Annotated in this window: 41 protein-coding genes and 2 tRNA genes (2 of these 43 running past the window's edge); 22 read left to right on the top strand and 21 right to left on the bottom strand. The window is 66.5% G+C overall.

Annotated elements, in window-relative coordinates; genetic code table 11:
- From ACR9ZH_RS04055 to ACR9ZH_RS04035, 5 genes are all read left to right on the top strand, one after another.
- Positions 1–567: the final stretch of a beta-ketoacyl-ACP synthase gene (locus tag ACR9ZH_RS04055; RefSeq protein WP_481289469.1), read on the top strand. Its footprint begins 612 nt before the window's first position; 567 of the gene's 1,179 nt are visible here — the last part of the coding sequence; its start codon lies off the left edge, out of view; its stop codon occupies positions 565–567.
- Positions 564–1,037 carry a hotdog family protein gene (locus ACR9ZH_RS04050; protein ID WP_481289468.1) on the top strand — a complete coding sequence of 158 codons (474 nt, stop codon included), beginning with the start codon at positions 564–566 and terminating at the stop codon, positions 1,035–1,037. Before ACR9ZH_RS04055 ends, ACR9ZH_RS04050 begins: the two co-directional genes overlap by 4 nt.
- On the top strand, positions 1,034–1,762 hold the full coding sequence (gene fabG, locus ACR9ZH_RS04045; protein ID WP_481289467.1) for a 3-oxoacyl-ACP reductase FabG: 729 nt from the start codon (positions 1,034–1,036) through the stop codon (positions 1,760–1,762). The genes ACR9ZH_RS04050 and fabG overlap by 4 nt, the downstream gene beginning before the upstream one ends.
- Positions 1,763–1,942: 180 nt before the next feature.
- Positions 1,943–4,054, top strand: coding sequence for a YccS family putative transporter (yccS, locus tag ACR9ZH_RS04040; RefSeq protein WP_481289466.1), 2,112 nt, complete (start codon positions 1,943–1,945; stop codon positions 4,052–4,054).
- A gap of 76 nt (positions 4,055–4,130) precedes the next feature.
- Entirely contained in the window at positions 4,131–5,288 is a 1,158-nt protein-coding gene (locus ACR9ZH_RS04035; protein ID WP_481289465.1) for an isovaleryl-CoA dehydrogenase, read from the top strand.
- A gap of 137 nt (positions 5,289–5,425) precedes the next feature.
- Here the strand turns inward: ACR9ZH_RS04035 and ACR9ZH_RS04030 are convergent, their stop codons facing one another.
- Positions 5,426–8,233: a S8 family serine peptidase gene (locus ACR9ZH_RS04030; protein WP_481289464.1), complete on the bottom strand. Its 2,808-nt coding sequence runs from the start codon at positions 8,231–8,233 to the stop codon at positions 5,426–5,428.
- A gap of 211 nt (positions 8,234–8,444) precedes the next feature.
- Between ACR9ZH_RS04030 and ACR9ZH_RS04025 the strand changes: the two genes are divergently transcribed.
- From ACR9ZH_RS04025 to ACR9ZH_RS04005, 5 genes are all read left to right on the top strand, one after another.
- Positions 8,445–9,620 (top strand): thiolase family protein, encoded by a 1,176-nt coding sequence (locus ACR9ZH_RS04025; protein WP_481289463.1) that lies wholly within the window; start codon positions 8,445–8,447, stop codon positions 9,618–9,620.
- Between the two features lie 155 nt (positions 9,621–9,775).
- Complete coding sequence (locus ACR9ZH_RS04020) at positions 9,776–10,159, top strand: hypothetical protein (protein ID WP_481289462.1); 384 nt, start codon at positions 9,776–9,778, stop codon at positions 10,157–10,159.
- Positions 10,160–10,318: 159 nt separating this feature from the next.
- A complete protein-coding gene (locus ACR9ZH_RS04015; RefSeq protein WP_481289461.1) occupies positions 10,319–11,926 on the top strand; it encodes a carboxyl transferase domain-containing protein in 1,608 nt (535 codons plus the stop codon).
- A gap of 143 nt (positions 11,927–12,069) precedes the next feature.
- Positions 12,070–13,413, top strand: coding sequence for an exodeoxyribonuclease VII large subunit (gene xseA, locus ACR9ZH_RS04010; RefSeq protein WP_481289460.1), 1,344 nt, complete (start codon positions 12,070–12,072; stop codon positions 13,411–13,413).
- Between the two features lie 72 nt (positions 13,414–13,485).
- Positions 13,486–14,916: an aldehyde dehydrogenase family protein gene (locus tag ACR9ZH_RS04005; RefSeq protein WP_481289481.1), complete on the top strand. Its 1,431-nt coding sequence runs from the start codon at positions 13,486–13,488 to the stop codon at positions 14,914–14,916.
- Between the two features lie 9 nt (positions 14,917–14,925).
- Here ACR9ZH_RS04005 and ACR9ZH_RS04000 read toward each other — a convergent pair whose 3' ends face one another.
- The 5 genes from ACR9ZH_RS04000 to ACR9ZH_RS03980 form a co-directional block, all read right to left on the bottom strand.
- Positions 14,926–16,314 carry an FAD-containing oxidoreductase gene (locus ACR9ZH_RS04000; RefSeq protein ID WP_481289459.1) on the bottom strand — a complete coding sequence of 463 codons (1,389 nt, stop codon included), beginning with the start codon at positions 16,312–16,314 and terminating at the stop codon, positions 14,926–14,928.
- Between the two features lie 189 nt (positions 16,315–16,503).
- Positions 16,504–16,827, bottom strand: coding sequence for a hypothetical protein (locus ACR9ZH_RS03995; protein ID WP_481289458.1), 324 nt, complete (start codon positions 16,825–16,827; stop codon positions 16,504–16,506).
- Between the two features lie 1,325 nt (positions 16,828–18,152).
- Positions 18,153–18,229: transfer RNA gene (locus ACR9ZH_RS03990), tRNA-Arg, on the bottom strand.
- A gap of 136 nt (positions 18,230–18,365) precedes the next feature.
- Complete coding sequence (locus tag ACR9ZH_RS03985; RefSeq protein WP_481289457.1) at positions 18,366–18,803, bottom strand: GFA family protein; 438 nt, start codon at positions 18,801–18,803, stop codon at positions 18,366–18,368.
- Between the two features lie 56 nt (positions 18,804–18,859).
- The gene (locus ACR9ZH_RS03980) at positions 18,860–19,120 is read right to left on the bottom strand and encodes a hypothetical protein (protein ID WP_481289456.1); all 261 of its coding nucleotides are present in this window, start codon (positions 19,118–19,120) and stop codon (positions 18,860–18,862) included.
- A 181-nt stretch (positions 19,121–19,301) separates the two neighbouring features.
- Between ACR9ZH_RS03980 and amaB the strand changes: the two genes are divergently transcribed.
- From amaB to ACR9ZH_RS03950, 6 genes are all read left to right on the top strand, one after another.
- Positions 19,302–20,837 (top strand): L-piperidine-6-carboxylate dehydrogenase, encoded by a 1,536-nt coding sequence (amaB, locus tag ACR9ZH_RS03975; protein ID WP_481289455.1) that lies wholly within the window; start codon positions 19,302–19,304, stop codon positions 20,835–20,837.
- Positions 20,838–20,853: 16 nt separating this feature from the next.
- A complete protein-coding gene (locus ACR9ZH_RS03970) occupies positions 20,854–21,621 on the top strand; it encodes a class I SAM-dependent methyltransferase (RefSeq protein WP_481289454.1) in 768 nt (255 codons plus the stop codon).
- A complete protein-coding gene (locus ACR9ZH_RS03965) occupies positions 21,621–22,649 on the top strand; it encodes a quinone-dependent dihydroorotate dehydrogenase (protein WP_481289453.1) in 1,029 nt (342 codons plus the stop codon). The genes ACR9ZH_RS03970 and ACR9ZH_RS03965 overlap by 1 nt, the downstream gene beginning before the upstream one ends.
- A gap of 17 nt (positions 22,650–22,666) precedes the next feature.
- Positions 22,667–23,686: a UDP-N-acetylmuramate dehydrogenase gene (gene murB / locus ACR9ZH_RS03960; protein ID WP_481289480.1), complete on the top strand. Its 1,020-nt coding sequence runs from the start codon at positions 22,667–22,669 to the stop codon at positions 23,684–23,686.
- 117 nt (positions 23,687–23,803) lie between these two features.
- Positions 23,804–25,984 carry a polyphosphate kinase 1 gene (gene ppk1 / locus ACR9ZH_RS03955; RefSeq protein WP_481289452.1) on the top strand — a complete coding sequence of 727 codons (2,181 nt, stop codon included), beginning with the start codon at positions 23,804–23,806 and terminating at the stop codon, positions 25,982–25,984.
- A gap of 142 nt (positions 25,985–26,126) precedes the next feature.
- Positions 26,127–27,836, top strand: a complete 1,710-nt coding sequence (locus ACR9ZH_RS03950) for a GGDEF domain-containing protein (RefSeq protein ID WP_481289451.1) — start codon at positions 26,127–26,129, stop codon at positions 27,834–27,836.
- A gap of 91 nt (positions 27,837–27,927) precedes the next feature.
- Here the strand turns inward: ACR9ZH_RS03950 and ACR9ZH_RS03945 are convergent, their stop codons facing one another.
- The 4 genes from ACR9ZH_RS03945 to ACR9ZH_RS03930 are packed head-to-tail and all read right to left on the bottom strand — an operon-like array spanning position 27,928 to position 32,578.
- Positions 27,928–30,189 carry a thiamine pyrophosphate-dependent enzyme gene (locus ACR9ZH_RS03945; protein WP_481289450.1) on the bottom strand — a complete coding sequence of 754 codons (2,262 nt, stop codon included), beginning with the start codon at positions 30,187–30,189 and terminating at the stop codon, positions 27,928–27,930.
- A 25-nt stretch (positions 30,190–30,214) separates the two neighbouring features.
- The gene (locus ACR9ZH_RS03940; RefSeq protein WP_481289449.1) at positions 30,215–30,838 is read right to left on the bottom strand and encodes a glutathione S-transferase family protein; all 624 of its coding nucleotides are present in this window, start codon (positions 30,836–30,838) and stop codon (positions 30,215–30,217) included.
- A 23-nt stretch (positions 30,839–30,861) separates the two neighbouring features.
- Entirely contained in the window at positions 30,862–31,401 is a 540-nt protein-coding gene (locus ACR9ZH_RS03935; RefSeq protein ID WP_481289448.1) for a GNAT family N-acetyltransferase, read from the bottom strand.
- Positions 31,402–31,408: 7 nt separating this feature from the next.
- Positions 31,409–32,578 carry an acyl-CoA dehydrogenase family protein gene (locus ACR9ZH_RS03930; protein ID WP_481289447.1) on the bottom strand — a complete coding sequence of 390 codons (1,170 nt, stop codon included), beginning with the start codon at positions 32,576–32,578 and terminating at the stop codon, positions 31,409–31,411.
- 134 nt (positions 32,579–32,712) lie between these two features.
- Between ACR9ZH_RS03930 and ACR9ZH_RS03925 the strand changes: the two genes are divergently transcribed.
- Positions 32,713–33,588: a DMT family transporter gene (locus ACR9ZH_RS03925; RefSeq protein WP_481289446.1), complete on the top strand. Its 876-nt coding sequence runs from the start codon at positions 32,713–32,715 to the stop codon at positions 33,586–33,588.
- Between the two features lie 175 nt (positions 33,589–33,763).
- Here ACR9ZH_RS03925 and ACR9ZH_RS03920 read toward each other — a convergent pair whose 3' ends face one another.
- The 3 genes from ACR9ZH_RS03920 to ACR9ZH_RS03910 all read right to left on the bottom strand — a co-directional run bounded on the left by ACR9ZH_RS03920 (position 33,764) and on the right by ACR9ZH_RS03910 (position 40,612).
- A complete protein-coding gene (locus tag ACR9ZH_RS03920; protein ID WP_481289445.1) occupies positions 33,764–34,786 on the bottom strand; it encodes a 5'-nucleotidase in 1,023 nt (340 codons plus the stop codon).
- Positions 34,783–35,541 (bottom strand): NAD kinase, encoded by a 759-nt coding sequence (locus ACR9ZH_RS03915; protein WP_481289444.1) that lies wholly within the window; start codon positions 35,539–35,541, stop codon positions 34,783–34,785. The genes ACR9ZH_RS03920 and ACR9ZH_RS03915 overlap by 4 nt, the downstream gene beginning before the upstream one ends.
- Positions 35,542–35,692: 151 nt before the next feature.
- Positions 35,693–40,612: an NAD-glutamate dehydrogenase gene (locus ACR9ZH_RS03910; protein ID WP_481289443.1), complete on the bottom strand. Its 4,920-nt coding sequence runs from the start codon at positions 40,610–40,612 to the stop codon at positions 35,693–35,695.
- Positions 40,613–41,059: 447 nt separating this feature from the next.
- On the opposite strand from ACR9ZH_RS03910, the gene ACR9ZH_RS03905 reads away from it, so the two are divergent.
- Positions 41,060–42,286, top strand: coding sequence for an efflux RND transporter periplasmic adaptor subunit (locus ACR9ZH_RS03905; protein ID WP_481289442.1), 1,227 nt, complete (start codon positions 41,060–41,062; stop codon positions 42,284–42,286).
- Positions 42,287–42,298: 12 nt separating this feature from the next.
- Positions 42,299–45,622 (top strand): multidrug efflux RND transporter permease subunit, encoded by a 3,324-nt coding sequence (locus ACR9ZH_RS03900; protein ID WP_481289441.1) that lies wholly within the window; start codon positions 42,299–42,301, stop codon positions 45,620–45,622.
- Between the two features lie 266 nt (positions 45,623–45,888).
- On the opposite strand, the gene ACR9ZH_RS03895 is transcribed toward ACR9ZH_RS03900, so the two are convergent.
- Together ACR9ZH_RS03895 and ACR9ZH_RS03890 are read right to left on the bottom strand one after the other, a co-directional pair.
- Positions 45,889–46,272, bottom strand: a complete 384-nt coding sequence (locus ACR9ZH_RS03895) for a VOC family protein (protein WP_481289440.1) — start codon at positions 46,270–46,272, stop codon at positions 45,889–45,891.
- Between the two features lie 306 nt (positions 46,273–46,578).
- Complete coding sequence (locus tag ACR9ZH_RS03890) at positions 46,579–47,739, bottom strand: acyl-CoA dehydrogenase family protein (RefSeq protein ID WP_481289439.1); 1,161 nt, start codon at positions 47,737–47,739, stop codon at positions 46,579–46,581.
- Positions 47,740–47,910: 171 nt separating this feature from the next.
- Here ACR9ZH_RS03890 and ACR9ZH_RS03885 point away from each other — a divergent pair, with 171 nt between their 5' ends.
- Genes ACR9ZH_RS03885 through metH form a run of 3 tightly spaced genes read left to right on the top strand, consistent with a single transcriptional unit; the run spans position 47,911 to position 52,630 of the window.
- Positions 47,911–48,855 (top strand): ArsR/SmtB family transcription factor, encoded by a 945-nt coding sequence (locus tag ACR9ZH_RS03885; RefSeq protein ID WP_481289438.1) that lies wholly within the window; start codon positions 47,911–47,913, stop codon positions 48,853–48,855.
- Entirely contained in the window at positions 48,852–49,934 is a 1,083-nt protein-coding gene (locus ACR9ZH_RS03880) for a homocysteine S-methyltransferase family protein (protein WP_481289437.1), read from the top strand. The genes ACR9ZH_RS03885 and ACR9ZH_RS03880 overlap by 4 nt, the downstream gene beginning before the upstream one ends.
- Positions 49,931–52,630 carry a methionine synthase gene (metH, locus tag ACR9ZH_RS03875; protein ID WP_481289436.1) on the top strand — a complete coding sequence of 900 codons (2,700 nt, stop codon included), beginning with the start codon at positions 49,931–49,933 and terminating at the stop codon, positions 52,628–52,630. The genes ACR9ZH_RS03880 and metH overlap by 4 nt, the downstream gene beginning before the upstream one ends.
- 103 nt (positions 52,631–52,733) lie before the next feature.
- On the opposite strand, the gene ACR9ZH_RS03870 is transcribed toward metH, so the two are convergent.
- The 6 genes from ACR9ZH_RS03870 to ACR9ZH_RS03845 form a co-directional block, all read right to left on the bottom strand.
- Positions 52,734–53,063 carry a lipid-A-disaccharide synthase N-terminal domain-containing protein gene (locus ACR9ZH_RS03870; RefSeq protein WP_481289435.1) on the bottom strand — a complete coding sequence of 110 codons (330 nt, stop codon included), beginning with the start codon at positions 53,061–53,063 and terminating at the stop codon, positions 52,734–52,736.
- Positions 53,064–53,260: 197 nt separating this feature from the next.
- Positions 53,261–53,335, bottom strand: a tRNA-Val gene (locus tag ACR9ZH_RS03865).
- 47 nt (positions 53,336–53,382) lie between these two features.
- Complete coding sequence (locus ACR9ZH_RS03860; RefSeq protein WP_481289434.1) at positions 53,383–53,979, bottom strand: GspH/FimT family pseudopilin; 597 nt, start codon at positions 53,977–53,979, stop codon at positions 53,383–53,385.
- Positions 53,979–54,401: a DUF4124 domain-containing protein gene (locus ACR9ZH_RS03855; protein ID WP_481289433.1), complete on the bottom strand. Its 423-nt coding sequence runs from the start codon at positions 54,399–54,401 to the stop codon at positions 53,979–53,981. The genes ACR9ZH_RS03860 and ACR9ZH_RS03855 overlap by 1 nt, the downstream gene beginning before the upstream one ends.
- A complete protein-coding gene (locus ACR9ZH_RS03850) occupies positions 54,401–54,829 on the bottom strand; it encodes a type IV pilin protein (protein ID WP_481289432.1) in 429 nt (142 codons plus the stop codon). The genes ACR9ZH_RS03855 and ACR9ZH_RS03850 overlap by 1 nt, the downstream gene beginning before the upstream one ends.
- Positions 54,829–57,671, bottom strand: the 3' portion of a protein-coding gene (locus tag ACR9ZH_RS03845; protein ID WP_481289431.1) for a pilus assembly protein. Its footprint extends 2,686 nt past the window's final position; the window shows 2,843 of its 5,529 coding nt (coding positions 2,687–5,529); its start codon lies off the right edge, out of view; the stop codon is at positions 54,829–54,831. Before ACR9ZH_RS03845 ends, ACR9ZH_RS03850 begins: the two co-directional genes overlap by 1 nt.

Genomic DNA, 57,671 nt, shown 5'->3' with positions numbered 1-57,671 from the left:
CGCTGCCTGCCGTTCTCGGCCTCGCGGCAGGGCATCAACATCGGCGAATCCGCTGCCCTGTTCCTCATGACCCGCGACGAGGCACCGGTGGCCTTCCTGGGCGGCGGGGCCAGCTCGGACGCTTACCATATGTCGTCGCCCGAACCCGAAGGGCGTGGCGCGGTCGAAGCGATGCGGCTCGCCCTCACCGCGGCGGGCATCGAGGCCGGGACCATCGATTACGTGAACCTGCACGGCACCGCCACCGAACACAACGACGCGATGGAAAGCCGCGCCGTCACCGAGACCTTCGCGCGCGAGGTGCCCTGTTCGTCGACCAAGGCGCTTACCGGTCATACGCTCGGCGCCGCCGGCGCGCTGGAAGCCGCCTTCTGCTGGCTCAGCCTCATGGACCCGCAGCGCCGCCTGCCGCCGCACGCCTGGGACGGCCAGCCCGATCCCGCGCTGCCGCCTCTGGCGTTCACGCAGGTGGGCGACACGCTGCCTGAGGGGCTGCGCCACCTGATGAGCAATTCCTTCGCGTTCGGTGGGAACAATACCTGCCTGATCCTCGCGGGTGGCGCATGACCATCTGGCCCGTCGAAAAGCTCCTGCCGCACAGGGGACGCATGATCCTCCTCGACCGCGTCGTGGCCTGGGAAGCCGAGCGCATCGTCTGCGAGCGCCTCGTGCGCCGTGGCGATGCGTTCGTGGATGCCACGGGCCTGCCGGCCTGGGCCGGCGTGGAACTGATGGCGCAGGCCATCGCCGCGTGGAACGGTTGCCAGGTACTTGCCGCCGGCGGCGAGGTGCGTCCCGGCTTCCTGCTCGGCAGCCGGGCCTACCGTGCCGATGTCGACGCCTTTCCGCTCGGCACGAAGCTGACGATCGAAACGGTGCGCAGCTTCCACGACGAGGACGGCATGGGCGCCTTCGCCTGCCGCATCGATGCGCCGGGAATGCATGCCGAGGCACGCCTCACCGTCTTCAGTCCGCCGGACCCCACCCCGTACCTCGATCCGCGCAACAGCCTCGATTCCAAGGGAACCCCCTCATGACCGACACCGTCCTCGTTACCGGCTCGAGCCGCGGCATCGGCCGCGCCATCGCACTGAACCTCGCCGACGCCGGCTACGACGTCGTGGTCCATTGCCGTTCGCGGCGCGAGGAAGCCGAGGCCGTACAGGCGCAGGTCGCCGCGCGCGGCCGCCATGCGCGCATCCTCCAGTTCGACATCTCCGACCGGGCCGCTTCCGCGGCCGCGCTGGAAGCCGACGTGGCGGCGCACGGTGCCTACTACGGTGTGGTCTGCAATGCGGGCCTCACCCGCGACGGCGCCTTTCCCGGCTTGAGCTCCGACGACTGGGACCAGGTGCTGAGGACCAACCTCGACGGTTTCTACAACGTGCTGCACCCGCTGGTGATGCCGATGATCCGCCGCCGTGCCGCGGGACGCATCGTCTGCATCACCTCGGTGTCCGGCCTGGTCGGCAACCGCGGGCAGGTGAACTACAGCGCGTCCAAGGCCGGCGTCATCGGCGCCGCCAAGGCCCTGGCCGTGGAACTGGCCAAGCGCAAGATCACCGTGAACTGCGTGGCGCCCGGCCTCATCGACACCGACATGCTCGAAGCGGAAGTGCCGATGGAGCAGATCCTGAAGGCGATCCCGATGGAGCGCACCGGCACGCCGGAGGAAGTGGCGGCGGCGGTACGGTTCCTGATGAGCCCGGAAGCCGGCTACATTACGCGGCAAGTTCTCGCCGTCAACGGCGGCCTTTGCTAGGGTAGAAGCACCTGCGCGCGGCAAGAGAAACCGTGTAGGAGAGCGCCTGCGCGCGGCAAGAGAAGCTGTGTAGGAGCGCGCCTGCGCGCGACATCTTTTCGCCACAGTCTTGAAACTCACGCGCCAGCTCCCGGTCACCGCCACAAAACATGTCGCGCGCAGGCGCGCTCCTACACACCTATGCAGTCCCTACGCCAGCTCGCCCAATCCGACCGCTTCGCCGACGTCGTGCGCGTCTTCCTCGCGCTCGCCGGCATCGTTGCCTGGTGCGTTCCGGCCGGGCAGCTCGATGCGGTCGTCCCGGCCTTGCTAGGGGCCATCGCTTGCGCCCTCTCCGAAACCGACGATGCCTGGCGCGGACGCCTGCGCGGTCTCCTCGTCACCCTCGCCTGCTTCGCCGCGGCGGCCGCAGTGGTGAAGGCGACACTAGGCACCCCTCCCTTGTTCGCCGTCGCGCTGCCGGCCGGCACCTTCGTGCTGGTGATGCTCGGTGCCGCCAGCGGACGCTACGCGACCATCGCCACCGGCACGCTGATCCTCTCGGTCTACACGATGCTCGCGTCCGACAGCGGTGCAGCGAAACCCGGCAGCTGGAGCGACATGCTGGCCATCCTGGCCGGGGCCGGATGGTACGGCCTCCTGTCCTTGACCTGGAGCGCGCTGGCTCCCCAGCGCGCGGTACGTCACGCACTGGCCCGTCTGTTCGAATCCCTGGCCGACCTCATGGACGCCAAGGCCGCGCTGTTCGAGCCCGTGCATGGACTCGACCGCGACGCCCTCTCGGTCGAATTCTCGCGGCGTAACCTGCACACCGTGGAGGCGCTGGGTGCCGCGCGTGCCGCGCTGATCGACCGCATCGGTCGCCGGCAGCCGCGTGGCCGCTCCGCTGCGCGGCTGGGCATGTTCTTCATCGCCCAGGACATCCACGAACGGATCAGCTCCTCGCACTATCCCTACGAGGAGATGGCCGAGGCGCTCTACCACAGCGACATCATGTTCCGCTTCGGCCGCCTGCTCCGCCTGCAGGCGCACGCCTGCCGTGAACGAGCCGATGCCGTCCGTCATGGCGGGCCGCCGGGTGCGATCGCCTTGCCGCAGTCCGCGCTAGACGACGTCCGCGACGCGATCGCGCATTACCGCAGTGGCGGGGCCGCCGACCAGGCGCTCGATGACGCGCTTTCCGCTCTCCTCGCCAACATGGAGCGGCTCCAGCATGACATCGGCGACGAGGGACACCTGCGCGACGGCACCGACGTATCGCTGCAGGACAACGAGCCGGAATCGTTGCGCGAAGCGGTGGCACGGATCCGCGTGCGGCTCGATCGCCGCTCCATGCATTTCCGTCACGCGGTCCGTCTCGCGACGGGCATGCTGCTGGGTTACCTGGTCATGCTCGTGCTGCATCCGAGCCATGGCTACTGGATCCTCATGACCACCCTGTTCGTCTGCCAACCGAGCTACGGCGCCACGCGCAGGCGAACGATCCAGCGGATTGCCGGAACCCTCGCCGGCCTCGTCGCCGGGTGGGCGATGCTGCGCCTGCTGCCCGGCAGCGACTGGCGCCTGCCGGTGCTCGTCGCGACCGGCGCAGGCTTCTTCGCCTTCCGCCTGCGCCGTTACGCGCTGGCCACCGCGGTCATCACGCTCTTCGTGCTGCTCTGCTTCGACCTCGTCGGCCATGGCTACGACGCCATCGGGCCGCGCCTGCTGGATACGGTGCTGGGTGCGCTCGTCGCCACCCTCGTGGTGCGCTTCATGCTCCCCGACTGGCGCGTGCGCCGCCTGGAGGACGTCGTTGCCGACGCGGTGCTGGCCTATGCCAGCTACCTGCGTGGCATCGCGGCACAGTACGCCACCGGCAAGGCGGACGACCTGCCGTACCGCATCCTCCGCCGCGACGCGCATGCCGCGCAGGCCGCAGTCGCCGGCAACGTGGCCGAACTGCTCGGCGAGCCGGGCCATTCGCGCGAACGGGGCGAGCGCGCGCTGCGCCTCGTCGCCGCCCTGCAGGCCGGCCTCTCGCATCTCTCCACGCTGGGCGCCCACCGGCGCGCCCTTCCCGCCGGTGAGGCCGCGACGGCCGATACCTTGTGCGGGAACGTTGCCCGTTCGTTCGACGGCCTGGCGGAGCGGGTTCGCGCAGGGGCCCCGCCGGAGCCCGGCGACTCGGGCTCCTTTCCCGGCGCGCCAGCGCTGACCGGCGACACCTCTCCCATCCTGCGCCTGGTGGCCGGCCAGTGCCGGTTGCTGGTCCGCGTCCACGACCGCGTCGCCGCTCTCACGCCCGTCTGATGCTGCGTCGCGCCGTGGCTTGTGCCCGGGTGCGAGCTACGATGGGCAGCTTTCCTTGCATTCCCCCGGAGTAACCATGCGCCCGTTTTCCCTCGGTGAAGACCTCGACCTCCTGCGCGAAAGCGTCCACGCTTTCGCCGAGAAGGAGATCGCGCCGCGCGCCGACCGTATCGATCGCGAGAACGTGTTCCCGGAAGACCTCTGGCGCAAGTTCGGCGACATGGGCCTGCTTGGCGTCACCATTCCGGAAGAGTTCGGCGGTTCCGGCCTGGGCTTCCTCGCGCACATGATCGCGATGGAGGAGATCTCGCGTGCCTCCGCCTCGGTGGGTCTGTCCTATGGCGCGCACTCGAACCTGTGCGTGCAGAACATCTATCACAACGGCAACGACGCGCAACGGCGCAAATACCTGCCAAAGCTCGCCAGCGGCGAATGGGTGGGCGCGCTCGCGATGAGCGAACCCGGCGCGGGCTCCGACGTGGTCGGATCGATGAGCTGCCATGCCGAACTCGTCGGCGATACCTGGGTCGCCAACGGTTCGAAGATGTGGATCACCAACGGCCCCGACGCCGACGTGCTGCTGGTGTACATGCGCACGGCGCCGCGGCCCGCCGGCAGCCGCTGCATGACCGCCTTCATCATCGAGAAGGGCATGAAGGGCTTCTCCACCGCGCAGAAGCTAGACAAGCTCGGCATGCGCGGCTCGAACACCTGCGAGCTGGTATTCGACAATTGCGAGATCCCGGCCGAGAACGTCGTCGGCGAAGTGAACGAAGGCGTGCGCGTACTCATGGGCGGCCTCGACACCGAACGCCTGGTGCTCTCAGGCGGCCCCATCGGCATCATGCAGGCCGCCGTGGACCTCGTGCTGCCCTACGTGCGCGAGCGCAAGCAGTTCAACGCGCCGATCGGCACGTTCGGCATGATGCAGGCGAAGATCGCCGACATGTACACCGCGCTGCAGTCGTCCCGCGGCTTCGCGTACATGGTGGCGCAGCAGTTCGACAATGGAGTGAAGTCGCGCATCGATCCGGCAGCCTGCCTGCTCAATGCATCGACCAATGCGGTGAAGGTGGCGCTGGAAGCGATCCAGGCCCTCGGCGGCAACGGCTACATCAACGAGTTCCCGGCCGGCCGCCTGCTTCGCGACGCCAAGCTCTACGAGATTGGCGCCGGAACGAACGAGATCCGACGCATGCTGATCGGCCGCGAACTGTTCCACGGCAAGTCGTAACGCCACGTCGTTCCTGCGCAGGCAGGAACCCAGCGACTTGAGCTCGGGATCATCCGAGCGTTGAAGTCACTCGGTCCCTGCCTGCGCAGGGACGACGGTGGTTATACCGGAGTTACCAGTTGGCGGTTATCCGGGAGCTACCAGTTCATCCGGAACGATGCCCTCGCCGAGCGCGAGTGATCGCGATCGGCGAAGCGCTGGTCCACGTCGAAGCCCAGCTGCGTGCGTGCGCTCATGTCCAGCGACAGGTTCAGGCCTGCGGTGCCGGCGCGGCGCGACAAGCCGATGCCGTCAACGGGCGCCCACTGGGCGAAGCCGGTGTAGCGCGCGGCGAACACTTCGCCCTTCGTCGCGAACGCGTTCTGCCAACCCAGCTTCGCATTGAGTTGCAGCTTGCCGGCCGAGGTCAGCCACGAGCCGCCCGCACGCAGGCCGAAGCCGGCCTGCCAGCGCGACGTGGTGTGCCCGTCCGCGGCGAGACCGAAACCGTCGCCACCGTTTTCCTGGAAGCCGTCGCGGCGGATGCTCGCGTACTGCACGTTGGCGAACGGCGTGAGGGTGAACGCGCCCGCGTTCGTGCGGAAGCCGACCTCACCATACGCGGCGTTGTAGCTGCCGTTGAGGTCAGCACCGGCAAACGCCGCCTGGTCGCCGAAACGCAGCATGCGCTGCATGGTGCCACGGAAACTGCCGTAGCCGACCTGGCCGACGCCGTACCAGTTCGCACCGCGCGAGCCGGCATAGAACATGCCCTGCGTGGCATGAGTGCGCTGGCGGTCGAAGCTGCCGTCGAGCTGGCCGTTGGTGCTCATCTGTGCCACGGCCACGCCGGCAAAGCCGTTGTTGCCGAAGCGCACATCGTGGCCAACGAGGCCGCCGTCGAGATTGAAGCCGACCTTGCCGAATCCGCCGCGGTTCAACCCGCCCTGGTAGCCGAGCGACTGCGTCCACGAGCCGGTGCCCTGCTGGTCCAGATGGGACATGAGCGCATCGTTGCTCGCATCGATGCCAGCCAGGGTCACCGCCGTGCCGGCCGCGTAAAGCTGCCCCGAAAGGGACTCGAGCGATGCCTGCGCCGTCTGCGTATCACGCGATTGCTGGATGCCGCCCGCGGCGAGCAGCGTGCCCTGCGCAACGGCCGGGGCCGAGACCGGCGACGACAGGACCTGATCCAGTTGCCCGAACGCGCCGTCGAGGCGCGCGGCCGACGACAATGCCGCTGCGGAGGTCGACATGGTCGTCGAAGCCACCTTCACCACGGAGATGTTCGACGTATCCACCCAGACTTCCGTGGGCGCGTACTGCAGCGAGGTGGACAGGAAAACGCTCGGATCGGTCGACAGGCTGGCGAAGGTTCCGGTAACCGTACCGGCGGTGAGCACCGCCTGGTGCGCTGTCTTCACATAGCCGTCGGTCACGCCGGAGACATGGAAATCGCCATCCAGCGTAGCCACCCCGCCGACGGCTACGGGTGCGCCGATCACCACGCGGAGCTGCCCGGTCGGACCCTGGGTGAAGTTGCCGTTGATCCGGGTATCCGCGGCGGTCGACTGGAGCATGCCCTGGTTCGTCACCGAGCCTCCGATGTTGCCGCGTGCGATCAGCATGCCGGTATTGAGGATGGTGGCCGAGCCCGGGAAGAATCCGCTCGAATCGAGCGTGGCGCCGTTACCGATCGTGCTGTTGCCGGTGAAGGTGTTGCCGCTGCTCGACAGCACCAGGGTGCCGGCGCCGTTGACCGCGAATCCGCCGAGGCCGGCGACGGGATTGGAGAACGTGACCACATTCTGGTCGAGGTCGACCGGCAGTTCGCCCCAGTCCACCCGGCCGGGACCGTGGATCGCCTTGCCCACGTCGAGCCTGCCGTAACCGAAGACCGGATCCGGGCCGGTGGCGCCGAGATCGTCGGCGGTGCCGAGGATGATCTGCCGCACCGCGTCCATCGACAGCGTCGGGAACACGCCCTTGACCACGGCCGCCGCGCCGGACACCTGCGGAGCGGCGAACGAGGTACCGCTCCCTTCGACGTAGGTCAGGTTGGTGGCCGTAGCCGTGGGTGCAAGCGCCACCACGCCACCGGGAGCCGCGAGGCAGTAGTCCATCGCGATGCCGCAGTGGTTCGAGTACGAGGCGATGGTGTCGAGGTGGTTGCTGTCCAGCGCGACGACCGCCAGCCAGCCCTTCTCGAGGGCCGGCACGCGGCTCGGCAGCGCGGCAAGCGTGGATGGATCGGCATCGCCGTTGTTGCCGGCGGCGAATACGTAGAGCGTATCGGCGGCGGCGGTGGCGTATGCGTTGGCGAAGCTCGCCGTCGTCGCACTGGCCCCGGCGTCCCAATACAGCCCGCCCCACGAATTGTTGATGATCTGGGCGCCCGCGGCGATGACGTCGGCATTGATCTCGCCGAGCGGATCCGCGGTGGTCACCTTGTTGCCCTGTCCGGAACCGTCGTCGGTGGGCGTCTTGTCCGCGATGACGCGGGCCGACACGAGGTTCGCCGCCGGGGCGATGCCGCCGGCGAAATAACCGGTGGCAACACCCGCCGCGATTTCCGCGACGACGGTGCCGTGTCCCACCACGTCGTCGACGGCCGTGTTGTTTACCGCCGGGTCGACGTAGACGAAGCTCTTCGTCACGCGCCCCTCGAGGGCCGGATTGCTCCTGGTCACCCCCGAATCGACGATGGCGATCGTTACCTTCTCGCCTTTCGCGCCTGCGTCCTGCGCGGCCTTCGCATTGGTTGCGGACAGCTGGACGTCAGCGGGAACGCTGAAGGTCGGTGCTGCCGGAGGCGGTGGCGGGGGTGGCGGCGGAGGCGGCTCGACGATCGCGGGAACGTTGTAATTGTTGCGTGAGCCCCCTCCACCGCCACAGGCGGTCAGGCTCACACCCACGGCGATAGCCAGCGCGATGTCGCGCCGACGCGGCATAGTGATCGTATTCACGTTGTCCCCTGGTCTGACATCAATGTCTGCGCCCTCATCCCTCCCCGGGCGCCCCATGGACGATATTGCCACAATTTTTTAAGGGAAAAACGCAAGCCAGGTTCCCGCCCGGGCCTGCCGCGGCGCACATTGCCCCGCTACTGCCCGCCGGGCGATACTTGCAGGGTTTTCCGCCTCCAAAAGCGGCCATCCGAGTCTCACGGAGTACCCCATGTCCGACATCGTCATCGCGGGTGCCAAGCGCACCGCCATCGGTTCCTTCCTCGGCCAGTTCACCGGCGTCCCCACCCCCAGGCTGGGCTCCATCGCCATCAAGGCCGCCCTCGAGCAGGCCGGCATCGCGCCGGCGGACGTGAGCGAAGTGATCATGGGCTGCGTGCTCCCGGCCAACCTCGGCCAGGCCCCTGCCCGCCAGGCGTCGCTCGAGGCGGGCCTGCCGACCTCCACCGGCTGCACCACGGTCAACAAGGTGTGCGGTTCCGGCATGAAGGCCATGATGCTCGCGCACGACCTGATCAAGGCCGGCTCGGCCAGCATCGTGGTAGCCGGCGGCATGGAATCGATGACCAATGCGCCGCACATGGTCGCCGCCCGTACCGGCATCCGCTACGGCGACGGCCAGCTGGTGGACCACATGGCCTGGGACGGCCTGACCAACCCCTATGACGGGAAGTCGATGGGCGTTTTCGGCGAGCAGTGCGCCGACAAGTACCATTTTTCGCGTGAGGAACAGGACGCTTACGCCATCGCTTCCGTGGAGCGCGCGCAGGCCGCGCAGAAGAATGGCGCGTTCGCCAACGAGATCGTTCCGGTGACGGTCCAGGGGCGCAAGGGTCCGCAGGACTTCGTGGAAGACGAACAGCCCGGCCGCTCGGACGTGGCCAAGATCCCGACCCTGCGCGCGGCCTTCCGCAAGGAAAACGGCACGATCACGGCGGCCAGCTCGTCCAGCATCTCGGACGGAGCCGCGGCGCTGGTCATCCTTTCGGCCGACGACGCCAAGGCGCGCGGCGTGACTCCGCTGGCGCGCATCGTCGCGCACGCCACCCATTCGCAGGAGCCGGAATGGTTCACCACGGCTCCCGTGGGCGCCATTTCCAAGGTGCTGGAAAAGGCCGGCTGGAACGTCGGCGAGGTGGATCTTTTCGAGATCAATGAAGCCTTTGCGGTGGTTCCGATGGCCGTGATGCGCGAACTCGGCGTGCCCCACGACAAGATCAACGTGCATGGCGGCGCCTGCGCCCTTGGCCACCCGATCGGGGCCAGCGGCGCCCGTATCGTGGTGACTCTTCTCAATGCGTTGACGGCACGTGGGGCAAAAAAGGGCGTCGCCGCGCTCTGCATCGGTGGCGGCGAGGCAACGGCGATCGCCATCGAAGTGGTGTGAAGCCGACGTCGAAAGGCGCACGTATCGAAGAATCACGCGATATGGCCAGGTTTTAATGCGCCCTGAAGCGAAATGGCTCCACGTGTAGCTAAGTAACTACAACTGAGCTATTAATACGCCCGCCTAACGGCATTCCACGGCTAAGGAGAAACATAATGAATTTGACGCGTACCCTTCTCGCCTCTGCGCTCGTCGCGCTTCTGGCAGCTTGCAGCAACGGCGCGCAGGATTCCGCGCAAGACGCCCAGAAGTCGGCTGCCGATGCCCAGCAGCAGGCAGACAAGGCCCAGCAGGCCGCCGACCAGTCGCAGAACGCCGCGACCTCCCAGGCCGCCGACCAGGCTCAGCAGTCTGCTGACCAGGCCAAGGACGCCGCTGCGCAGGCCCAGCAGGCCGCTTCGGCCTCGACGGCCGGTGGCGCTTCCGACACCGCGAAGGACGCTGCTTCCAACGCCGCCGATCAGGCCGACAAGTCGGCTGATCAGGCCAAGGATGCCGCCGATAACGCCAAGAGCGCTGCGGACGACAATAAGAAGTAAGCCTTCCCGGTTATTTCTGCTCCGGAAAACGGTCGCCTTCGGGCGGCCGTTTTTTTATTGCCCGTTAGCGCTGCCCCGGCAGCGAGTCCTGCCGCAACGCAGCGTTTTCGTCCACGCCCGCCCCGGTATGATGGCCGTTTCGTCCAAGCACGAACGCATATGCCCATTCTCCATTCGCAGCTCGATACCCGTTCCGCCGAATTCCAGGCCGCCAGCCTGCGCCTGCGCGCACTGACCGAAGATTTGCGTGAGACGCTGCGGCGCACGGCGGAAGGTGGCGGTGCGAAAGCGCGCGAGAAACACGTCGCGCGCGGCAAGCTGCTCCCGCGCGAGCGTATCCGCGCCCTGCTCGATCCGGGCTCGCCCTTCCTCGAAATCGCCCCGCTCGCCGCGCATGGGATGTACGACGACGCGGCACCGGCTGCCGGCGTCATCGCGGGCATCGGCCGGGTGAAGGGACAGGAAGTGGTGGTGTTGGCCAACGACGCCACGGTTAAAGGCGGCACCTACTTCCCGATGACGGTGAAGAAGCACCTGCGTGCGCAGGAAGTGGCGATGGAAAACCGCCTGCCCTGCATTTACCTGGTGGACTCCGGCGGCGCCTTCCTGCCGCTGCAGGATGAGGTCTTTCCAGACCGCGAGCACTTCGGCCGCATCTTCTACAATCAGGCGCGCATGAGCGCGCAGGGCATTCCGCAGATCGCGGTGGTGATGGGCTCGTGCACCGCCGGCGGCGCCTACGTGCCGGCCATGAGCGACGAAACCATCATCGTCCGCGAGCAGGGCACCATCTTCCTCGGCGGCCCGCCGCTGGTGAAGGCGGCCACGGGCGAAGTGGTGGATGCCGAGGCGCTTGGCGGCGCGGACGTGCACACCTCGGTATCCGGCGTCGCCGATCATTTCGCCGAGAACGATGCGCACGCGCTGGCCATCGCGCGCGACATCGTCGGTTCGCTCAACCGGGTGAAGAAGCAGCCGCTGGCGGTACGCACGCCGCTGGAACCGCGCTTTGCCGCCGAGGAACTATACGGCGTGATTCCCGAGGACACGCGCCGTCCGTTCGACATCCGCGAGGTGATCGCCCGGCTCGTCGACGATTCCGAGTTCCACGAGTTCAAGGCGCGCTACGGGAAGACGCTGGTCACCGGCTTTGCGCATATCCATGGCTATCCGGTGGGCATCGTCGCGAACAATGGCATCCTGTTCGGCGAATCGGCGCAGAAGGGCGCGCACTTCATCGAACTGTGCAACCAGCGCAACGTGCCGCTGGTGTTCCTGCAGAACATCACGGGCTTCATGGTCGGCCGCAAGTACGAGAACGGCGGCATCGCGAAGGACGGCGCGAAGATGGTCACGGCCGTGGCCTGTTCGCACGTGCCCAAGTTCACCGTGGTGATAGGCGGCAGCTTTGGCGCGGGTAACTACGCCATGTGCGGCCGTGCCTATGGCGCACGCTTCCTCTGGATGTGGCCGAACGCACGCATCAGCGTCATGGGCGGCGAACAGGCCGCGTCGGTGCTCGCCACGGTGCGCCGCGACGGGATCGAAGCAGGCGGCGGCCAGTGGAGCGCGGAAGACGAGGAAGCCTTCAAGGCGCCCATCCGCGAGCAGTACGAGCGCCAGGGCCACCCTTACTACGCCAGTGCGCGCTTGTGGGACGACGGCATCATCGATCCCGCCGACACACGCCGGGTCCTCGGCCTGGCCATCTCGGCATCGCTCAACGCGCCGATCGAGCAGGGCCGCTTCGGCGTCTTCCGCATGTAACGTCGTAGGAGCGCGCCCAGCGCGCGCTGAGCCTTTCGCCTCGGTTCTGAAGCTTGCGCGCCAGCTCCGGGTCACGGCCTCAAAACATGTCGCGCGCGGGCGCGCTCCTACGGAATGCAGGGCCATGCTAACCTCGGGGGTCCATGTCCGACCACGATCGCGCGCCGCCCGAAATACTGACACCGTCCGGCCTCAACCGGCTGGTGCGTGACCTGCTGGAAGACGCCCTGCCGATGGGCGTGTGGATCGAGGGCGAACTGTCGAACGTGTCCCGGCCTTCGTCCGGCCATGTGTACTTCACCCTGAAGGACGCGCACGCCCAGGTGCGCTGCGCCATGTTCCGCATGGCGGCCTCGCGGCTGCGCTTCCGCCCCGTCGATGGCATGCACGTGCTCATGCGCGCAAAAGTCGGCCTCTACGAGGCACGCGGCGAGTTCCAGCTGGTCGCCGACCACATGGAGCCGGCGGGCGAAGGCGCCTTGCAGCGGGAATTCGAACAGCTCAAGGCACGCCTCGGTGCCGAAGGCCTGTTCGCCCTGGAGCGCAAGCGCGCCCTGCCCGCTTTCCCGCGACGGATCGGCGTCATCACCTCTCCTTCGGGTGCCGCCGTCCGTGACGTGCTAAGCGTGATCGGGCGCCGTTTCGGCCTTGCCGAGGTCGAGGTGCTGCCGGTGCCGGTGCAGGGCCGCGAGGCGCCACCGGCGATCGCTTCGATGCTACGCCGCGCATCGGCCAGCGGGCGCTACGACGTCCTGCTGGTGACCCGCGGCGGCGGTTCGCTCGAAGACCTCTGGGCCTTCAACGACGAGACCGTCGCACGCGCCATCCACGCCAGCGCCGTCCCCGTCGTCTCCGCCGTGGGCCATGAGGTGGATTTCACCATCGCCGACTTCGTGGCCGACCTGCGCGCGGCCACGCCGTCCGCAGCCGCGGAGCTGCTCGTGCCCGATCGTGCGGATCTCGCACGCCGGCTGGAGCGCCTACGCCAGCGCATGGCGACCCTGATGGCACGGCGGCTGCAGGCGCTGGCCCAGCGCAGCGATCACTGGCAGGCCCGGCTCAACGCGCAGCGCCCGCAGGCGCGCCTGGCCCGCGACGCGAACCGGCTCGACTCGCTGCACCGGCGGCTCTTCGTTTCCATCGGCCAGTCCAACCATCTTCGCCGCGCGCGTCTCGATCGCCTGCAGGCGCGGCTCGCCGCGCAACACCCGAAGCTGCGCCTCGTGCCCTCGCGCATCCGCCTTTCCGAGCTGCGCCAGCGCATGGCTGCCAGCATGTCGCGGCGCATCGAGCGCGACCGCCTGCGCCTCGCCCAGCAGGCACGCACGCTGCACGCCGTCAGCCCTCTCGCGACGCTGGAGCGTGGCTATGCCATCGTCTTCGACGAGCGCGACGCCATCGTGCGGCGTGCCGCGGACGTCGCGGTCGGCGAGCGGGTACGCGTGATGCTCGGCGAGGGCGAGCTCAGGCTGTTGCGCGAGGACTAGTCGCAGGTCTCACAGGAACTGAACGCTGCGGATACCATCATGGCGACGTCGCCACCGCAGGGATCCCTCCCCGTGCTCCGGAAGAACTACCCGTACTACCTCGCGAACGCCCCCGTCAAAGGCAAGGCGAAGCTCGATGTCGTCGACAAGTACACGGGCGAAGTCGCCACGCGCGTCGCCCTCCCCGACGCGGCTGCATTGGAGAAGGCCATAGGGGCCGCACACGACGCCCGTGCCGCGATGAAGCGCTTCCGGCCCTACCAGCGCCAGGCCGTCCTGGAACATTGCGTCGAGCGTTTTCGCGAGCGCCGCGACGAACTGGCCTATGCGCTCTGCGTCGAAGCAGGCAAGCCGATCAGGGATTCGGCCGGCGAAGTCACCCGCCTCATCGAGACCTTCAAGATCGCGGCCGAGGAAGCGGTACGCATCAACGGAGAAACGCTCAACCTGGAGATCTCCGAACGCAGTGCCGGCTACCACGGCTACACCCGGCGGGTGCCGCTCGGACCGGTAGCCTTCATCACCCCCTTCAACTTCCCGCTCAACCTCGTCGCGCACAAGGTCGCACCCGCCATCGCCGCCGGGTGTCCGTTCGTGCTCAAGCCCGCCGAGAGGACGCCGCTGGGTGCGCTGATCATCGGCGAGGTACTGGCCGAGACCGACCTGCCCAAGGGCGCCTTTTCTATCCTGCCGATGGAAGGGAAAGACGCGGAAGCGCTGGTCACCGATCCGCGCCTGAAGCTGCTCTCGTTCACCGGCGGCCTCGTCGGCTGGGACCTCAAGGCGAAGGCCGGCCACAAGAAGGTCGTGCTGGAACTCGGCGGCAACGCCGCCTGCATCGTGGACGGCGACCAGGGCCACCGCCTCGACGCCGTGGTGGAGCGCCTGGTCTTCGGCGCCTTCTACCAGTCCGGGCAAAGCTGTATCAGCGTCCAGCGTATCCTCGTGCACGACGACGTTTATGACGCGCTACGCAAGAAGCTGGTCGCGAAGGTTAAAGCCTTGAAGGCAGGCGACCCGAAGAAGAAGTCGACCTTCCTGGGTCCCATGATCGATACTGCCGCGGCGGAACGGCTCGAAGGCTGGATCGCCGAGGCCCGCAAGGCCGGCGCGCGCGTCCTCTGCGGCGGCGGCCGCAAAGGCGCCATGCTCGAGGCAACGCTGCTCGAAAACGTGCCGGGCGACGCGAAGCTGCAGCGGATGGAAGCGTTCGGCCCGGTCGCGCTGCTGCAGCGATTCCTTTCCTTCGACGAGGCGCTCGCCACCGTCAACGACTCCGACTTCGGGTTGCAGGCAGGTGTCTTCACCAACGACCTGCACCATACGATGCAAGCGTGGGACACGCTGGAACAAGGCGGGGTGATCGTCAACGACGTGCCGAGCTTCCGCGTCGACAACATGCCTTATGGTGGGGTGAAGTCGTCGGGGCTTGGGCGCGAGGGGGTGCGCTATGCGATCGATGATATGTCGGAAACGCGGTTGCTGGTGATTCGCGATATTTGAGGTCGTGGGTTAAGCCGGAACTGGCCCAGCCGGCTGCAGGTCGCCGATGAGCGTGGGGATGAGCTCCGACACCGTCGGATGGATCGGTACCGCCCACTGTAGGGTGCCGATGGAGGCGTCGGCGTTCATCATGTCGAGGATGCCGTGGATGGCCTCGTCGCCGCCCGTTCCGAGGATGGCCGCCCCGAGGATCTTCTTCGTCTCCGCGTCCGCCACGACCTTCATGAATCCGCGCGTCTCGCCTTTCTCGACAGCCCGGCCGACCCGCGTCATGGGTCGCGTGGAAACGAGCAGCCGCCTTCCTGTCTCGCGTGCCTGCGCCTCAGTCAGGCCAACGCGGCCCAGCGGGGGATCCACGTATAGGGCGTAGCCCAGGATGCGGTCACTCACCTTGCGCGCATCCCCGTCGAGGAGGTTCGCGGCGACGATTTCGTAATCGTTCCACGCGGTATGGGTGAAGGCGCCCTTGCCGTTGCAGTCGCCCATGGCCCAGACCCCTTCGGCGGTCGTCGCAAGGCCGTCATCGACCCTCACGTAGCCGCGCTCGTCCGTTTCGATGCCAGCCAGTTCAAGTCCCAAGTCGTCCGTATTCGGCCGGCGCCCCACGGCGAGCAGGACATGCGTGCCGATGACCTCCGGCGCACCTTCGGTACAGTCGACGCCGACCGTCACGCCGTCGGGGCGCCTGCCAAGACGTACGCAGCACGCATTCGTGCGCACCTCGATACCCTCCTCCTCGAGGATGGCGCGAATCTCCGCGGACGTGTCCTCGTCCTCGCGCTGGACGAGGCGAGGGCCCTGCTCCACCACGGTGACCTTCGCGCCGAAGCGGCGGTACATCTGCGCGAATTCCAGCCCGATGTAGCTCCCGCCGATGACCACGAGGTGGCCGGGCACGGATTCCAGCGGGATGATCGTGCTGTTCGTGAGGTAATCGACCTCGCTGATACCCGGAAAATCCGGCACGTTCGCCCGTCCACCCACATTGAGAAAGACCTGGGGCGCCTCGATCGTTTCGCCGTTCACTTCGAGCCGCCGCGGGCCGACGAAGCGGGCGTGTCCGCGAATGAGGGTGAGTCCTGGCATGCCGGCCAGCCAATCCTCATTGCTCTTGCGGGAATCGAGGATCACCTTGCGCGCCCGCGCGGCGATGGTTGGCATGTCGATGGTTATCGGGCCCACGCCAACACCGTATTCCGCGCCCCGCTGGGCGAGGCGAGCGGCGTAGGCACTCGCAACGAGTGTTTTCGTCGGTTTGCAACCGGTATTGACGCAGGTGCCGCCGACCAGGTGCCGTTCGACGATGGCGACGGTCTTCCCCGCACCGGTCAGGCGGTTCGCCAGAGCGGGCCCGGCCTGCCCTGCCCCGACAATGATGGCGTCGAACGAACGGAACATGGCGGCTCTCCGGCGTGGGTACCGGCCCATCGTATCGGACGGAGGGCTGGAACTGGTGACCCCGGCCCGATTCGAACGGGCGACCTTCCCCTTAGAAGGGGGCTTACGCGTCGCCCTGGAATGCGGGTTTGGGGCTGATGCGTGCTTGTGATGTGCTCATCGTACCGGATCGAGAGCGCCGGATCGGCCCTATGATCGGTCTTCAAGACCCTTTGGCTTACGAGGCAACGGCAGATTGCTCGCGGCGCGCAGCGCCTTGCGCGCTCGCTCCAGTTCGTCGACGTCAGGCATGCGGGCGCTGAGGTACCGCTCCACGAAATACATCGCCTGGGCTTCGCTGCCGGCGTAGCAGGACAACTCCTTGCCGGCCTTCGAGATGACGACCGATCGCCAGCGGCCATCAGGATACGCGGTACTGCTCACGTAGCCGACGTTCACGCCCTCGATCTGGGCAAACCAAGCCGCTCCCTCGATGGAGGGCTTCTTCCATTCGATGTCGGCGATGCTGTACATGCCGCAGAAGATACCGGCGGCCGGTCTCAGAAACGTGGATGATTCGCCGGAGGCGCGCAGGATTGCGCGGTAACCGTTCGCCAGGGATAGACTTATCCGATGGACCCCCGCGAAGAAATCATCCTCGCTGCGGCAGATATCGCTCGGGACGCCGAGGCAATGAACTGTGCCGCTCTAGATCGCGACTTTGACGAAGCGAGGTTTAGGGCCAGCCTGATTGTGGACAAGGCAGCCTCGGCGGGGTTCGGTCGAGTAGCGGCCGCCGCGGCGCGCGCTCTGGAGAGACTCGGTCCGGCCGGAGGTCCGCCCCATTCGAACTACGGCGAGGCCCTGCTGAGGGTGGCCAGCGCCATGGACGCAATCTGGTTCGATTGGAACTAGACGTCGGCGAGCTCGCCGGGAAGACGTGGCGAAGCCGCCTCCGATCAAGGCCGAAAGTCGGACATCTGTGCGGAATGGGTATAGCGAAATGGAACATTCTGCAGCCTCGCGGCGCTCAGCCGCTGACGAGGCCTTCGCTCGCAAGAACCCGCACTGGTTCTCGTGGAATTGAACACCCTCGACTCTTTCCGAACTCGCGTCGCACATCATCCGCCATCATGCCAACCTTTTTCACGGCCGCGCGGAGTGGTCTTCCGATACCTCCAAAGAGATCGTCCAACAGAGGCTTCATAGTCCTCATTGACGTTGATACGTTTAGCGTCGGTTGGGTCAATATTGTTTTTGTCATCCGCCATGCCAGTCTCCTGTTTGAAACATGGGAGCGTTGCGGGCGCGGCGTCGACGTGTGGTCAATGTCCCATGGGGCTTCGCCGAAGATTCCTAACGCTTCAGGCGAGGCGCGCTAGCACTTGTCGCGCATCAACACGCTCGGACCACGTGACTACGCTTCACGACGCACTGGTTAGGTTTCCATGGTTTCGGCGACCTCGTGCCTCGCTGGCCCGGTCAACCGTACTTCGAGGGTTAAGCTGCGCGCGCTTCCCCGGGACCCATCGCAATGCAGTCGCGGTGACTGTTGCCGTTTGTCTGTCGCGCTCAGCTTCACCTCTCCGACTGGTTCGCGGGGATGCCAAGGCGGCAGGCATCGGCGGCTCGCTACATCGCCTCCGGTACACCTTCTGCGCGCGCCTGGCCATGGCTGGGTGCAGCTCCGGCGCATCCAGATCCTGGCCGGTCACAGCGACTACGAGATCACCGAGAAATATGCACTTGGCGCCCGGCGGCACAATGCGGCCGTGGCGAAGCTCACCTTCTAAGGGTGTCCTCACGGCGGTGATTTATGGCGTGATATTGAATCTGCCGTAGCCCGGAGCGGCTTTAAATGGTGACCCCGGCCCGATTCGAACGGGCGACCTTCCCCTTAGGAGGGGGACGCTCTATCCAGCTGAGCTACGGGGCCTTATCCGACTCAGCATACCGTAACTAGGCCGCGAGGAAAAAGTCTCAACAGAGGACACCAACTATGACGGTGCTTGGCACGATTTCATTATGCGGGCAACGGAAGGCAGCACGGGAATAACGGAGTCGCGACATCCTCATGCAGGGATGAAGCGGAGGAATCCCGCGGTGGCGGCAGCCCCACTCGGATTATCCGCCGGATGATTCACCCCATTGAGCACCGGCACCTCCGCGAAGTCGAACGGACTGATGCCCTGCAGGCAAGCGACGTTCACCCCGTACTGCGCGGTATTCGAACGCCGTTGGTGAAACGTATAGATGCCGCACTTCGAGCAGAAGTAATGCTTCGCCGTGCCGGTATTGAACTGATAGACGCTCAACGCGTCCTCGCCCTGCTCGACGACGATGCCGTGGAGTGGGGCGGACACGGCCACCGCGCCACGCATGCGGCAGTAAGAGCAATTGCAGCGGCGGGCAGTGCGCAAGCCGTCGGTCAGCGTCACCGTGAATTGGACGGCACCGCAATGGCACGAAGCTTTGGATGTGGTGATGTCGGGGAGCGTGGGCGTAGCCATGGCTGGGGAATCTTCCTGTCGGACCGCACTGGCGGCGACGGGAATCTTGCCATGCCTCAGCGAACGACCGAAAACCGCCTCGGCGGCAGCGGCGGCAACTGCGCGGGCCGTTTGGCGTCGCTGCCGAACGGCCTCCAGACGCCGTCGGCGCCCTCGATCCCGATGCTGGCGTCCCCCCCCTCGGCGGAAGCGCGGTTGACCGCGGCTCGCAGGGCGTCGAAGCGGGAGCTGAAACGCCCGATGGGGCGGCCTTCCACGCACACCGTCCAGGTGGCGCCTTCGTCGGGCTGGTAGGGAATCTCGTAGACGCGGGTCATAGAGCGGGCCGCCTGCTGGAGAAGTTCAGGTGCAGCATGGACTTGCGCGCGTCTTTGCGAAGTCGTCGCAGGAACGGGCGATGCAGACGCCATCACGACATCCGTCCTGCGCCGCACAACGGGACGTGAAGGGGCTGTTTGCTAGAATCGCGGTTTTATCCGTGCCGTCATAGGAGCACCCATGTCCGCCAAGATCCTCGCAGCGCTCGGCCTCAACGCCACCGAGTCCGGCACCTACCTGGGCCGCGGCCAATGGGCCGGCACCAGCGACGCCGGCACGCTCAGCCCGGTGAATCCGGCGACCGGCGAGGTCATCGCGACGGTGCAGGCGTCCAGTGCGGCCGATTACGAGACGATCTTGCAGCGTGCGCAGGAAGCGTTCGCCGTGTGGCGCACCGTCCCTGCCCCGCGCCGCGGCGAAGCCGTGCGCCTGTGCGGTGAGGCGCTGCGCAAGCATAAAGATGCGCTGGGTTCGCTGGTCGCGCTCGAGATGGGCAAGATCAAGCCGGAAGGCGACGGCGAAGTGCAGGAGATGATCGACATCGCCGATTTCGCCGTCGGCCAGAGCCGCATGCTCTACGGCAACACCATGCACTCCGAGCGCCCGGGACACCGCATGTACGAGCAGTGGCATCCCATCGGCCTGGTTGGCATCGTGAGCGCGTTCAACTTCCCGGTGGCCGTGTGGGCCTGGAACGCGTTCCTGGCCGCGATCTGCGGCGACATCTGCATCTGGAAGCCGTCGCCGAAGACGCCGCTCTCGGCCATCGCCACGATGAAGATCTGCAACGAGGCGCTCAAGGAAGGCGGCTTCCCGGACATCTTCTTCCTCTTCAACGACGCCGGCAGCGACCTGGCCCAGGCCTTCGTCGACGATAAGCGCATCCCGCTCATCAGCTTCACCGGCTCCACCAAGGTCGGTCGCATGGTCGGCGAGCGCGTGGCGAAACGCATGGGCCGCAGCCTGCTCGAACTGGGCGGCAACAACGCCATCATCCTCGACAAGTCGGCGGATCTGAAGCTGGCCATTCCCGCGATCGTGTTCGGCGCCGTCGGTACCGCCGGTCAGCGCTGCACCACCACGCGCCGCCTGTTCGTGCACGCGTCCATCCACGATGCCGTGGTGGACACGCTGGTGAAGGCCTACGGCCAGGTGGAGCAGAAGATCGGCGACCCGACCCTGTCCACCACGCTCATGGGCCCGCTGAACAGCCCGGAAGCCGTGCAGGCCTTCCTCGGCGCCATTGAGAAGGCCAAGGCCGCCGGCGGCACCGTGCGCACCGGCGGCAAGGCCCTCACCGATCGCAAGGGCAACTTCGTGCTGCCGACGATCATCACCGGCCTCGACAATGCAGATGAGGTGGTGCAGACGGAGACCTTCGCGCCGATCCTCTACGTCATGCCGTTCGACACGCTGGACGAGGCCATCGCACAGCAAAACGCCGTGCCGCAGGGCCTGTCCTCCGCCATCTTCACGCAGGACCTGAAGGCAGCCGAGCAGTATCTCTCCACCGCCGGTTCGGACTGCGGCATCGCCAACGTGAACATCGGCACCTCGGGTGCGGAGATCGGCGGGGCCTTCGGTGGCGAAAAGGAAACCGGCGGCGGCCGCGAGTCGGGCTCGGACGCGTGGAAGGTTTACATGCGCCGCCAGACCAACACCATCAACTACTCCGACGCCTTGCCGCTGGCACAGGGCATCAAGTTCGAGTTCTGAAGCAACGGGTGATGCCATGAACGACCTGCGCTCCACGGAACGCTTCTCCGACCGCGTCGAGGACTATGTCCGCTACCGGCCGGACTACCCGCGGGCGCTGGTCGACTGGCTACGCGGGCTGGGTGTCCATCCCGACTGGAGCGTGGCCGATATCGGCGCGGGCACCGGCATTTCCAGCAAGCTGTTCCTGGATGCCGGCCACCGCGTCACGGCCGTCGAACCGAATGCCGCCATGCGCGCGGCGGCGGAGCGCTGGCTCGGTAGCGAGGGCCGCTTCCACGCCGTGGACGGCAGCGCCGAAGCCACCGGCCTTGCCGGCGGTTCGGTGGACCTGGTCATCGCCGCGCAGGCGTTCCACTGGTTCGACAAGGAGAAGGTACGCCGGGAATTCGCGCGCATCCTCTCGCCCCACGGGCTCGTCGCCGTGTTCTGGAATTCGCGCCGGCTGGTCGGCACGCCGTTCCTGGAAGGCTACGAGCGCCTGCTGCTCGAATATGGCCTCGATTACCTCGGCGTGGCCGAACGCTATACCGACGACGAGTCCATGGCGCGCTGGTTCGGCAAGGGTTACCGCGGCATGGCCAGCGTGCCCCACGGACAGAAGCTGGATTACGACGCCCTGCTCGGGCGCCTCATGTCATCCTCCTACGCGCCCAAGCCGGGCCACCCCAACCACGAGCCGATGCTCCACGCCCTGCGCGCGCTCTTCGACGCGACACAGGACGGCGGCACGGTCGATTTCGATTACGACACCCGCATCTTCGCGGGTCGACCGGATGCCTGATGTACGACCTGATCCGCCCCCTGCTCTTCAAGCTGGATGCCGAGACCGCGCACGGCCTCACCCTGTACGCCTCGGACGTCGCGCAGCGTAGCGGCCTCTCCGGATGGATCGCGACACCCCCGTCCGACCTTCCCGTGCGTTCCTTCGGCATCGATTTTCCGAACCCGGTAGGGCTCGCCGCCGGACTGGACAAGAACGGAGAGCATCTCGACGGCCTTGCCGCGCTCGGCTTCGGCTTCGTGGAAATCGGCACGGTCACGCCGCGTCCGCAAGCTGGCAACGACAAGCCGCGCATGTTCCGCTTGCCCGCGCACGAGGCCGTGATCAACCGGCTCGGCTTCAACAACGGCGGCATCGACACACTGGTACGCAACGTGGAGAAGGCCGCCTTCCGCGGCGTGCTCGGCATCAACATCGGCAAGAACAAGGACACGCCGAACGAGCGTGCCATCGACGATTACCTGCTGTGCCTCGAGCGTGCCTATCCGCTGGCCAGCTACATCACCGTGAACATTTCCTCGCCCAATACCCAGGGCCTGCGCGACCTGCAGGAAGAGGAAACGCTGCGCCGCTTCATCGGCGTGCTGCGCGACGCACAGGAGCGCCTCGCCGCGCAGCACGGCAAGCGCAAGCCCATGCTGCTGAAGATCGCGCCTGATCTTTCCGAAGCCGAACTCGATGCGATCGCCGACGTGCTGCTCGCCTCGGGCATCGACGGCGTCATCTGCACGAATACGACCATCGACCGTGCCGAGGTGGCGGGCGATCCGAATGCCCAGCAGAGCGGCGGCCTCTCCGGCCGGCCGCTCTTCGCGAAATCCACGGCCGTCCTCCGCGGCATGCGCGCGCGGCTGGGCGACAAGCTGCCGATCGTCGGCGTCGGTGGCATCCTCGACGGCGATACGGCGGCCGAAAAAATGGAAGCGGGCGCGGCGCTGGTGCAGGTCTACTCGGGCCTCGTCTATCGCGGGCCGAAGCTGATCGCGGAAGCGGTCGCGGAAATCCGCCGGCGCGGGATCCTGGCATGAACAACGGACCGGTCGACATGGGCGGGTTCACCCTCGCCAGCGACGCGCCGCTCGGTGGCCGCAACACGCTGCGGGTCGATGCGCGCGCAAAACTTCTCGCCGAAGTGCGCGATCCGATGAAGATTCCGGAACTGCTCGCGTACCCCGCCGTGAAGGCCGGCAAGGTCCTCGTGCTGGGCGAAGGCAGCAATCTGCTCATCAAGGGCGATATCGACGGCACGGTACTGGCGATGGCGACCCGCGGCGTGGAAACCTTCCAGCGCGACGACCGCGTGCTTATCCGTGTCGCAGCGGGCGAGCGCTGGGACGATTTCGTCCGCTGGTCACTGGGCCAGGGGTATGCCGGCCTGGAGAACCTCATCCTGATTCCGGGAACGGTCGGAGCGTCGCCCATCCAGAACATCGGCGCATACGGCGTCGAGGTCGCGGAATTCATCGACACCGTGGAAGCCTGGGATACGCACAAGGGCGAGTTCGTCGTGCTGGACAAGGCCGCATGTGCCTTTTCCTATCGCGATTCCACCTTCAAGCAGCAGCCTGGCCGCTGGATCGTGGTGGCGGTCACGTTCGCGCTTCCGCGCGAGCGCCCGCTGTCGCTGGACTATGCCGGCATCCGCGAGGAAGTGGAAAAGCTGGGCGTGGCCCGAGCCACGCCCTACCACGTAGCCGAAGCCGTGGTCCGCCTGCGCTCGCGCAAGCTTCCCGATCCGGCCGTCATCGGTAACGCCGGAAGCTTCTTCAAGAACCCCATCGTGCCCGCCGCGCAGGCGGACGCGCTCGCCCTCGCCCACCCCGGGCTGCCAGTGTGGCCGCATACCGGCGGGACGGCCAAGATCTCCGCGGGCTGGCTCATCGAAGCCGCCGGTTTCAAGGGCGAACGCGACGGCGATGCGGGCATGTCGAACCGCCACGCCCTGGTGCTGGTGAACCATGGCAAGGCCACCGGGCCGCAGCTGTGGGCGTTCGCACAGAAGGTGATCGCCGGTGTGCAGGCGAAATTCGGCGTGGTACTGGAACCCGAACCACTCATTGTTTAGGCCGGTGAAAGTCCGGGAGGACCGTGTCACGGAGCTGTAAGGCTACCGTCATACGCTTCCGCGGGCGGCGTACCATGGGGGCGTCGCGATCCGCGACGAGGACACCGCTTGGACACGATGACGCCACCGAACGAAGCCGCCAGCGCCACCACCGCGAAGGGCGCCGCCCGGCAGGCCACGCCCGTGGACGCGCCGGATATCGATCTCAACGACCCGGCACTGTACGTCCATCGCGAGCTGTCGCAGCTGCAGTTCAACATCCGCGTGCTCGATCAGGCATTGGACGAGTCGAAGCCGTTGATCGAACGGCTCAAGTTCCTGCTGATCTTCTCGTCCAACATGGACGAGTTCTTCGAGATCCGGGTGGCCGGGCTGAAGCAGCAGATCGCCTTCGATCACGAAATGATCGGCGCCGACGGCATTCCGCCGCGCCGTGCGCTCGCCGAAATCTCGGAGGTGGCGCACCGGCAGATCGAGCGTCAGTACGCCATCCTCAACGAGAAGATCCTTCCCGCCCTCGCGGAGGAAGGCATCCGCATCGTCCGGCGCAACCAGTGGACGCACAAGCAGAAGGTCTGGGTGCGCCGCTATTTTCGCAACGAGGTGGCGCCGCTGGTCACGCCGATCGGCCTCGACCCGACGCATCCGTTCCCGCGCCTGGTGAACAAGAGCCTCAACTTCATCGTCCAGCTGGAAGGTGCCGACGCCTTCGGCCGCGATTCCGGCCTGGCCATCGTGCCGGCGCCACGCATCCTGCCGCGCCTCATCCAGCTGCCGGCGGAGGTGTGCGAGGGCGGCGACAACTACGTGCTGCTGTCGTCCATCATCCATGCGCATGCCGACGATCTCTTCCCGGGCATGCGCGTGCTTGGTTCCTACCAGTTCCGCCTCACCCGCAACGCCGATCTCACCATCGATCCGGAAGACGTCGAGGACCTCGCGCGCACGCTGCGCGGCGAACTGTTCTCGCGCCGCTACGGCGACGCCGTGCGCCTCGAGGTGGCCGATAACTGCCCCAAGCCGCTGGTCGATTACCTGCTGAAGCAGTACTCGCTGGAAGCCGATGCGCTGTACGAAGTGAACGGGCCAGTGAACCTCGCCCGCCTGTTCGAGATGACGCTGCAGCCGGCGTATGCGCGCCTGCAGTTTCCTGCCTTCGTGCCGGCGCTGCCCAAGGCACTGGCCGAAGCGGAAGACATGTTCACGGTGATCGGCAAGCAGGACATCCTGCTCTACCACCCGTTCGAATCGTTCTCTCCGGTGGTCGACTTCCTGCGCCAGGCGGCCAAGGACCCGCAGGTGCTCACCATCAAGCAGACGCTGTACCGCAGCGGCGCGAATTCCGAGATCGTGGACGCGCTGGTGGAAGCCGCGCGGGCGGGCAAGGAAGTCACCGCGGTGGTGGAACTGCGCGCGCGCTTCGACGAGGAGTCCAACCTCAGCCTCGCCTCGCGCCTGCAGCAGGCCGGAGCCGTCGTGACCTACGGCGTGGTGGGGGTGAAGACACATGCGAAGCTGATGCTCGTGCAACGGCGCGAAGCCGGCAAGCTGGTGAGCTACGCCCACCTGGGCACGGGCAATTACCACTCCGGCAATGCGCGCCTCTACACCGATTACAGCCTGCTGACTTCGGACGAGGCGCTCTGCGACGACGTGCACCGCCTGTTCCGCCTGCTCACCGGCATGGGCAAGGCCCTGAAGATGAAGCGCATGCTCTATGCGCCGTTCACCCTGAAGAAGGGCCTGCTCGACCTCATCGCCCGCGAGGCGGCCCATGCCGCGGCCGGGAAAAAAGCGGAGATCGTCTGCAAGATCAACGCGATCACCGATCCGAAGGTGATCCGCGCGCTCTACCGCGCCAGCCAGGCGGGGGTGAAGATCGACCTGATCGTGCGTGGCATGTGCTGCCTGCGCCCGGGTATCCCCGGGGTCTCGCAGAACATCCGCGTGCGCTCCGTGGTCGGCCGCTTCCTCGAGCACAGCCGGGTCTACTGGTTCCTCAACGACGGCGAGCCCGACCTCTTCCTGGCCAGCGCCGACCTCATGGAGCGCAACCTGGAGCGGCGCGTGGAAACCTGCTTCCCGGTGGAGGGCAAGAAGCTGCGCCAGCGGATCAGGCGCGAACTGGACCTGTACCTGGCCGATAATCACTCGGCCTGGGTCCAGCAGGCCGACGGGGGGTACACCCTGCTGCAGCCGCAGTCCGGCCAGCCGGTGCGGGATGCGCAGACCCAGCTGCTGGAGCGCTTTGGGGGCATCGCGGCCCCCGGCAGTCCCGACCCCCGGACTTTCACCTAACCCCAACGGCCAAGGCGACATTCTCTCGCGGGCGAGGCACAATGGCCCCGCAGTTCAGGGGGAGACGGGCTTTCTCTGGAAACGCTTCCGGATCCACGCCGCGCACCGGGGAGGTGCGCCTAAGCTTGTCGCGGGTATCGGAATGCGTTTCTGCAACCGGCAGCACGGGTGGATCCTTCGTCTCCTGCAGATGACGCTAGTCTGTGGTCTCTGTTTCGCGGGTGCCGCGGGAGCGACGTCGCTCCTGACCGAGTTCAGGGAGGTCCGCCCCGGCGACCAACCGGCCGAGGTCCTCGCCGAGGCTGCCCAGCGCCCGTTTCCATCCTTCGATCCGGCCCGCCTGCAGATCCTGCCCAATTCGCCGGACGGCACCTGGGTGGTCGTACGCACGCCGCCGCCCTGGTCCAGCGGGGACCGCGTCCTCAGCGTCCGCCATCCGGGCATGGGCGCCGTGTCGCTGTACGACGGCAATACCCTGGTCGCCACCACGTCGCTGGAAGATTTCGGGCCGCCGCTGCACGGCCACGGCCGGCTGATTTTCGACGTGCCGGAGTCCATCCCCGCCTCGCGTCCGCTCCTGCTCAAGTTCCAGGGCGGCGCGGCGCCAGGCGCGGTGACGATCTCGATGGATTCCTGGCCCAACTACCTCACCGACGACGGAAGCTGGATGGTGTTCGCGACCGGCTCGTTTGCCGTGATGATGACGATGGCGCTCATGGCGCTGTGTTTCGCCCTCATCCTGCGCGACATGACCTTCGGCTGGTATGCGGCCTACCTGGTCTGCTATGCGCTGATCCAGGGGCTCCGCTCAGGCTTCGTCTTCCATCCGCTGGAACTGGAGTCGCTCGCCGGGATGGCGGACAACCTGGGCGCGGCCGCCACCGCGCTGTCGGTGTCCTTCGCGGCCCTTTTCATGCTTCGCTTTGCCCGCGTCGACGAGTACGTGCCCCTGCTGCGCACGCCGGTGCTGTCGTTCGCCGTCGTGATGCCCGTCCTGATCGTCCTGCGCGCCACGGGCGTCGGCATCCTGGTCGGCATGGCGCAGCTGCTGCTGCAGCCGCTGGTCCTGCTTGGCGCCCTCCTGCTCCTGGTGGCCGGCGCGCTCGCCGCCGCTCGCGGCTCCCGCCATGCCTGGTTCTTCCTGGTCGGCTGGACGCCCCTGCTCATCCTCACCGCGCTCTGCGGGGCGCAGCAGCAGGGCATGCTGGCGGGTGCGCCCTGGCTGCCCGACGCGGCGATCGGCATGGGCGCCTTCGAGGCCATCGTGCTGTCCATCGGCCTCTCGGACCGCGCCCTCACCATCCGCCACGACCGCGACCGTGCGCGCGAACTGGCCGACAGCGACCCGCTCACCGGCCTGCTCAATCGCCGCGCCTGGACCGAGGCGGCGCTGGAGGTACTCGAGCAAGGCCTTGCACGGCCGGTGGCGGTGCTGTTCTTCGACCTGGACCATTTCAAGGCGCTCAACGACCGGCACGGTCACGCGGCTGGCGACGAGGCCCTCGTGTCAGTGGCCGCCGCGTTGCGCCAGGAGCTGCGCCCCTCCGACCTGGTCGGCCGCTATGGCGGCGAGGAATTCGTCGCGCTGCTCCAGGGCGTGGACAAGGAAAACGCCATGCAGATCGCCACGCGCCTGTGCCGCCGCGTCCATCGGCTCGACGTGCACGTGAGCACGGCGGACATGCTGACGGTATCCATTGGCGTGGCCATGCGCATGCCTGCCGACACCGTGCAGTCGCTGGTGGAACGGGCAGACGCGGCGATGTACCAGGCGAAGCTGGCCGGGCGAAACCGGGCGATATGCGCGGGGCATGTCGGGCCTGTGCTGGTTCGCCGCTCGGAAGTCGGGTAGGAGTGCGTCTTACGCGCGACAGCTTTTCGCGAGAAGCAGCAGGCCCTGTTGCTCGCGGCCCCAAAAGGTGTCGCGCGCGCAGGGCGCGCTCCTACAGTTCGGCTGCGGCGGCCACGATGTCGTCATCGCCGGGCAGGACCAGGAACGCCGCGCCCGCCAGGGGCGTGAACGTGTCTGCACCGACCACGCGCCGAAGCGGAAGGTGGCCCAGGCCGGCTTCGACGATGGCCGTGATCACGCCCTCGCCCACGCCCGCGCTCTTGCGGCCTTCGTCCACTACCAGGATGCGCTTTGCACTGGCGGCCTGCCTCGCGATGAAGGCGTCGTTGAGCGGGACCAGCCAGCGCAGGTCCACCACGCGCACCTTCCAGCCGCGCTCGGTTTCGATGCGCCGGGCGGCACGCAAGCTCATCGGGACGCCGTTGCCGAAGGTGAAGATCACGAGGTCGCCGGCGGCCTCGTCATACACACGGCCTTCCCCGAACGGCATCGCTTCGTCCGGTGCCGGATAGGCAAACTGCCACTGGCCGTCGCCCGCTTCGTACAGGTCCTTGGTCATGTACAGGGCGATCGGCTCCAGGAAGGCGGTGACGCGACCGTCCACCTTGGCCAGGGCGGCCATCGTGCGCAGCATCGTGGCAGCGTCGTCGCCGCGGCTCGGACAGCCGACCACGAGGCCGGGGATGTCGCGTAGTGCGGCGATCGAATTGTCATTGTGGAAATGGCCGCCGAAGCCGCGCTGGTAGCCCAGCGATGCCACGCGCATCAGCATCGGGTTGCGGTATTGCCCGTTCGAGAAGAACTGCAACGAGGCGGCCTCGCCACGGATCTGGTCGCAGGCATTGTGGAAATACGCGAGGTACTGGATCTCGGGCAGAGGCAGCATGCCCATGTTCGCGTAGCCCTGCGCGAGACCCAGGATCATCGTTTCGTCGAGCAGCGTGTTGAACACGCGCGCATTGCGGAAGGCCTTGTGCAGGCCCTTCGTCACCGTATACACGCCGCCCTTCTGGGCCACGTCTTCGCCGAACAGCAGGCTCTCCGGATACTTGGCCATCAGATCGTGCAGCGCCTGGCCGATCTGAATCGCCAGGTGCCGGGGCGGCTGCTTCTCCGGCAGCTTGTCCGTGCCGCCGAACACACGCTCGCGCTCGGCGGCCTCCGCGACACGGGTGGCTTCGCTGCGAACGGCATCCGGCGAATACGGCGCCAGCGGTGCCATCACGTCCTCGAGGCGGGTGAGCCGGGGCCGGCGATCGGCCTCTTCCGCCGCCTCGAAGCAACGCTTGCGCGTGGCCTCGTACAGGTCCAACAGCGCGTCGCGGTCGTAGAGTCCCGAGGCGAGCGCGATGCCGGCACTACGCAGCAGCGGATCGGTGGCTTCCAGCGCCACCAGTTCCTCCACCGAACGCCATTCGATCTCGAAGTCCGTGCCGGCGTGGCCCATGATGCGAGTGGTGCCGAGGTGCAGGAAGGTCGGCCGCCGCGTGCTGCGGCAATGTTCGACCGCACGCTGCACGTCGGCATAGCCGCCGGCGAGGTCCAGGCCATCGGCATAGAAATAATCGAGGCCGGGACGATGGCGGAAGTTGTTAGCCACCCATCCGCTCGGCGTCTTCACCGAAATGCCGATACCGTTGTCCTCGCATACGAAGAGCACGGGTGCCGGCAGCTTCTGGTAAGCCGTCCAGGCGGCCGCGTTGAAGGCCGTCTGTGCCGTCGCGTGGTTGGAGGACGCGTCGCCGAAAGAGCAGATCGCGATGGCGTCGCCGGGTACCGGCAGGGCGTGCCCGATGCGGCCGGCCTGCTCGATCGCGATGGCCGTGCCGAGCGCCTTGGGCAGGTGCGAAGCGATGGTGGAGGTCTGCGGCAGCACCCACAGCGGCTTGCTTCCCCATACCTTGTGCCGGCCACCCGAGGCAGGATCCTCGCTGCTCGCGGCGAACGAAAGCGCGGAATCCATGACCGGATCCATCCCGGGCAGCTTGCGGAAACGTTCCGCCATGAATCCGCCGCTGCGGTAATGCAGGAACGCCGGATCGGTGTGCCGGGTCAGCCGCGCCACCATGGCGTTGCCTTCGTGTCCCGACGAGCCGATGGTGTAGAACACCTTGTTCTGCACGCGCAGCACGCGCGCCATCAGGTCGAGGTGGCGGCTGATCAGCTGCGACTCCAGCAGTTCGCGGAAACCCCGCGCGTCAAGCGCGCTGCCCGGCAGCACGGGTTCGTCGTCGCGCGGCGCGCGCGCGACGTCCCCTTGCCACGACTGCACGAACTCGACGAAGTTCTGGTCGACGATCTCGGCGCGGTTGAAGCCCTTGTGACGGGCGGCGATGGGTTGCGGAACGGACATGGAGAGCTCGGCGGGAAGGAGGGAATCAGGCGACCATCGGGGTGAAACCGGGCTGGGCGCGGACACGCTCCAGCCATGCGCCGACCTGCGGCCAGCGGCCGAGGTCGAAACCAGCCTCGGAAGCGCAATGGGTATACGCGAAGAGCGCGATGTCCGCGACGCCGAAGACGCCGCCGCTGAACCAGGGCTCCTGGGCGAGATGGCGTTCCATCACGTCCAGCGCCGTGGCGCCCCGCTCGCGAAGGCGAGGCAACTCGGCACGGCGCTCATGGTCCTCGGGCAGCCAGCGGCAGACGAAGCGCGCCACCGCGATATAGGGTTCATGGCTGTACTGTTCGAAGAACAGCCATTGCAGCGTGCGCGCCCGCTCCCACGCATCGCGCGGCAGGTAATCCGTGCCTTCCGCGAGGTAGCAGAGGATCGCGTTGGATTCGGCGAGGCGCCGCCCATCCTCCAGCACGAGCAAGGGCACCTTGCCGTTCGGATTCAACGCGAGGAATTCGGGCGTGCGCGTGGCGCCCTCGGTGGTCACCGTGTCGATCCACCGGTACGGGCGGCCGAGCATGTCCAGGAGGAGCTGCAACTTGTAGCAGTTGCCGGAAGGGCGCCAGCCGTAGATGGTGGGCCCGGTGGATACGGTAGCGTTCAAGGCGGTTGCTCGCATGGGAGGAATCAACGGCGACGGCGGGCGAACCATTGCTCGCGCGTCTGCCCCCATAAATCGACCACGTCGTCCTCGAACGGCGCCGGGAGCTTGCCCGGCCCCAACAGGGTCGAGCCGAGCTTCCTGGCGACACCGATGGATGCGTGGTTCTCAGGGCTGATGGAGTGGATGACCTCGGTCCAGCCGAGCGTGTCGAAGGCCCAGTCCATGGAGGCAGCGGCACCCTCGGTGGCATAGCCCTTGCCCCAGGTCTCCCGCAACAGGCCCCAGCCGATCTCGTGCCCCGGCCATCCCTCGGGATGCCAGGGGCCCAGACGGCCCACCCAGCGGCCGCTGGATCGCTCGATCACGGAGAACATCCCGAAGCCCTGGAGGCTCCAGCAGCCCGCCATGGTCATGAAGTTGCGCCAGGCGATCGCTCGGGGCTGCGGCCCGCCGAGGAACCGGTTCACTTCCGGGTCGGCCATGCACTCGGCCCAGGCGTCGAAATCGTCCGCCGCCGTGGGCCGCAGGATCAGCCGGTCCGTCTCGATGCGCAGGCCGTGCATGCGGACCTCAGAATGCGTTGATGCCGGTAAGCTCGCGGCCGACCACCAGCTGGTGGACGGTCTCGGTGCCTTCGTAGGTAATGACCGATTCCAGGTTCAGTGCGTGGCGGATCGCCGAATGCTCCGTGGTGATGCCGGCGCCGCCGAGGACGTCGCGGCACTCGCGCGCGATGTCCAGGGCCATGCGCACGTTGTTCCACTTGGCCAGTGACACCTGGGTCGGCTGCAGCCGGCCGGCATCCTTGAGCCGGCCGAGCTGCAGCGACAGCAGCTGCGCGGTGGTGATGCGACGGGCCATGTCGGCCAGCTTCAGCTGCACCGCCTGGTTGGCCGCGAGGGGGCGGCCGAACAATACGCGCTGCGCGGTGTAGTCGAGCACTTCCCTGAGGCACGCCTGCGCTGCGCCGATGGGGCCCCAGGTGATGCCGTAACGCGCCTGGTTGAGGCAGCCCAGCGGACCCTTCAGGCCCTTCACGTTCGGCAGGCGCGCGCTGTCCGGCACGCGCACGTCGTCGAAGAACAGCGCGGAGGTAACCGAGGCGCGCAGGCTCATCTTCTTGTGCACTTCCTGCGCGGCGAAGCCCTTCGTCGATGTCGGGACGATGAAACCCTGGATGCCGTCATCGGTCTGCGCCCAGACGATGGCGATGTGGGCGAGGTTGCCGTTGGTGATCCACATCTTGGCGCCGTTGATCACCCAGTCGCCGCCGTCCTTGCGCGCGACGGTCTTCATGTTCGCCGGATCGGAGCCGCCGTGCGGCTCGGTGAGGCCGAAACAGCCGATGATCTCGCCCGCGGCCATCTTCGGCAGGTATTCGCGCTTCTGCTGTTCCGAGCCGTAGGCGAAGATCGGATACATGCACAGCGAGCTCTGCACCGAAGCGAAGCTGCGCAGGCCGGAATCGCCACGTTCCAGCTCCTGGCAGATCAGGCCGTAGCTCACGCCATTCATGCCGGCGCAGCCGTATTCCTCGGGCAGCGTGGCGCCGAGCAGGCCGAGCGAGGCGATCTCGGGCACCAGTTCGGAGGGAAAGCGGCCCTGGTCGAAGGCATCGCCGATGATCGGCAGGACCTTTTCGTCGACGAAACGGCCGACGGCGTCCTGCACGGCGCGCTCCTCGTCGGTGAGCAGCGAACGGACGTCGTAGAGATCGAGCGGGTCGAGACGATGGGCCATGCGGGGACTCTTGCTTTGGGCAGCCGGAAACCCCCGATTGTAGCCATGGGTCCGGGCACGGTCATGGCGGGCCGCAACAATCCGCACACCGGGCTGGCCACATAATGGGGTCTCCTGCCCGCCGGATCCTTACCATGTTCAAAGGCGTACTCCTGGGCTTCGCCTGCTACGCGGCCTATGCGTGGAGCGACGCCTTCGTGAAATCGCTCGAAGGCAGCCTGCCGGCCTACGAGGCCGTCTTCTTCGGCGCCATCCTGGCCATGGCCGCCCTGCCCTTCCTCAAGAAACCGGGCGACCGCTGGAGCGAGGTGGTGGTGTCGAAGATGCCGGGGCTCTGGCTACTCCGGGCCACGGCCGGCGCCATCGGCAACGTGACCGCAGTGATGGCCTTCACGGCTCTGCCGATGGCCGAGGCGTTTTCGCTGATCTTCCTCCTGCCCATCTTCGTGACCATCCTCTCGGTGGTCTTCCTGCGCGAGCACGTGGGCTGGCGGCGCTGGTCGGCCGTGATCGTGGGCTTCCTGGGTGTACTGGTCGTGCTGCGGCCGGGCTTCCGTCACCTGGGCACGGGACATGTGGCCGCGATCGTGTGCGGCCTGGCCGGCGCCTTGTCGATCGTGGCGCTGCGCATGGCCGGGGCGACGGAAAAACGCATCACCCTTTACGGCGCCGGTGTCGTGGGGCCGATGGTGGCGGGCTTCATCATGATGCTGCCGCACTTCGCCTGGCCAGACGCGCATCAGTGGTTCCTGCTGCTGGGTTACGGACTGTTCGCCGCGGCCGGCGCCGTGCTGCTGATGCTGGCGACCCAGCATGCGCCCGCCAACCGCGTCGCGCCCACGCAGTACAGCCAGATGCTATGGGCGATCCTGTTCGGCTACCTGCTGTTCCACGACCACCTGGACTGGCCGATGTTCGTGGGCATCGCGATGATCCTCGGCGCGGGACTCTTCACCTTCGTGCGCGAAGAGAAAAAGACCCAATGGTGGCGCTGGACGAATATCGTCTGACGGTGACTACCGTCTGCCCCCACCTTGGGGGCGGCCACATTGGCGTCACTGGCGGTGACTGTGTAGGAGCGCGCCTGCGCGCGACAGATTTTCGCCACGGTCATGAGGTTCATGCGCCAGCTCCGGGGCATGGCCCCAAAACATGTCGCGCGCAGGCGCGCTCCTACAGTCGCTCTTACGAATTCGAGACGCCGTGCGGGACGTGGCCGGTCGCCACGTGCTTGCGTGCCGATTCCACGTTCGCCGGGGAATCGTCGAAGAAGATGTCGGCGCCGAAGGCATCGAGGAACGGGCCCTTGTCGCGGCCGCCGAGGAACAAGGCTTCGTCGATGCGCACGCCCCAGCGGCGCAGCGTGAGGATCACGCGCTTGTGCGCCGGCGCGGAACGCGCCGTGACCAGCGCGGTGCGGATCGGCGAAGTTTCCGCGGGGAACGCGGCCTGCAGGCGGTGCAAGGCGGCGAGGAAACCACGGAAGGGCCCGCCCGACAGGGGCTCCGCCCAACGCTCGCTCTCGTTGCGGTGAAAGGCGTCCAGACCCTGCTCTTTCGAGACCCGTTCGCCCTCGTCGCCGAAGATCACCGCGTCGCCGTCGAAGGCGATGCGCAGCTGTTCGCTCGAACGCTGCGGCGCCGTGGAAGGGAGGATCGTCGCCGCGGCGACGCCCGCGCGCAACGCGCGGCCCACGTCCTCAGCGTTGGCGGAGAGGAACAGGTCCGCGCGGAAAGGCGCGATGTAATCGGAGGTGGGTGCCCCGCTGGTAAACGCGGCGCGCGAAATGCCGAGCTTGTAATGCTGGATCGCATTGAAGATGCGCAGTCCCGTATCGCCCGAGTTGCGGGATAGCAGGATCACTTCCACGGCCGGCACGTCGCCGGACAGCGCGTTCAGACCCAGCAGCTTCTGCACCAGCGGGAACGCCACGCCCGGTTTCAGCAGTTCGTCTTCGTGTTCGATCTGGTAAGCACGATAGGCGTCCAGCCCTTCGCGCTCGAACAACTCGTGGCTGTCGCCCATGTCGAACAGTGCGCGGGAGGAAATCGCCACGACGAGGCGGTTGTCGCTCACCGATGAGGCCGCGTGCGCACTCGGGGCGGGGCGTTCGTGTGCCAGCGCGCTTCCCGCATCGGGGGCGGCAGCGGTGCTGCGGTTCGGGTCGGAACCGCCCGGAACGTGTTGCTTGTCGTCGGGACCGGTCATGGGGCGAACTGCTCATCGAGGATACGTTGCTGCAGGTTGTGCTCGGGATCGAACAGGAGGCGCACGGCGTTCCGGCGCGACTGCCGGATCTCGACCGTGCGCACGTCGCGAACCTCGTGGAAGTCGGCGGTGGCGCTGATCGGCCGCTTGTTCGTGTCCCTCGTGTCGAAACCCACCCGGGTGGCATGCGGAAGGATGGCGCCACGCCAGCGGCGGGGACGGAACGGGCTGATCGGGGTGAGCGCCAGCACGTTGGCGTCCAGGGGCAGGATCGGCCCGTGCGCGGACAGGTTGTAGGCGGTGGAGCCGGCGGGCGTGCAGACGAGGATGCCGTCGCAGACGAGCTCGTCGAGCTTCACCTCGCCGTTGAGGCGAACCTGCAGGTGGGCGGCCTGGTTGCTCTGGCGCAGGAGCGCCACCTCGTTGAAGGCGAGTGCGCGGTGTTCCGAGGCGTCGCAGCAGGTGCAGTGCATTTCCAATGGATGCAGCACGGCCGGGTGCGCCTTCTCGATGCGCTCAGGGAGGTGGGCCAGCTCGTGCTGGTTCATCAGGAAGCCGAGCCGTCCCAGCTTCATGCCGTAGAACGGTACGCCGAGGGTCCGGTGCGCGTGCAGGGTGCGCAGCATGAAGCCGTCGCCACCCAGCGACACGATGATGTCGGCTTCGCCCGGCTCCACGCCGGCGTAGCGCTTGATCAGGGCGGCACGGGCGCGTTGGGCGACTTCGGTTTCGCTGGCGACGAAGGCTAGGCGCATGGGGCTTCGGGCTTCCGGGTCCAACCCCGAGCTTAGTAGGAGCGCGCCCCGCGCGCGACATCTTTTCGCCGCAGTCCCCAGGCTCGCGCGCCAGTTCCGGGACAGGGCCTCAAAAGATGTCGCGCGCAGGCGCGCTCCTACATGTTCGCCGTCACACCGGGATCTGCGCCAGCTGGGCCAGGCGGCGGACGGCGACCGAGGCGATCGGGTAGTCCGCGTTCTGGGTGAGGATTTCCGCAAGCATCGCGCGGGTGTACTTCAGCGTGGCGTCGTCGCGATCCAGCCAGACCTTGACCGGGCTGACGTCGGTACGGTCGCCGGCAACGCCAAGTACCTGCAGGGCGAGGGCGCGATGCTGGGCGTTGAGTTCGTCCAGCAGCGAACCGCGGGCTTGCGCGTGCCACGCGCCTTCCACCGGCAGGGCTTCGATCTGCCCACGCAGCCAGTCGAGGTCCAGCGCTTCGGCCAGTTCGTAGAACACCGTGGCCACGGTGGCGATGGACTTGCCGCTCTGTTTCGACACCTCGACCATGTCCAGCGCCGCGCGCAGCACGGGAATCCGCGCCAGGCGGACGGCCAGGGCATTCGGCACGCCAAGGCCTTCCCACTTCTCCTGGCTGGCGGCGAAGTCGCCGCGCCCCGTGTCGGTGAGGGCGTCCGGCAATGCCTCGCGCAGCACCGTGACCTCGCTCGCGTAGCGGTGCACGTTGGCGGCGATGTCCAGCGAACCGCCCGGACGATTGAGCAGCCAGCGGGTGAGGTGACGCAGCAGTGACCAGATCTGCAGGATCGCGTCGATCTGCGTGTCTTCGGCCACCTTGCCGTCCAGTGCCTCGATCTCGGCCCAGAGGTCGCGGGCGTCCAGGATCTCGCGCGCCGCCGTATAGGCCTTGGCGATGGACGCCGGACCCTGGCCGGTGTCTTCCTGCATGCGCATCATGAAGGTGGCGCCCATGCGGTTGATCGTCGAGTTCGTCACCGCGGTGGCGATGATCTCCCGCTTCAAGCGATGGCGCTGCATGTGCCCGGCATATTTCTCGTGCAGCGGCACGGGGAAGTAGCGCACCAGCTCGCGCGACAAGTACGGATCTTCCGGCACGTCCGATTCCAGCAGCTGCTGGAACAGGCGGATCTTGTCGTAGGAAAGCAGCACCGACAGTTCCGGACGCGTCATGCCCTGGCCGCGCAGCTTGCGCTCGGCCAGCTCGGCGGCTGTCGGCAGCGACTCCACCTGGCGGTCGAGCAGGCCTTCGGCTTCCAGCGTGCCGATGAAGTGGGCCATCGAGCCCAGGCGGCGCACCGACTGGTGCTCCATCATCGTGATGGCCTGGTTCTGGCGGTAGTTGTCCCAAAGCACGAGGCGGGCCACTTCGTCGGTCATCTCCGCCAGCTGGCGGTTGCGCTCTTCGAAGCTGAGCTCACCGCGCTGCACGGCGTCGTTGAGCAGGATCTTGATGTTCACCTCGTGGTCGGAGGTGTCGACGCCCGCGGAGTTGTCGATGAAGTCGGTGTTCAGCAGCACGCCGGCCTGGGCTGCCTCGATGCGGCCCTTCTGGGTCATGCCGAGATTGCCGCCCTCCCCCACCACCTTGCAGCGCAGTTCGTTGCCGTTGACGCGCAGCGCGTTGTTGGCACGGTCACCGACGTCGGCATGGGTTTCGCTGGTGGCCTTCACGTAGGTGCCGATGCCACCGTTCCAGAGCAGGTCGACCGGTGCCTTCAGGATCGCCGAGAGCAGATCGCTCGGCGCCATGTGGGTCACGTCGGCACGGATGCCCAGCGCAGCACGTACTTCCGGAGATACAGGAATCGACTTCGCGCTGCGCGGATACACGCCTCCGCCCGCCGAGATCAGCGACTTGTCGTAGTCGTCCCACGAAGAGCGCGGCAGCGCGAACATGCGCTGGCGCTCGGCGAACGACTTCGCCGCGTCGGGATTGGGGTCGAGGAAGATGTGGCGGTGGTCGAACGCGGCCAGCAGGCGGATGTGCTCGGACAGCAGCATGCCGTTGCCGAACACGTCGCCGGACATGTCGCCGACGCCCACGACGGTGAAGTCCTGGGTCTGGCAATCCCGGCCCAGCGCGCGGAAATGGCGTTTGACCGATTCCCAGGCGCCCTTCGCCGTGATGCCCATGCCCTTGTGGTCGTAGCCATAGGAACCGCCCGAGGCGAAGGCGTCGTCGAGCCAGAAGCCATGTTCGGTCGAGATGGCATTGGCGATGTCGGAGAACGTGGCCGTGCCCTTGTCCGCCGCGACCACGAGGTACGGGTCGTCCTCGTCATGGCGCACGACGTCATGCGGCGGAACCACCTTGCCCTCGACGAGGTTGTCGGTGATGTCCAGCAGGCCGTTGATGAACATGCGATAGCAGGCGATGCCCTCGGCCAGCTGCGCGTCGCGGTCGCCGCCCAGCGGCGGACGCTTCACGAAGAAGCCGCCCTTCGAACCAACCGGCACGATGACGGTGTTCTTCACCATCTGCGCCTTCACGAGGCCCAGCACTTCCGTGCGGAAATCCTCGCGGCGGTCGGACCAGCGCAGGCCGCCACGGGCCACCGAACCGAAGCGCAGGTGGATGCCTTCCACCCGCGGGGCGTAGACGAAGATCTCGCGGAACGGCACCGGCTTGGCCAGGTCCGGCACGCGGTGCGAATCGAACTTGAAGCTGAGGTACGGGCGGAACGCGCCGTCCCAGGCCTGGAAGAAGTTCGTGCGCAGCGTTGCGTGCACGAGCGAGATGAAGCTGCGCAGGATGCGGTCTTCGTCCAGGCTGGACACGTTGTCGAGCAGCGCGTTGATGGCTTCTTCCACGGCCGCGACCTGCTCGGCGCGCGAGCTGCCCAGCGAAGCGACCAGGTTGCCGATGAGGCCAGGCTGAGCGGCGAGCGTCTCCGCGTCCATCAGCGCGTGCATCTCGTGCGAGAGCATGCTCTCGGCACGCTCGCGCTCGGCGCCGTCGAGGCTTTCGCGGCGCGGATCGAAGCGCGCGTTGAACAGTTCGATGATCAGGCCGGCGATGGCCGGGTAACGGTTCAGTGCGTCTTCCATGTACGCCTGCGAGAACGCCACGCCGGTTTGCAGAAGGTACTTGCAGTAGCTGCGCAGCACCGCGACCTGGCGCCAGCCCAGCTTCGCGCCGAGGACGAGGCGGTTGAAGCCGTCGTTCTCGGCCGCGCCGCGCCAGATGTGCTCGAAGGCGTCCTCGAAGATCTTGCCGACCTGCTCCACCTCGAACACGAGGCGGCCCACCGGCTGCACTTCGAAGTCCTGCACGAACAGGTGGCCCTCGCCGAGCTTCACCTCGTACATGTGCTCCGTCAGCACGCGCAGGCCGAGGTTCTCGAGCTGCGGCATTACCTCGGACAGCGCGATGTCGGAACCAGAACGGTAGACCTTGAAGCGCAGTTCCTCCGGGCGGTGCGGCGGATGGTAGAACGACATGCTGATGGCGTCCGGGCCATCGAGGCCGGCCAGCGCGCGCACGTCAGCGGCGGCGATTTCAGGCGACACCTCGTCCACGTAGCCGGCGGGCAAGGCCTTGCCGTAGCGGTTGGCAAGAATGATGCCCTGCTGTTCCCCAACGAGTTCGATCAGGCGGTCGCGCAGCTCGTCGTGCCAGTTGCGCGCGATCGATACGATCTGCGCTTCGATCGCCGCGGCGTCGTACACCGGATGGTCGCCGATACGCGGACGCACCACGACGTGCAGGCGGACCAGGGCGGCCTCGCCCATCAGCACCGCCGAATCGACGTGCTCGCCGTGGAAGGCTTCGCGCAACACGTTCTCCACGCGCTCGCGCACGCTGGTGTTGAAGCGGTCGCGCGGGACGTAGACCAGGCAGGAGAAGAACCGGCCGTAGCTGTCGCGACGGATGAACAGCCGCGTCCGCGTGCGCTGGGCCAGCTCGAGGAGGCCCATCGAGAGGGCGAAAAGCTCGTCGGTGCTGCACTGGAAGAGTTCGTCGCGCGGCAGCGTGTCGAGGATGTGGCGCAGCGCCTTGCCCGAATGCGAGTCGCGCTTCAGGCCCGAGCGGTTCATCACCGCTTCGCACTTGTCGCGCACCAGGGGCACGTGCTGCGGGTGGGACATGTAAGCATTCGAGGAGAACAGGCCCAGGAAGCGCTGTTCGGCGGTGGGCCGGCCCTGCTCGTCGAACTTGAGCACGCCCACGTAATCCATGTAGCCCGGGCGGTGGATCGGCGACCGGGCATTGGTCTTGGTGAGGATGATGGCGTCGGTGGCACCGGAACGCGGCAGTTCGCTCGCCACCAGGGTGCGCAACGAACGCGGCGCCACCGAGCGCTCCGCGCCGCGCAGGATGCCGAGGCCCGAGCCTTCCACGGCCTTCAGCACCTGGTCGCCGGCATCGGCGGCCACTTCGTATTCCCGGTAACCCATGAAGGTGAAGTGGTCGTCTGCGACCCAACGCAGGAATTCGCTGGCCTCGCCCACTTCCTCGGCGGTATACGGCAGGGAGCGCTTGCCGAGTTCGTCCGCGATCTCCACCATTTTGCTGCGCATCGCGCGCCAGTCGTCCACCGCTTCGCGCACGTCGACGAGGGCGGCTTCGACGTTCGCCTTCAGCGTCTCGAGCTCGGTGTCGTCGATGCGGTCGATCTCGAAGCGCATCACCGATTCGGTCCGCTCGCCCGAACCCATCGAGTCGAGGACGCCGGACGGGGAACGCACCACCGGTACCACCGGATGGATGATCGCGTGGATGTCGGCATGCGCGGCGGCGACCATGGACACGGTGTCCACGAGGAAGGGCATGTCGTCGGTGACGACTTCCACGACCGCCCGGCTGCCGGAAACCCCGGGGTTGTAGACACGCACTTTGGCTTTCCCGGGGATACGCTCGCGCACGAAGCCGAGCAGGTCGGCGATCAGCGCGGCCCAGCGCTCGGGCGCGTGCAGCGCGTGGTCGGCGGGGGCGATCCGCTCGAAGAAGGCCTCGATAAAAAAGCGCGCCTCGTTGAGGCGCTCCGCGGGGTAGTCCAGCTTTTTCAGTTCATCGAAGACAACGGCGTGAAACGGGCCGTTCTCGGCAGCGCGGATCGCATTCATGGGCGGATTATCGATGTGGGGAGGACGGAAATCCGTCAAAGCATAGCTCTCCGCGGTGTCATGTAGCCACACCGCTGCCATTGAGCGGTTGGCGTTTTTTCACTGCGTCGCCGCATCGATACCGGCGCGCGCACGAATTGAGTCGGCACTAACGGATAACGGCAGCATGTGCATCGCAACAATTCGCAGGCAAAGAGGTAAACGCCCCGTTGACGATAGTGCACCAGAGATTCTAAACTGGACGGTATACTTACGTGTCGAATCAGCACACGGCGGCGCTGGGCATCAAGGCAGCGTCACGGGCGTCCTTTAAGCACACGCAAGAGGCCATAAGGCACGGGACGGGTGGGCTAGGCACACGGTAACTCTATCCATGCACGCGAGCGGCATCCTCCCAGGTGCGGCAGCGCCAACGAACAAGAAACCTGGAAAAGGAACGAAGTTCTCATGACTCCCCTGCCCCTGCGCTCGTCCCTGCTGGCCCTCGGCCTCGCCGCGGCGCTAGCCGCCTGCCATAAGCAGGAAGCTCCGCAGCAGCCGCCTCCGCCGGAAGTCGGCGTCATCACGGTGCAGCCGCAGGACGCTCCGCTCGTCCAGGATCAAGTCGGCCGCCTCTCCGCCTACCGTACCGCCGACGTGCGTGCCCGCGTCCCCGGCATCCTGCTGCATCGCCTGTATGAGGAAGGCAGTGACGTGAAGGCCGGCCAGAAGCTGTTCCAGATCGATCCGCAGCCGCTCAAGGCCGAACTGGACGCCCAGCTCGCCAACCTCGTCTCGACCCGTGCCTCGGCCGCCAACGCCAAGGCCCAGGCCGATCGCGCGCGCAGCCTGGTCGGCAAGAACTACGTGTCCCGGCAGGACCTCGACACGGCCGAGGCCAACGAGCGCACGGCCAATGCCGCTGTGAAGCAGGCCGAGGCCAATGTCGAATCCGCCCGCATCAATCTCGGCTTCACCGACGTGGTCTCGCCGATCGACGGCCGCGCCGGCCAGCAGCAGGTGACCGAGGGCGCCCTGGTCGGACAAGGCGAAACCACCCTGCTCACCCGGGTCGACCAGATCGACAAGCTGTACGTGAACTTCAGCGTGTCGGTGTCCGACCTCGACACCATGCGCCGCGCCGCGGCCGCCGGTGCCGCCACCTTGTCGCCCACCGACAAGGCCATCGTGCGCATCCAGCTCCCCGACGGTTCCGACTACGGTGAGGAAGGCGTGCTCGATTTCTCCTCGGCCACCGTGAATCCGCAGACCGGCACGGTGAACTTGCGTGCCCTGCTGAACAATCCGGCCCAGCGCCTGCTCCCCGGCCAGTTCGTGACGGTGAAGGCCACCCTCGGCGACCTGCACAACGTGTTCCTCGTGCCGCAGGCTGCGGTGCTGCGCGACGCCAACGACGCCTATGTGATGGTCGTCGGCGAAGGCCACGCCAAAGACCCGAAGACCGGCGCCGACACCACCGTACCCTCCGCCGCCGTCCGCCGTCCGATCAAGGCCGATCGCATCAGCGGCGCCAACTGGGTGGTCACGAGCGGCTTGAAGCCGGGTGACCAGATCATCGTCCAGGGCCTGCCCAAGGCGAAGGAGAACTCGCCCGTGAAGGCGTCTCCCGCCCAGGCGGCTCCTGCTGGCGCGACGGCAGGCGGCCCCGCGGCCGCCCCCGCCGGCAAGCAGTAAGGGAGTTTCGACATGCCGAGTTTCTTCATCGACCGCCCCATCTTCGCGTGGGTGGTGGCGATCCTGATCAGCCTGTGCGGCACGATCGCCCTGCTCAACATGGGTATCGAGTCGTATCCGAACATCGCCCCGCCGCAGGTCGTCGTCTCGGCGACCTACCCGGGTGCCAGCGCGGACACGACCGAAAAGACCGTGACCCAGGTCATCGAGCAGCAGCTGACGGGTATCGACCACCTGCTGTATTTCAGTTCGTCGTCGAGTTCCAGCGGTACCGCCCAGGTCACGCTCACCTTCGAATCCGGCACCGATCCCGACATCGCCCAGGTGCAGGTGCAGAACAAGGTGGCCCTGGCGACGCCGCGCCTGCCCTCGGAAGTGACCCAGCAGGGCGTCGTGGTGGCCAAGTCCAACCCCGACTTCCTGATGTTCATCGCGCTGACCTCGTCGAATCCGGCGATCGACGGCGACCGCCTGACCGACATCGTGTCGTCGCAGGTGCTCGACCAGATCGCGCGTATCCCGGGCGTGGGCAACACGCGCCAGCTGGGTGCGGAGTACGCGATGCGCGTCTGGCTGAATCCGGACAAGCTGCGCGGCTACGGCCTCTCGGCCACCGACCTGCGTAACGCGCTCAGCACGCAGAACGTGCAGTTCGCCGCCGGTTCGATCGGTACCGATCCCGCCGTGAAGGGCCAGGGATTCAGCGCCACGGTGTCGGCAGAAGGCCGCTTCACCACGCCTGAGCAGTTCTCCGACATCATCCTCCGCGCCAACAACGACGGCACCGTGGTGCGCCTGAAGGACGTCGCCCGCGTCGAACTCGGCCCGCAGAACTACGGCTTCAACGCGCAATGGAACGGCACCCCCACGGGCTCGTTCGGCGTGCAGCTGCTGCCCGGCGCGAACGCGCTGGACGTGGCGAATGCCGTGCGCGCGAAGATGGACGAGCTGGCCAAGAGCTTCCCGGACGGCGTGACCTGGTTCGCGCCGTACGACACCACCAAGTTCGTGACCATCTCCATCGAGGAAGTGGTGCATACGCTGGTCGAGGCGATCATCCTGGTCTTCCTCGTGATGTTGCTGTTCCTGCAGAACATCCGCGCCACCATCATCCCGACCCTGGTCATCCCGGTAGCCCTGCTCGGTACCTTCCTGGGCCTGTCGCCGCTGGGCTTCACGATCAACCAGCTGACCTTGTTCGGCATGGTGCTCGCGATCGGCATCGTCGTGGACGACGCCATCGTGGTGATCGAGAACGTCGAGCGCATCATGTCCGAGGAGGGACTGTCGCCCAAGGAAGCCACGCGCAAGGCCATGGGCCAGATCACCGGCGCCGTCATCGCGATCACGGTGGTGCTCACGGCCGTGTTCGTGCCTTCCGCGCTGCAGCCGGGCGCCTCGGGCATCATCTACAAGCAGTTCGCGCTGACGATCGCGGTCTCGATGGGCTTCTCCGCCTTCCTGGCGCTGAGCTTCACGCCGGCCCTGTGCGCGACGATTCTCCGCCACGAACACGCGCACAAGAAGAACGTCGTCTACCGCAAGTTCAACCAGCTGTTCGACTGGGTCACGCACACCTACTCCGGCCACATCGGCGGTGCGGTGCGCCATGCCCCGCGCTGGATGGTCGTGTTCGTGCTCATCGCGGTCCTCTGCGGCTTCCTCTTTGCCCGCCTGCCGACCAGCTTCGTGCCGGACGAGGACCAGGGTTATGCGCTGGCCATCGTGCAGCTGCCGCCCGGCTCCAGCCTTGCCCGCACCGAGAAGGTGATGGCCGACCAGCGCGCGATCCTGCTGAAGGATCCGTCGGTGGACGGCATCTTCCAGATCTCGGGCTTCAGCTTCGTCGGCCAGGGCGAGAACGTGGGCATGACCTTCATTCGCCTGAAGGACTGGGGCGACCGCGACCTCACCGCCACGGAGTTCATCCAGCAGGCGAACGGCAAGATGCAGGCCGTGCGCGACGCCACCATCTTCGTGGTGAACCTGCCGACGATCCGCGGCCTCTCGCAGTTCGGCGGTATCGACATGTACCTGCAGGCCCGAGCCGGCCAGTCGCGCGACCAGCTGACCCAGGCGCGCAACATGCTGCTGGGTGCCGCCGCGCAGAACTCCGCGCTGGTGGGCGTGCGTCCGAACACCCTGGAAGACGCGCCGCTCCTGCAGCTGCACGTGGATCGTACCCAGGCGCAGACGATGGGCCTCTCGGTCAGTGACATCTATACCGCCATCCAGCTCACGCTGGCGCCGGTGTATGTCAATGACTTCTCCTACGAGGGTCGCGTCAAGCGCGTGATGCTGCAGGCGGATGCGCCATACCGCATGAGCACGGACGCGTTCTCGCACATCTTCACGCCGAGCACCCTCGCGAGCGCCTCAACGGATACCTCGACGGACGGTTCGAATGTCGCCAGCACCACATCCTCCGTGGACAACGCGATGATCCCGCTGTCCACCGTGGTGGACTCGAAGTGGACCATGGCGGCCCCGACGCTCAACCGCTACAACGGCTATTCGGCGGTAGAAATCGTCGGTAACCAGGCGCCGGGTTACTCCACCGGCCAGGCGATGCAGATCGTGGAAGGTATCGTCAACGACAAGCTGCCCAAGGGCTTCGGCTACGACTGGACCGGCCAGTCGTACCAGGAAATCCTCTCGGGCAATTCGTCGACGATGCTGCTGGCCTTGTCGGTCGTGATCGTGTTCCTCTGCCTCTCCGCCCTGTACGAGAGCTGGTCCATCCCGGTCTCGGTGCTGCTGGTGGTACCGCTGGGCATCCTGGGCACGGTGGTGTTCTCGATGCTGCGTGGCCTGCCGAACGACATCTACTTCAAGATCGGCATGATCACCGTCATCGGTCTCGCGGCAAAAAACGCGATCCTGATCGTGGAATTCGCGGTGGAGCAGCAGGAGGCTGGCAAGACCCTGCGCGAAGGCGTGATCGAGGCGGCCCGCCTGCGACTGCGCCCCATCCTGATGACCTCGCTGGCGTTCATCCTGGGTGTGTTCCCGCTCGCGATCTCCACCGGCGCGGGTGCGAACTCCCGCCACGCGATCGGCACGGGCGTCATCGGCGGCATGCTGTTCGCCACGTTCCTGGGCCTACTGCTGATCCCGGTGTTCTACGTGTCGGTGCGCCGCATGCTGGGCGACAAGCTGGACGAGGCGTCGCATAACATCCGTCACGCCCACGACGGCGATGGCCACGGACCGGACGATGGCGGCAGCGGCCCCCACGGCGGCAACCCGCCGACGAACGTCGGCCCCCACGCCCCGAACATCGGCGACGTGCGAGCCTTCGATTCGGATCCACGGCGCGGCACCGACCGTCCATAACGAAAAAGCCCGGCGAAAGCCGGGCTTTTTTTTGCTCTTGGTACCGCAGCGATCGACGTCGTTTTCGCAACCGCGCTGCCCCATTGCGGCCCAGCAGCTTCCTCCGTTCGAAAACCAGCGCGCGTCCCCGTAGGAGCGCGCCTCGCGCGCGACAGCTTTTCGCGAAAACCTGCACGCACGCCCCGAACGTTTTCCCAAGCACGCAGCGAAAGCCACCAGGCTTCCGGCGCCACGGGTAGCGACGGCGAGGCGTCGAAGCCGCGCCTTCAAGGCGCGTGATAGACCGCCTCGATGTTGTGTCCGTCCGGGTCGAGTACGAAGGCACCGTAATAACCCGCGGCGTAATGCGAGCGCGGTCCAGGCGGACCGTTATCGCGACCACCCGCGGCCAGGGCCGCTTCGTGGAACGCGCGGACGAGTTGCTGCGACGTGACGCGGAAGGCCACGTGCACGGGCGGCCGGTTCGGCTCGCCCTTGTAGATCCAGAAATCCGCCTTGCCATCCTCGCCGAAGCCGGCGACATCGGTGCGTCCGGTGGTCGATGCCGGAAAGATCGCCAGCAGCTCATACCCGATGGCGCCGAGCGCCGCCTGGTAGAACTGCTTGCTGCGTTCGAAATCGCTGACGGTGACGCCGGTGTGGTCGATCATGTGGAACTCCCCAGGCAAGGCTGTGCCCACGGAGCTTAACGTAGCTCGCGGAGCCTGTGGGGGGCTTATGGGGCTTGAGGGGAGTCTGTGGGGAGCCTGTGCCTGTGGGGCCTGAGGGGAGCCTGTGGGAGCCGGCTATGCCGGCAATCCCGCGGCAGCGGGCACGCTTACCGCGAGCACCCATCGCCGCTGAAGCGGCTCCCACACAAAACACGGCTCCCACGAACGACAGTTGCTCCCACACAAAGCCCGGCTTGCAGGAGAACATAGGATCTCTCCCACACAACGCCGCTCCCGCTCACGAGCTCAGCGCAGGCCGGTTTCCGCGCGGGCGATCACCAGGCGCTGGATCTCGCTGGTGCCTTCGTAGATTTCGGTGATCTTCGCATCACGGAAGTAGCGCTCCAGCGGCATTTCCTTCGAGTAGCCCATGCCGCCGTGGATCTGCACCGCCTGGTGGGTGATCCACATCGCCGCTTCCGATGCGACCAGCTTGGCCATCGAGGCCTCGGTGCCGAAGCGGCCGCCGGTCTTCTCGACCTGGCCCTTCGTCCACGCCGCGCGCAGCGTCAGCAGCAGGGCTGCGTCCAGCTTGCACTTCATGTCGGCGATCTTGGCCTGGGTCATCTGGAAGGTGCCGATCGGCTGGCCGAAGGCCTTGCGGTCTCGCGACCATTGCAGCGTGGCTTCATAGGCCGCGCGGGCAATACCCACGGCTTGCGACGCGATGCCGATGCGGCCGGCGTCGAGCACGCCCATGGCGATGGCGAAGCCCTTGCCTTCCTCGCCTAGCATGTTTTCCTTCGGGCATACGTAGTCGTGGAATTCGATCTCGCAGGTGGCCGAGGCGCGGATGCCGAGCTTGGGTTCGGTCTTGCCGGCGAGGAAGCCTTCGCGCTTCGTATCGATGATGAACGCGGAGACCCCGCGGGCACCGATCCCGGGCGTGGTCACCGCGAACAGCACGATGTAACGGGCGACCGGGCCTGAGGTGATCCAGCTCTTCTTGCCGTTGATGACCCAGTCGCCGTCGGCGTTCTTCACCGCGCGGGTGTGCATGTTCGAGGCGTCGGAGCCCGACTGCGGCTCGGTGAGCGCATAGGCGCCGATGGCTTCACCCGATGCGATGGCGCGCACGAAGGTCTGCTTCTGCTCTTCCGTGCCGTTCTTCAGGATGCCGTTGCAGAACAGCGAATTGTTCACCGACATGATGGTGGACGTGGCCGCGTCGGCGGCCGCGATCTCGACCATCGCCAGCACGTAGGCCACCGGGTCCATGCCGGCGCCACCGTACTCTTCCGGCACTTCGATGCCCATCAGGCCGAGCTGGCCCATTTCCTGGATGTTCTCCAGGGGAAACTCGCCCTTGGCGTCGAATTCAGCAGCCACGGGCGCGATGCGCTTCTGGGCGAAATCGCGCGCGATGGACTGGATCGACATCTGGTCGTCGGTAAAGCGGAAATCCATGGGGGGTTCCTCTGGCCGACCTTGACGGGCGGCAGTCTTGGGGTGGAGACAAGCCCTCCATTCTAACGGCCGTGCGCTGCCTTGCCGCCCTGCACTGCAACATCCGGTCTTGACGCTCGGCCTTGTCGGCCGCATCCTACGTATCTCTGTATCGCGATATAAGGATGTTGGATGGACCTGTCGACGGCCTCCACGGCGCTCCGGCTCCTGGCCGATCCCACCCGCGTCCGCCTCCTCGCCCTGCTAGATCGCGAGGAACTGACCGTGGCGGAACTGGCGGCCGTGCTGCACCTGGCCCAGCCGCGTGTGTCCACCCATCTCGCCAAGCTCAAGGAGGCCGAGCTGGTACGCGACAGACGCGCGGGGGTGTCGGCCTATTATCGGGCCAACGCCGAGGCGGATCCCACCCTTGCCGCCCTGGTGGCTTCCCTGCGCGACACTCTCAGCGACGCCCTGCTCCGCGAGGACGCCGAGCGACTGCCCGCTGTGCTGGCCCAGCGCGCCCGCGCGGAAGGCTGGGCCGACACCGTCGCCGGTGACATGGAGCGCCATTATTCCCCTGGCCGCACCTGGGAGACCCTCGCCCGCTCCCTGCTCCAACTGCTTGCCACCGGCGACGTGCTGGACATCGCGTCCGGCGATGGTGTCACGGCGGAACTGCTCGCCCCGCATGCGCATTCCATTGTCTGCGTCGACAGCTCGGAGCGCGTGGTCGAAGCGGCGCGCCAGCGTCTCGCCGGCTTCGCCAACGTCGAAGTCCGCACCGGCGACATGCATGCGCTGGACCTGGGTGACCAGCGTTTCGATCTCGTCCTGCTGTTGCACGCGCTCACCTACTCGACCGCGCCGCAGAAGGTCTTCGACGAAGTAGCCCGGGTATTGAAACCGGGCGGCCGGGTACTCGCTTCCACCCTTGGCGAACACGACCATCGCGCCGTCGTCGAACCCTTCGACCATCGCAACCTCGGCTTCAGCTGCGACGCCCTCACGGCCATGGCGAAGAAGGCTGGCTTGGACGTGGTCAGCTGCGAACGCCTGAGCCGCGAGCGGCGCGCGCCACATTTCGAAGTCATCAGCCTGCTAGCACGCAAGCCTTCCCTGGAGCATGCATCATGAGCCAACTGCCCTGGCTGCATCCCGATCGCGTCGCCCTTATCGAAAAGGGCCTCGCCGAACGCATCATGATCCTCGACGGCGGCATGGGCACCATGCTGCAGGGTCACAAGCTGGACGAGTCCGGTTACCGCGGCGAGCGCTTCGCCGGCGGACGCGACGGCACGCACGAGCATGGGCACGACCACCCGGGCGAGTGCGACCTGAAGGGCAACAACGACCTGCTGCTGCTCACCCAGCCGGAGATCATCCGCGGCGTGCACATGGCCTACCTCGAGGCCGGCGCGGACTTCATCGAGACGAACACCTTCAATGCCACGCGCGTGAGCCAGGCGGATTACCACCTAGAGCACCTGGTACCGGAGCTCAACCGCGAAGGCGCCCGTATAGCCCGTGAAGCCTGCGATGCGATGACCGCGCGCACGCCGGACAAGCCGCGCTTCGTCATCGGCGTGCTCGGCCCGACCAGCCGTACCGCCTCGATCTCGCCCGACGTGAACGACCCGGGCTTCCGCAACATCTCCTTCGAGGAGCTGAAGGCGAACTACATCGAGTCCGCGCGCGCACTGATCGAAGGCGGCGCCGACACGATCATGGTCGAGACCATCTTCGACACGTTGAACGCGAAGGCCGCGCTGTTCGCCCTGAGCGAACTGTTCCACGAGCTCGGCGCCCGCGTGCCGGTGATGATCTCCGGCACGATCACCGATCGTTCGGGCCGCACGCTGTCGGGCCAGACCGCCGAGGCGTTCTTCTATTCGGTGGAGCATATCCAGCCGCTGTCCGTGGGCCTGAATTGCGCGCTCGGCGCCGAGGACCTGCGCCCGCACGTGCAGATGCTCGCGCGCATCGCCGGCAGCGCCGTGAGCACGCACCCCAACGCGGGGCTGCCCAACGCCTTCGGCGAATACGACGAGACACCGGAAAGCATGGCCGAGACCATCCGCGGCTTCGCCGCCGACGGCCTCATCAACATCGTGGGCGGGTGTTGTGGCACCACGCCTGCCCATATCGCGGCGATCGTCGCCGCCGTGGCGCCGTACGCGCCGCGCGCCCCCAGGGACACAGCGCAAGCCGCATGAGCATCCGATACACGCGCCTCTCCGGCCTCGAACCGCTCGTCCTCACGCCGGACCTCAACTTCATCAACGTGGGCGAGCGGACCAACGTCACCGGCTCCGCCCAGTTCCGCAAGCTGATCAAGGAAGGCCGCTACGAGGAAGCGGTGGAGGTCGCGCGCCAGCAGGTGGAGAACGGCGCGCAGATCATCGACATCAACATGGACGAGGGCCTGATCGACTCCGAGGCGGCAATGGCCCGCTTCATCAACCTGATCTCCTCCGAACCCGACATCGCGCGGGTGCCGATCATGGTCGACTCCTCGAAGTGGAGCGTGATCGAGGCCGGACTGCGTTGCATGCAGGGCAAGGGCATCGTCAACTCCATCTCGATGAAGGAAGGCGAGGCCGCCTTCCTCGAGCACGCGCGCCGGGTACGCCAGTACGGCGCCGCCGTGGTGGTCATGGCCTTCGACGAGGCCGGCCAGGCGGATACGAAGGAGCGCAAGGTCGAGATCTGCTCGCGCGCCTACGAGCTGCTGGTGAACGAGCTGGACTTCCCGCCGGAAGACATCATCTTCGATCCCAACATCTTCGCCATCGCCACGGGTATCGAGGAACACAACAATTACGCCGTGGACTTCATCGAGGCCACGCGCGAACTGAAGAAGCGCTTTCCCTCTTCCCATGTGTCGGGCGGCGTCTCCAATGTCTCGTTCTCGTTCCGTGGCAACAACCCGGTGCGCGAGGCGATCCATTCGGTGTTCCTGTACCACGCGATCGCGGCGGGCATGGACATGGGCATCGTCAACGCCGGCGCGCTGGCCATCTACGACGACCTGCCGGAAGAGCTGCGCGAGCGCGTCGAGGACGTGGTGCTCAATCGCCGCGCCGACGCTACCGAACGCCTGCTCGAGATCGCCGAGCGCTACAAGGGCGGCAAGGGCGAGGTGGCCGTTGAGACCGCCGCGTGGCGCGAGAAGCCCGTGGTGGATCGCCTGACCCACGCCCTCGTCCACGGCATCGACCAGTTCGTGGTCGAGGACACGGAGGAAGCGCGCCTCGCCGCACGCCGCCCGCTGGACGTCATCGAAGGCCCGCTCATGACCGGCATGAACGTGGTCGGTGACCTGTTCGGCGCCGGCAAGATGTTCCTGCCCCAGGTGGTGAAGTCCGCGCGCGTGATGAAGAAGGCCGTGGCCCACCTCATCCCCTACATCGAGGAAGAAAAGCGCAGCACCGGCGACGCGGGCAAGAACAACGGCAAGATCGTGCTCGCCACGGTGAAGGGCGACGTGCACGACATCGGCAAGAACATCGTCGGCGTGGTGCTCCAGTGCAACAACTTCGAGGTGATCGACCTCGGCGTGATGGTGCCCACGCAGAAGATCCTCGACACGGCGCGCGCCGAGAACGCCGACATCATCGGCCTCTCCGGCCTCATCACGCCGTCCCTGGAAGAGATGAGCCAGGTGGCGCGCGAGATGCAGCGCCAGGACTTCCACGTGCCGCTGATGATCGGCGGCGCGACCACCTCGCGTGCGCATACGGCGCTGCGGATCGAGCCGCATTACAAGTCGCCGACGGTCTGGGTGAAGGACGCCTCGCGTGCCGTGGGCGTGGCGCAGTCGCTCGTGAGCAAGGAGCTGGTGGACGATTTCATGGCGAAGGTGAAGGCCGAATACGCGGAAGTGCGCGAGCGGCACCGGAACCGTGGCGCCGGCAAGCAGCTGGTTCCGCTGGCCAAGGCCCGCGCGCAGCGTTACCAGGGCGACTGGCAGGCGTACCGGCCGCCGGTGCCGCGAACCCCCGGCATCACCGTGTTCGACGACTACGACCTGGCGGAACTGCGCAGGTACATCGACTGGTCGCCGTTCTTCAACGCCTGGGAGTTGGCCGGCAAGTTCCCCGCGATCCTCACCGACGAGGTCGTCGGCGCGCAGGCAAGCGAACTGTATGCCGACGCGCAGGCGATGCTCGACCAGCTGATCGCGGGGAAGTGGCTGACCGCGCGTGGCGTGATCGGATTCTGGCCGGCGGCGCAGCACGGCGACGACATCGAGGTTTACGCCGAACCGGGTACAGGCAAGCGCAAACCGCTCGCCACCCTGCGCCATCTGCGCCAGCAGGCGGACAAGCCGGTGGAACGTCCGGACTTCTGCCTCGCCGACTTCGTCGCGCCGCGCGACAGCGGCGTCGAGGACTGGATCGGCGGTTTCGCGGTGACGGCCGGCATCGGGATCGACGCGCATGTCGCCCGTTTCGAGGCCGTGCACGACGACTACTCCGCCATCCTGCTCAAGGCGCTGGCCGACCGCCTGGCCGAGGCCTTCGCCGAGCGCATGCACGAGCGTGTGCGCAAGGAGTTCTGGGGCTACGAGCCGGACGAGGCGCTCGACAACGATTCGCTGATCGCCGAAGCGTATCGCGGCATCCGCCCAGCCCCCGGTTACCCCGCCTGCCCCGAGCATTCGGAGAAACGCACGCTGTTCGAACTGCTGGACGCCACCGCGCGCACCGGCATCGAGCTCACCGACAGCTTCGCGATGTATCCCACGGCGGCGGTCTCGGGCTGGTACTTCTCACACCCCGACAGCCAGTATTTCGTGGTGGGCCGGCTCACCCGCGAGCAGGTCGAGGATTACGCCAAGCGCAAGGGCTGGGACCGCACGGAAGCCGAACGCTGGCTGGCCCCGTACCTCGACTACGATCCCGATTGATGGTTGTAGGAGCGCGCCTGCGCGCGACCGCTTTTCGCGAAGAGCGGCAGACTCTGTCGCTCACCGCCTCAAAAGCGGTCGCGCGCAAGGCGCGCTCCTACATTCAGTCCTCAGCACCGCCCGGCTTCACCGTCTCCTGGCGGTTGCGGTGCTTCAGGTGGGCGAACACGTTGTAGAACGACACCAGCATCGGAAACGCGGTCTGGATGATGCCCACGGAGTCGTTCTTACCCCAGATGAAATAGGCCAGGGTCAGCACGCTGCCAAAGACCGACAGGTACCAGAACGACATCGGCACGGTGACCTTCTTGTTCTTCTTCGTGGCGTAGAACTGGACGAACCAGCGCGCCGTGAAGAGCAAGGTGCCGAGCAGGCCGATGATCTTCCAGGGCGTGAGGGTGAGCAGGTGGAGGTCGGCTAGGGCTTCATGCATGACGGTGTCCAAGGGGCGAGCGAGGCCGCTCATTGTAAGCATCGGGGCTTGATGGCGGCTTAGCGGCTGGGTTGTAGGAGCCGGCTATGCCGGCGATCCCGCGGCAGCGGGGCACCCTTGCCGCGGGCGCGTCGCCGCCGACGCGGCTCCCACACGAAGAAAAAGCCCGGCACGTTGGCCGGGCTTTCGGGATTCGATGGTGGGCGGTACAAGGATCGAACTTGTGACACCTGCCGTGTGAAGGCAGTGCTCTACCGCTGAGCTAACCGCCCATCGCGAGCCGCGCATTTTACAGGCCTTTCCGCACCTGGTCAATCGCCTACGATGCCGGTGTGCAGTAACCGGCCGCCGCGTCGGAACTGGCGCTCGTGGGGAGTTCCACCAGGCCCGCCCTGCCCGAGGCCTGTATGTCGAAGCGCCTGCCCGAGACGCGCATGGTGCTCTCGCCAATCGCCTCGCTGCCCCGACGCGCACAGAGAAACAGGCTCACCGTGCCGGCCGTCGAGGCGCCCCGCGCGCTGAAGGTCAGCACCTTGCTGGCGCTCGGAGCGCGCAAGGAGACAGCCGGCGTGGCCTGGGACACTTTGATCAGTTCATCCCCGGCCGTGAACTCCTTCGCCGGCGCGGTGGAGGTATAGACGAGGTACCCTGTGGCGTAATCCGCAGACGCCGCGCACACCGGATTATCTACGGCCGCATCGAGCGTCGGGCAGATCGAAACGAACGTCCCGCGAGTTATCGCGGTGGTCCTTGCAAGCCGAAGTGTGCCCAGGAATTGGTTGCTCTGCGAAGCGACCTGATTCCGATGCATGAAATCAATGAACGACGGTGCGGCGAGCCCTGCCAGGACTGCCAGAACCGTAACCGTCACCACTAGCTCGATGAGCGTGAACCCGCATGAATGCCGGCGGCGCATCACTTCTTCCCCGCGCCGCAATACGTCTCGACATCTGCCTGCGCAGTCCGGCGCGCTGCCTCGACCTCATCCGGCCGCAACCGGCGAGATGCTGTGGGATCGGTACTGTCGACGAGCATGGCACCGCTCGACAACGTCGCAAGATTCGCCCGCGCCGCGTCGCAGTTACGGCTGTTCGCCGCCGACTCCGCCTTGTCGAGCTTGGCTTCGTCGGCAGGCGGTGGAGCGGCAGGGGCGGCGACCGCCTCCGTTCCGCCCTTGACGGTCATCCGCGTCGCAGTCCGCCCCTGTGGAGGCTGGTCGGTATAGTGAGCCGTTCCCGTGGCGTCGGTCCATTTGTACACGCTCACGGATTGCGCCCCGGCCGCGCCCGCCGTCGCGAGGAGGAACAAGGCAAGCCGGGGCCCGAGCGAAATTTTCATCATTTGCTCCAGCAGGCAGGGTCGTTCGCCCTCGTACCCGTCGAACCCTGGGCGCCGAGGTTGTTGAGAGTGAGCGTCTGGCAATCCGGATCGTGCGCCGCTTGATCGTTCAGTGCCTTCGCCTCAACACGGAAAGCCGTGCTTGTCGCGACCGCAACGTCGACCTCATACCGGTCCCCCGCCATCGTCTTCGTGGCGTTGAGGTCGGCAAGGTTGTCCGTGTACGCGTTCTTCGAATAGAAGTACCGCTCCTGCCGCGCCGCAAGGTCGATCAGTGCCGCCTGTGCATCGACCCGATGCGACCGGATGATGTATTTCCTGTACGAAGGAATGGCAACGGCGGCAAGGATGGCCACGATGAGGACCACGATCACCAGTTCGATGAGCGTGAAGCCCCCAGCAGTCCTGTACTGCGTTCTTCCGATCATCACTTGCTCCCCAGTGGCTCGCGCCACGACGTTTCGCCACTGGTCACGGGTTTCAACGTGGCAACATCCTTGCACACGATGGCTCCCGTCGATGTCTGCGTACACGCCGTGACCTTTTTGCTGCCGTTCCGGTCTTCGCCGGCGCTGCCGGAATGCAGGCTCGGCGGGGCAGGCAGGCCCTGACCGAGCGACGTCGACTCCTCGATACGCCCGCCTGAGCCGGTGCCGAAAATCGCTGCTCCGGGATCGGCCGTACCCGTCTTGTAGTTGTTGGCCACGAGGTAGGCATTGCCGAGCCCAGTGCAGATCGACGTGCCAGGCACGTAAGTTGTGGTCAACAGCAATCCGCCAAGCAAGGCCTGGGCACTTACCACGCGCTCTGAAGGATTCTGTCCGTTGATCTGCAGGTTTCGGTACCAACCCGCGACGGACGGGCTGTCGAACACTGCCGACAAGGCGTCGAATGTCGTCGTGTCTTTCGGTACGAGGGTGCTGTCGGCAGGAATACCTGTGACGGACTTGTCGCCGAAGATGTTGAAGTTCGTCACATTGACCAGGTTGCCCATCGTCACTGCCGTCTTCCCCTGCGGGTCGTCTGCCGTGAGGAGCGACGTATCGATGATGCCGAAGATCCTTTGCTGGGCAGCCGTCGTCTTATCGGCCGTCGTGAACAGACGCCCCGTGCCGAAGAACGCCATGGGCGCGCCACGATCATTCCGACCCAGCGTGGGACGAATCGTCACGGGCAGCCCGTCGGGCGAGTCCGTCGCTGTCAGATCCAGCAGCTTCCCGGTGCCCGTCGCCGTCCCCCACTTCGTCGCGTCGGGCTGGCCGTTGATCGCGATCTTCCAGAAGTGGCCGCCGTACTCGCTGGTTCCCCGATCGTAGACGCTCCCGAAATAGATCGCTTCCGCCTTTCCATCGAGGTTGAAGTCCGATGCGATGAGATCGCCGGCGAAGCTCTTCGTCGCCTTGGTATCGCTGGCACCAAGGTCGATGGTCGTCGGCGACACCACCGGCACCGAGGCCGTCAGGTCCTTCATGTTATAGATCTTGACGCGCAGGTTCGCGCTCGACGCGACGCGCTTCGCGTCGGTCGGGCCGGAGCCGATGGCCAGGAAGAACTGGTTCGGATCGCCGGTCGGCACATCGCGGATCACCGCCATGGCCGGTTGCGACGTCGTGCGCGCGCCCGGGAAACTCAGCTCAGCCAGAACGCGCGGCGGCTTCTCGGGATTGGTGATGTCCATCACCACGTAGGCGGATTCACCCGTAAACGTATTGGGGGAATTCGGATCTGTCGAGGTGGGTACGCTGATCGTGCCTCCGCCGAGCCGGAACGGCACTACGAGCACTGTACCCCACCCTTCGACGTGATCCGTGTCCTTGGGGAAGGTCTTCACGTCGAACGCGAGCGGACTGCCGTCTACGTAGTAGACATGCTTGTAGTTCGGGTCGACGAGCCACCGCAGATGCGGCAACAAATTTCCCGGTACGTAGGCCCAGACTTCACCGCCAAGCGGATGCGCCGTACGTGCCGCCGTCACTGTGCCCGTGGCGTTCGGATTGTCCTTCGTACAGATGGCGTTGGTCGGCTGCGTGGTGAACCGCTGGCAGCTGGTGTTATAGAAGCCACCATTGAACGCATGGATCATCCCGTCGTTGGCACCGACGTACACCATCTGACGGCGGCTGCGGTAGCTGTTGCGGAAGTCTGCATACGAGGTGTCGTTGTACAGCAGATCGTAAGCTTCGGCGGGTGCGCTGACGACCAGCGGCGTCGAGTTCACGATGTCGCCCAGGCGCGCCACGCGCCCGAGCAGGCCGGCGTCGGTGCCGTAGTCGACGGTGCGATTGCGCAGACCAGCGACTTCCGTGCCACGGATCCAACTGACGATGTTCTGTGCTTCAGCGGCATTGTCAGTATTGAGGAAGCGATAGTTGTTCGAGTTGAACGACGTGCTGCCGGTGCTGTCCCAGGCGAACGGCTGCACCTCGTCCGCGTCGACGGTCCCGTTCCGGTTCGCGTCGATCCACGTAAAGATGTAGCGCCCCGAGGCATCGCTGAAAGCCGTGTTGTAGTCGCGCTTCAAGCCGGTCTTCAATTCCGGATCCCACAAGAGATTGCGGGCATTCCAGAGCGAGCGGATGTCGGCCAGTTCAATCGTCGTGCCAGTACCCGGAACGAAGGTATCGGGGTCGGTACTGGTGAAGCGGGTCGCCACGGTCTTCTGTCCGCCAGCCTGGTAGCTGTACTGGATAACCGGATCGGTAACGTAATCGTCGAGCTGTCCGTTGTGGTTGCCATCTTCGCGCAGCAGCCCAAACTGATCGGTCCACAGACCGGACAACGAACCAGCCCATGTGGCTCGCTTTCCGGTGTTGTCGGTCCGCTCGGCTTCGTACAAAGCCTGGTAGGTCACGCCGGTGCCATTGGAACTCGTTGCCACCGTGGCGGCCGCCGTACCGGAGGCGATCTTCGCGAGGATCTTACGGAACAGCGCATCGAGGGATGTCTCGAGCTTGCCGGGGTCAGTTACCAGGAAATAGTTGTCCGGAACGCCGTCCTTGTCCGCATCCCACTTGCTGGTGTCCAGCGGGTCAAGGTCATCGGCTGGCGTGTCCGTGCCGTCCGCCTTCGACGTATCCAGCCGGAATCCACCCCACTTGGCGGCATAGAGCAGCGGATCCTGCAGCGTGCCTGCCGCACTGCTGCCGACCGCGTAAACACCGGTGGTTGCCGGGTCGCTGACGGTGCAGTTCCGGCAGCCGCCGCTCGCGTTGACCTTCTTGCTGGTGTCGGTGCTATTGAGGGTATTGCCGTTGGCATCGACGATCGTCG

It is taken from the genome of Luteibacter sp. SVR4-7G (assembly GCF_056755555.1).
Note: the sequence above shows the minus strand (reverse complement) of the source record. Positions and strands in the feature narration are given on the sequence as shown.

Excerpts from the sequence above, each read along its gene's own strand:
- ACR9ZH_RS04020 (WP_481289462.1), top strand. The coding sequence starts at position 9,776 with ATGAATTTGACGCGTACCCTTCTCGCCTCTGCGCTCGTCGCGCTTCTG.
- ACR9ZH_RS03925 (WP_481289446.1), top strand. The coding sequence starts at position 32,713 with ATGTTCAAAGGCGTACTCCTGGGCTTCGCCTGCTACGCGGCCTATGCG.
- ACR9ZH_RS03915 (WP_481289444.1), bottom strand. The coding sequence starts at position 35,541 with ATGCGCCTAGCCTTCGTCGCCAGCGAAACCGAAGTCGCCCAACGCGCC.
- metH (WP_481289436.1), top strand. The coding sequence starts at position 49,931 with ATGAGCATCCGATACACGCGCCTCTCCGGCCTCGAACCGCTCGTCCTC.
- amaB (WP_481289455.1), top strand. The coding sequence starts at position 19,302 with ATGTCCGCCAAGATCCTCGCAGCGCTCGGCCTCAACGCCACCGAGTCC.
- ACR9ZH_RS03965 (WP_481289453.1), top strand. The coding sequence starts at position 21,621 with ATGTACGACCTGATCCGCCCCCTGCTCTTCAAGCTGGATGCCGAGACC.
- ACR9ZH_RS03995 (WP_481289458.1), bottom strand. The coding sequence starts at position 16,827 with ATGTACAGCATCGCCGACATCGAATGGAAGAAGCCCTCCATCGAGGGA.
- ACR9ZH_RS03950 (WP_481289451.1), top strand. The coding sequence starts at position 26,127 with ATGCGTTTCTGCAACCGGCAGCACGGGTGGATCCTTCGTCTCCTGCAG.
- ACR9ZH_RS04035 (WP_481289465.1), top strand. The coding sequence starts at position 4,131 with ATGCGCCCGTTTTCCCTCGGTGAAGACCTCGACCTCCTGCGCGAAAGC.
- ACR9ZH_RS03890 (WP_481289439.1), bottom strand. The coding sequence starts at position 47,739 with ATGGATTTCCGCTTTACCGACGACCAGATGTCGATCCAGTCCATCGCG.
- ACR9ZH_RS04050 (WP_481289468.1), top strand. The coding sequence starts at position 564 with ATGACCATCTGGCCCGTCGAAAAGCTCCTGCCGCACAGGGGACGCATG.
- murB (WP_481289480.1), top strand. The coding sequence starts at position 22,667 with ATGGGCGGGTTCACCCTCGCCAGCGACGCGCCGCTCGGTGGCCGCAAC.
- ACR9ZH_RS03855 (WP_481289433.1), bottom strand. The coding sequence starts at position 54,401 with ATGAAAATTTCGCTCGGGCCCCGGCTTGCCTTGTTCCTCCTCGCGACG.
- ACR9ZH_RS03985 (WP_481289457.1), bottom strand. The coding sequence starts at position 18,803 with ATGGCTACGCCCACGCTCCCCGACATCACCACATCCAAAGCTTCGTGC.
- ACR9ZH_RS03850 (WP_481289432.1), bottom strand. The coding sequence starts at position 54,829 with ATGATCGGAAGAACGCAGTACAGGACTGCTGGGGGCTTCACGCTCATC.
- ACR9ZH_RS03870 (WP_481289435.1), bottom strand. The coding sequence starts at position 53,063 with ATGCATGAAGCCCTAGCCGACCTCCACCTGCTCACCCTCACGCCCTGG.
- ACR9ZH_RS03895 (WP_481289440.1), bottom strand. The coding sequence starts at position 46,272 with ATGATCGACCACACCGGCGTCACCGTCAGCGATTTCGAACGCAGCAAG.
- ACR9ZH_RS03880 (WP_481289437.1), top strand. The coding sequence starts at position 48,852 with ATGAGCCAACTGCCCTGGCTGCATCCCGATCGCGTCGCCCTTATCGAA.
- ACR9ZH_RS03885 (WP_481289438.1), top strand. The coding sequence starts at position 47,911 with ATGGACCTGTCGACGGCCTCCACGGCGCTCCGGCTCCTGGCCGATCCC.
- ACR9ZH_RS03980 (WP_481289456.1), bottom strand. The coding sequence starts at position 19,120 with ATGACCCGCGTCTACGAGATTCCCTACCAGCCCGACGAAGGCGCCACC.
- ACR9ZH_RS03910 (WP_481289443.1), bottom strand. The coding sequence starts at position 40,612 with ATGAATGCGATCCGCGCTGCCGAGAACGGCCCGTTTCACGCCGTTGTC.
- ACR9ZH_RS03905 (WP_481289442.1), top strand. The coding sequence starts at position 41,060 with ATGACTCCCCTGCCCCTGCGCTCGTCCCTGCTGGCCCTCGGCCTCGCC.
- ACR9ZH_RS04025 (WP_481289463.1), top strand. The coding sequence starts at position 8,445 with ATGTCCGACATCGTCATCGCGGGTGCCAAGCGCACCGCCATCGGTTCC.
- fabG (WP_481289467.1), top strand. The coding sequence starts at position 1,034 with ATGACCGACACCGTCCTCGTTACCGGCTCGAGCCGCGGCATCGGCCGC.
- ACR9ZH_RS04000 (WP_481289459.1), bottom strand. The coding sequence starts at position 16,314 with ATGTTCCGTTCGTTCGACGCCATCATTGTCGGGGCAGGGCAGGCCGGG.
- xseA (WP_481289460.1), top strand. The coding sequence starts at position 12,070 with ATGTCCGACCACGATCGCGCGCCGCCCGAAATACTGACACCGTCCGGC.
- ACR9ZH_RS04015 (WP_481289461.1), top strand. The coding sequence starts at position 10,319 with ATGCCCATTCTCCATTCGCAGCTCGATACCCGTTCCGCCGAATTCCAG.
- ACR9ZH_RS03935 (WP_481289448.1), bottom strand. The coding sequence starts at position 31,401 with ATGCACGGCCTGCGCATCGAGACGGACCGGCTGATCCTGCGGCCCACG.
- yccS (WP_481289466.1), top strand. The coding sequence starts at position 1,943 with ATGCAGTCCCTACGCCAGCTCGCCCAATCCGACCGCTTCGCCGACGTC.
- ACR9ZH_RS03930 (WP_481289447.1), bottom strand. The coding sequence starts at position 32,578 with ATGGCCCATCGTCTCGACCCGCTCGATCTCTACGACGTCCGTTCGCTG.
- ppk1 (WP_481289452.1), top strand. The coding sequence starts at position 23,804 with ATGACGCCACCGAACGAAGCCGCCAGCGCCACCACCGCGAAGGGCGCC.
- ACR9ZH_RS03970 (WP_481289454.1), top strand. The coding sequence starts at position 20,854 with ATGAACGACCTGCGCTCCACGGAACGCTTCTCCGACCGCGTCGAGGAC.
- ACR9ZH_RS03920 (WP_481289445.1), bottom strand. The coding sequence starts at position 34,786 with ATGACCGGTCCCGACGACAAGCAACACGTTCCGGGCGGTTCCGACCCG.
- ACR9ZH_RS03860 (WP_481289434.1), bottom strand. The coding sequence starts at position 53,979 with ATGCGCCGCCGGCATTCATGCGGGTTCACGCTCATCGAGCTAGTGGTG.
- ACR9ZH_RS03900 (WP_481289441.1), top strand. The coding sequence starts at position 42,299 with ATGCCGAGTTTCTTCATCGACCGCCCCATCTTCGCGTGGGTGGTGGCG.
- ACR9ZH_RS03945 (WP_481289450.1), bottom strand. The coding sequence starts at position 30,189 with ATGTCCGTTCCGCAACCCATCGCCGCCCGTCACAAGGGCTTCAACCGC.